This is a genomic window from Marivirga sp., from assembly GCF_035704835.1.
Lineage (GTDB): Bacteria > Bacteroidota > Bacteroidia > Cytophagales > Cyclobacteriaceae > Marivirga.
Genome location: NZ_DASSWQ010000076.1, coordinates 1 through 43,194, shown reverse-complemented (window position 1 = coordinate 43,194; position 43,194 = coordinate 1). Strand labels below are relative to the sequence as shown.

At 35.8% G+C, this 43,194-nt stretch carries 46 protein-coding genes and 1 pseudogene; 34 read left to right on the top strand and 13 right to left on the bottom strand.

Annotated features, from left to right (window positions below; translation table 11 throughout):
* Window positions 1–144 precede the first annotated feature (144 nt).
* Both VFM92_RS13615 and VFM92_RS13610 read left to right on the top strand, forming a co-directional pair.
* A pseudogene (locus VFM92_RS13615) lies at window positions 145–2,538 on the top strand (type I restriction endonuclease subunit R); the annotation flags it as partial.
* Window positions 2,539–2,582: 44 nt separating this feature from the next.
* The gene (locus VFM92_RS13610) at window positions 2,583–3,125 is read left to right on the top strand and encodes a leucine-rich repeat domain-containing protein (RefSeq protein WP_325122777.1); all 543 of its coding nucleotides are present in this window, start codon (window positions 2,583–2,585) and stop codon (window positions 3,123–3,125) included.
* A 278-nt stretch (window positions 3,126–3,403) separates the two neighbouring features.
* Here the strand turns inward: VFM92_RS13610 and VFM92_RS13605 are convergent, their stop codons facing one another.
* From VFM92_RS13605 to VFM92_RS13575, 8 genes are all read right to left on the bottom strand, one after another.
* Entirely contained in the window at window positions 3,404–3,985 is a 582-nt protein-coding gene (locus VFM92_RS13605) for a hypothetical protein (protein WP_325122776.1), read from the bottom strand.
* A 93-nt stretch (window positions 3,986–4,078) separates the two neighbouring features.
* Complete coding sequence (locus VFM92_RS13600) at window positions 4,079–4,681, bottom strand: Crp/Fnr family transcriptional regulator (RefSeq protein ID WP_325122775.1); 603 nt, start codon at window positions 4,679–4,681, stop codon at window positions 4,079–4,081.
* A gap of 135 nt (window positions 4,682–4,816) precedes the next feature.
* Entirely contained in the window at window positions 4,817–5,026 is a 210-nt protein-coding gene (locus VFM92_RS16940) for a type II CAAX prenyl endopeptidase Rce1 family protein (RefSeq protein ID WP_414675575.1), read from the bottom strand.
* A 471-nt stretch (window positions 5,027–5,497) separates the two neighbouring features.
* Window positions 5,498–6,331: an RNA polymerase sigma factor gene (locus tag VFM92_RS13595; protein ID WP_325122774.1), complete on the bottom strand. Its 834-nt coding sequence runs from the start codon at window positions 6,329–6,331 to the stop codon at window positions 5,498–5,500.
* Window positions 6,318–6,653 carry a hypothetical protein gene (locus VFM92_RS13590; protein WP_325122773.1) on the bottom strand — a complete coding sequence of 112 codons (336 nt, stop codon included), beginning with the start codon at window positions 6,651–6,653 and terminating at the stop codon, window positions 6,318–6,320. Before VFM92_RS13590 ends, VFM92_RS13595 begins: the two co-directional genes overlap by 14 nt.
* 5 nt (window positions 6,654–6,658) lie before the next feature.
* On the bottom strand, window positions 6,659–7,693 hold the full coding sequence (locus VFM92_RS13585) for an alcohol dehydrogenase catalytic domain-containing protein (protein ID WP_325122772.1): 1,035 nt from the start codon (window positions 7,691–7,693) through the stop codon (window positions 6,659–6,661).
* Window position 7,694: 1 nt separating this feature from the next.
* Window positions 7,695–8,069, bottom strand: coding sequence for a hypothetical protein (locus VFM92_RS13580; RefSeq protein WP_325122771.1), 375 nt, complete (start codon window positions 8,067–8,069; stop codon window positions 7,695–7,697).
* A 24-nt stretch (window positions 8,070–8,093) separates the two neighbouring features.
* Entirely contained in the window at window positions 8,094–8,900 is an 807-nt protein-coding gene (locus VFM92_RS13575; protein ID WP_325122770.1) for an SDR family oxidoreductase, read from the bottom strand.
* Between the two features lie 599 nt (window positions 8,901–9,499).
* Between VFM92_RS13575 and ric the strand changes: the two genes are divergently transcribed.
* From ric to VFM92_RS13490, 17 genes are all read left to right on the top strand, one after another.
* Window positions 9,500–10,234 carry an iron-sulfur cluster repair di-iron protein gene (ric, locus tag VFM92_RS13570; protein WP_325122769.1) on the top strand — a complete coding sequence of 245 codons (735 nt, stop codon included), beginning with the start codon at window positions 9,500–9,502 and terminating at the stop codon, window positions 10,232–10,234.
* A 24-nt stretch (window positions 10,235–10,258) separates the two neighbouring features.
* Entirely contained in the window at window positions 10,259–11,476 is a 1,218-nt protein-coding gene (locus VFM92_RS13565) for a hypothetical protein (protein WP_325122768.1), read from the top strand.
* 76 nt (window positions 11,477–11,552) lie between these two features.
* Window positions 11,553–12,065, top strand: coding sequence for a cytochrome c (locus VFM92_RS13560; RefSeq protein ID WP_325122767.1), 513 nt, complete (start codon window positions 11,553–11,555; stop codon window positions 12,063–12,065).
* Between the two features lie 136 nt (window positions 12,066–12,201).
* Window positions 12,202–14,226 (top strand): Sec-dependent nitrous-oxide reductase, encoded by a 2,025-nt coding sequence (nosZ, locus tag VFM92_RS13555; protein ID WP_325122766.1) that lies wholly within the window; start codon window positions 12,202–12,204, stop codon window positions 14,224–14,226.
* A 61-nt stretch (window positions 14,227–14,287) separates the two neighbouring features.
* Window positions 14,288–14,872: a hypothetical protein gene (locus VFM92_RS13550; RefSeq protein ID WP_325122765.1), complete on the top strand. Its 585-nt coding sequence runs from the start codon at window positions 14,288–14,290 to the stop codon at window positions 14,870–14,872.
* Window positions 14,872–15,282 (top strand): nitrous oxide reductase accessory protein NosL, encoded by a 411-nt coding sequence (locus VFM92_RS13545; protein ID WP_325122764.1) that lies wholly within the window; start codon window positions 14,872–14,874, stop codon window positions 15,280–15,282. Before VFM92_RS13550 ends, VFM92_RS13545 begins: the two co-directional genes overlap by 1 nt.
* A gap of 22 nt (window positions 15,283–15,304) precedes the next feature.
* Entirely contained in the window at window positions 15,305–16,546 is a 1,242-nt protein-coding gene (gene nosD, locus VFM92_RS13540) for a nitrous oxide reductase family maturation protein NosD (RefSeq protein ID WP_325122763.1), read from the top strand.
* On the top strand, window positions 16,533–17,252 hold the full coding sequence (locus VFM92_RS13535) for an ATP-binding cassette domain-containing protein (RefSeq protein ID WP_325122762.1): 720 nt from the start codon (window positions 16,533–16,535) through the stop codon (window positions 17,250–17,252). The genes nosD and VFM92_RS13535 overlap by 14 nt, the downstream gene beginning before the upstream one ends.
* Window positions 17,245–18,012 (top strand): ABC transporter permease subunit, encoded by a 768-nt coding sequence (locus tag VFM92_RS13530; protein ID WP_325122761.1) that lies wholly within the window; start codon window positions 17,245–17,247, stop codon window positions 18,010–18,012. Before VFM92_RS13535 ends, VFM92_RS13530 begins: the two co-directional genes overlap by 8 nt.
* The gene (locus tag VFM92_RS13525) at window positions 18,013–19,077 is read left to right on the top strand and encodes a hypothetical protein (RefSeq protein ID WP_325122760.1); all 1,065 of its coding nucleotides are present in this window, start codon (window positions 18,013–18,015) and stop codon (window positions 19,075–19,077) included. It begins immediately after the preceding gene.
* Window positions 19,078–19,243: 166 nt separating this feature from the next.
* Window positions 19,244–19,678 (top strand): Rrf2 family transcriptional regulator, encoded by a 435-nt coding sequence (locus VFM92_RS13520; RefSeq protein WP_325122759.1) that lies wholly within the window; start codon window positions 19,244–19,246, stop codon window positions 19,676–19,678.
* Between the two features lie 53 nt (window positions 19,679–19,731).
* On the top strand, window positions 19,732–21,510 hold the full coding sequence (locus tag VFM92_RS13515) for a cbb3-type cytochrome c oxidase subunit I (RefSeq protein WP_325122758.1): 1,779 nt from the start codon (window positions 19,732–19,734) through the stop codon (window positions 21,508–21,510).
* Window positions 21,511–21,522: 12 nt separating this feature from the next.
* Window positions 21,523–22,545, top strand: a complete 1,023-nt coding sequence (locus tag VFM92_RS13510; protein WP_325122757.1) for a cbb3-type cytochrome c oxidase subunit II — start codon at window positions 21,523–21,525, stop codon at window positions 22,543–22,545.
* Window positions 22,542–22,838, top strand: a complete 297-nt coding sequence (locus VFM92_RS13505) for a hypothetical protein (protein WP_325122756.1) — start codon at window positions 22,542–22,544, stop codon at window positions 22,836–22,838. Before VFM92_RS13510 ends, VFM92_RS13505 begins: the two co-directional genes overlap by 4 nt.
* The gene (locus VFM92_RS13500) at window positions 22,828–23,250 is read left to right on the top strand and encodes a cytochrome C (RefSeq protein WP_325122755.1); all 423 of its coding nucleotides are present in this window, start codon (window positions 22,828–22,830) and stop codon (window positions 23,248–23,250) included. Before VFM92_RS13505 ends, VFM92_RS13500 begins: the two co-directional genes overlap by 11 nt.
* Window positions 23,250–23,645: a group III truncated hemoglobin gene (locus VFM92_RS13495; protein WP_325122754.1), complete on the top strand. Its 396-nt coding sequence runs from the start codon at window positions 23,250–23,252 to the stop codon at window positions 23,643–23,645. The genes VFM92_RS13500 and VFM92_RS13495 overlap by 1 nt, the downstream gene beginning before the upstream one ends.
* A gap of 1 nt (window position 23,646) precedes the next feature.
* Window positions 23,647–24,111 carry a hemerythrin domain-containing protein gene (locus VFM92_RS13490; protein WP_325122753.1) on the top strand — a complete coding sequence of 155 codons (465 nt, stop codon included), beginning with the start codon at window positions 23,647–23,649 and terminating at the stop codon, window positions 24,109–24,111.
* A 1-nt stretch (window position 24,112) separates the two neighbouring features.
* Here VFM92_RS13490 and VFM92_RS13485 read toward each other — a convergent pair whose 3' ends face one another.
* From VFM92_RS13485 to VFM92_RS13470, 4 genes are all read right to left on the bottom strand, one after another.
* The gene (locus VFM92_RS13485; protein ID WP_325122752.1) at window positions 24,113–24,547 is read right to left on the bottom strand and encodes an Rrf2 family transcriptional regulator; all 435 of its coding nucleotides are present in this window, start codon (window positions 24,545–24,547) and stop codon (window positions 24,113–24,115) included.
* Between the two features lie 346 nt (window positions 24,548–24,893).
* A complete protein-coding gene (locus VFM92_RS13480; protein WP_325122751.1) occupies window positions 24,894–25,256 on the bottom strand; it encodes a sigma-70 family RNA polymerase sigma factor in 363 nt (120 codons plus the stop codon).
* A gap of 126 nt (window positions 25,257–25,382) precedes the next feature.
* Window positions 25,383–25,601: a hypothetical protein gene (locus tag VFM92_RS13475; RefSeq protein WP_325122750.1), complete on the bottom strand. Its 219-nt coding sequence runs from the start codon at window positions 25,599–25,601 to the stop codon at window positions 25,383–25,385.
* Window positions 25,602–25,932: 331 nt separating this feature from the next.
* On the bottom strand, window positions 25,933–27,240 hold the full coding sequence (locus VFM92_RS13470) for an MFS transporter (RefSeq protein WP_325122749.1): 1,308 nt from the start codon (window positions 27,238–27,240) through the stop codon (window positions 25,933–25,935).
* A 242-nt stretch (window positions 27,241–27,482) separates the two neighbouring features.
* On the opposite strand from VFM92_RS13470, the gene VFM92_RS13465 reads away from it, so the two are divergent.
* From VFM92_RS13465 to moaCB, 15 genes are all read left to right on the top strand, one after another.
* On the top strand, window positions 27,483–28,529 hold the full coding sequence (locus VFM92_RS13465; RefSeq protein ID WP_325122748.1) for a tellurite resistance/C4-dicarboxylate transporter family protein: 1,047 nt from the start codon (window positions 27,483–27,485) through the stop codon (window positions 28,527–28,529).
* Between the two features lie 105 nt (window positions 28,530–28,634).
* The gene (locus tag VFM92_RS13460) at window positions 28,635–29,459 is read left to right on the top strand and encodes a formate/nitrite transporter family protein (protein WP_325122747.1); all 825 of its coding nucleotides are present in this window, start codon (window positions 28,635–28,637) and stop codon (window positions 29,457–29,459) included.
* 129 nt (window positions 29,460–29,588) lie between these two features.
* Window positions 29,589–30,644, top strand: a complete 1,056-nt coding sequence (locus VFM92_RS13455) for an MFS transporter (protein ID WP_325122746.1) — start codon at window positions 29,589–29,591, stop codon at window positions 30,642–30,644.
* 34 nt (window positions 30,645–30,678) lie between these two features.
* A complete protein-coding gene (locus VFM92_RS13450; RefSeq protein WP_325122745.1) occupies window positions 30,679–32,898 on the top strand; it encodes a molybdopterin oxidoreductase family protein in 2,220 nt (739 codons plus the stop codon).
* A 17-nt stretch (window positions 32,899–32,915) separates the two neighbouring features.
* Window positions 32,916–33,485: a 4Fe-4S dicluster domain-containing protein gene (locus VFM92_RS13445; protein ID WP_325122744.1), complete on the top strand. Its 570-nt coding sequence runs from the start codon at window positions 32,916–32,918 to the stop codon at window positions 33,483–33,485.
* Window positions 33,486–33,503: 18 nt separating this feature from the next.
* On the top strand, window positions 33,504–34,022 hold the full coding sequence (locus tag VFM92_RS13440) for a Rieske (2Fe-2S) protein (RefSeq protein ID WP_325122743.1): 519 nt from the start codon (window positions 33,504–33,506) through the stop codon (window positions 34,020–34,022).
* A 3-nt stretch (window positions 34,023–34,025) separates the two neighbouring features.
* Window positions 34,026–34,283, top strand: a complete 258-nt coding sequence (locus VFM92_RS13435; protein WP_325122742.1) for a hypothetical protein — start codon at window positions 34,026–34,028, stop codon at window positions 34,281–34,283.
* A 7-nt stretch (window positions 34,284–34,290) separates the two neighbouring features.
* Window positions 34,291–35,271 carry a GTP 3',8-cyclase MoaA gene (gene moaA / locus VFM92_RS13430; RefSeq protein WP_325122741.1) on the top strand — a complete coding sequence of 327 codons (981 nt, stop codon included), beginning with the start codon at window positions 34,291–34,293 and terminating at the stop codon, window positions 35,269–35,271.
* A gap of 130 nt (window positions 35,272–35,401) precedes the next feature.
* Complete coding sequence (locus tag VFM92_RS13425; protein WP_325122740.1) at window positions 35,402–36,583, top strand: molybdopterin molybdotransferase MoeA; 1,182 nt, start codon at window positions 35,402–35,404, stop codon at window positions 36,581–36,583.
* Between the two features lie 5 nt (window positions 36,584–36,588).
* On the top strand, window positions 36,589–37,329 hold the full coding sequence (locus VFM92_RS13420; RefSeq protein ID WP_325122739.1) for a sulfite exporter TauE/SafE family protein: 741 nt from the start codon (window positions 36,589–36,591) through the stop codon (window positions 37,327–37,329).
* A complete protein-coding gene (mobA, locus tag VFM92_RS13415) occupies window positions 37,326–37,913 on the top strand; it encodes a molybdenum cofactor guanylyltransferase (protein ID WP_325122738.1) in 588 nt (195 codons plus the stop codon). Before VFM92_RS13420 ends, mobA begins: the two co-directional genes overlap by 4 nt.
* Complete coding sequence (locus tag VFM92_RS13410) at window positions 37,910–38,146, top strand: MoaD/ThiS family protein (protein WP_325122737.1); 237 nt, start codon at window positions 37,910–37,912, stop codon at window positions 38,144–38,146. Before mobA ends, VFM92_RS13410 begins: the two co-directional genes overlap by 4 nt.
* A complete protein-coding gene (locus VFM92_RS13405) occupies window positions 38,143–39,234 on the top strand; it encodes a HesA/MoeB/ThiF family protein (RefSeq protein WP_325122736.1) in 1,092 nt (363 codons plus the stop codon). The genes VFM92_RS13410 and VFM92_RS13405 overlap by 4 nt, the downstream gene beginning before the upstream one ends.
* Entirely contained in the window at window positions 39,227–39,667 is a 441-nt protein-coding gene (locus VFM92_RS13400; RefSeq protein WP_325122735.1) for a molybdenum cofactor biosynthesis protein MoaE, read from the top strand. Before VFM92_RS13405 ends, VFM92_RS13400 begins: the two co-directional genes overlap by 8 nt.
* Before the next feature lie 73 nt (window positions 39,668–39,740).
* Window positions 39,741–40,658: a bifunctional molybdenum cofactor biosynthesis protein MoaC/MoaB gene (gene moaCB, locus VFM92_RS13395; protein ID WP_325122734.1), complete on the top strand. Its 918-nt coding sequence runs from the start codon at window positions 39,741–39,743 to the stop codon at window positions 40,656–40,658.
* Window positions 40,659–41,520: 862 nt separating this feature from the next.
* Here moaCB and VFM92_RS13390 read toward each other — a convergent pair.
* Window positions 41,521–42,795, bottom strand: a complete 1,275-nt coding sequence (locus VFM92_RS13390; RefSeq protein ID WP_325122733.1) for a phage integrase SAM-like domain-containing protein — start codon at window positions 42,793–42,795, stop codon at window positions 41,521–41,523.
* Window positions 42,796–43,194: the final 399 nt, after the last annotated feature.

Sequence of the window (43,194 nt, the reverse complement as noted above, 5' to 3'; positions counted from 1 at the left end):
GGGCAATTAGAACCGTGACAGCTGGCACAAATCAAACCGTTTTAACGCAGCCTCAAAGCAGCAATATTGGCACAGTTTGAACCGAAATCACTGGCACTATAAAACCGAAATGGGTGGCACAAATCGAACCGAATTAGCCATCAATCACATAAACAGGAAAAAGTACTATGTCGCTATCCTCAATACTATGCGGCTCGAAAGCTTTTTGATAATATCCGAAACCATAGAAAGCCTTTAGGAGATGGTAAAGGAGGTACTTATTTTGGAGCTACAGGCTGCGGAAAAAGTTTCATTATGCTTTTCCTCACCCGCTTGCTCATGCGATCAACGGAATTATCGAGTCCAACTATTGTGGTGCTTACCGACCGTACCGATTTAGATGAACAGCTTTCCAAGCAATTCACTAAAGCCAAAACTTACGTGGGCGATAATGCTATTGAGTCGGTTTTAAGTCGGGAGCATTTGCGAGAATTGCTTCAAGGCAGAAATAGCGGAGGTGTATTTTTGACCACCATTCATAAATTTACGGAAGATACCCAACTCTTGACCCAAAGAGATAATGTGATCTGCATTTCGGATGAAGCCCATCGCTCTCAGGTCAATCTCGATCAGAAGGTGAAAATCACAGAGGAAGGAGCTAAAAAGAGCTTCGGCTTTGCCAAATACTTGCATGATTCCTTACCTAATGCCACTTACGTTGGTTTTACAGGGACTCCAATTGATGCCACCATCGATGTATTTGGTCCTGTAATAGATGCCTATACCATGCGAGAATCAGTGACCGATGAAATCACAGTCCGCATAGTCTATGAAGGTCGTGCTGCTAAAGTCCTCTTGGATAATGAGAAGCTGCAGGAAATAGAGAAATACTATGATCAAGCCGCTGAAGCAGGAGCTAATGAATATCAGGTAGAAGAATCCAAAAAGGCCACTGCAAAGATGACCGCCATCATTGGCGATCCCGATCGTATTAAGGCAGTAGCGGAAGATTTCGTCCAGCATTATGAAGCCAGAGTAGATGAAGGTTCTACTGTTTTAGGAAAAGCAATGTTTGTCTGCAGTAGTCGGCAAATAGCTTATGCTTTCTATAAAGAATTAATCGAACTCCGCCCTGATTGGGGTGAAATTAGAAAATGTGCGCCAGGCACTATGATTACCGAGGAAGAAGAACAAGAGCTGCTCGCAATTGAAAAAGTAAAAATGGTCATGACCCGTAGCAAAGAGGATGATGATGAGATGTATCAACTGCTGGGCACAAAAGAATTTAAAGGAGAACTTGATCGACAGTTTAAAGAAGAGAAATCAAACTTCAAGATTGCCATTGTAGTAGACATGTGGCTCACCGGTTTTGATGTTCCTTTCCTCGATACTATTTACATTGATAAGCCCATTCAAAAACACAGCTTGATTCAAACCATCTCTCGGGTCAATAGAAATTATGAAGGCAAAAATAAAGGCCTGGTAGTCGATTACATTGGCATTAAATCCAAAATGAATCAGGCACTGGCCATGTATTCCAAACTGGAAGGCGATAGCTTTGAAGATATTGCCGAAAGCATTATAACCGTAAAAGACCTATTAAAAGTACTGGAGCAAATGTTCCATACTTTTGATGCTTCCAAATATTTTAAAGGAAACCCAACAGAAAGATTAGATTGCCTGAAAGAAGCTGCAGATTTCGCCATGCAAACCCAAAAGCACGAAAAGCGGTTCATGGAAATTGTCAAGCGCCTGAAAGCAGCTTATGATATATGCGTAGGTTCCGAAGAGCTCACCAATCAGGACAGAGACTACATTCATTTCTATCTGGCAGTACGATCGATCATCCATAAACTCACCAAAGGTGATGCTCCAGATACGGCCCAAATGAATAAGAAAGTAAAAGAGATGATCCAAGAAGCCATCAAGAGTGATGGGGTACAGGAAATCTACCAATTGGGAGATGAAGAAGCCACTCAAATCGACCTATTTGATGAAGATTATTTGGATAAAATTAACGGAGTAAAACTTCCGAATACCAAAATCCAGCTGCTACAAAAATTGCTAAAAAAGGCAATAGATGAATTTAAGAAAACCAACCGAGCCAAAGGAATCGATTTTAGTAAGAAATTCCAGTCATTAGTAGAGCAATACAACGAGCGAAGAGAAACAACCGAATTTGAAGGTCAGGTTTACGATGACATGTCAGAACAGCTAACCAATATGATACTAGACATGAAAGCAGCCTTTGCTTCAGGTGATGAATTAGGCATCAGCTTCGAAGCCAAAGCCTTTTATGACATATTAAAGCAGCTAGCCAATAAGTATGATTTCGAATATCCTGAAGATAAATTAGTGCCGCTTTCCGAAGCCGTAAAAGCCCTAGTAGATGATAAAGCAAACTACACCGATTGGAACAAAAGGGATGATATAAAAGCCGAGCTCAAAGCCAATCTTGTAGTCTTACTAGGCGAAAACGACTACCCTCCAGTAGATAGAGATGAAGTTTATAAGGAGATTTTTGAGCAAGCAGAGAATTTTAAGAATTATAGAAAATAAATTTGAAACGACATATAACTTGCATCAGGAAAAAAGAATTTCAAATGGAAAGAGAAGAAGAAAACGTACCGAGAAAAAAAGACTCTAATAGCTCAGAATACGCTTCATGGTATTCTTGGTGGAAAGCATTAAGTGAGAATTGGAAAGAGAGTCTATGGTGGAATGCTTTAGCTAAATCAGATTTCCAACACGATCTTGACCCCACATATGAAGAGTTAAAAAAGATAATCAATGTTGAGGATCTTTACTTTGCACATGTATCTTTTAATTCTTTTAAACCGCTAAGGAAATTTACCAGATTAAAGGGATTATCTGTTCGTAGGAAAAACATGGAAGATATTAGCATAATTTCCTCATTAAAGCAATTGCATGATTTAACATTGGATGAGCAAAAAATTACAAGTATAAGTTTTTTATCTAATCTTATCAATTTGGTAGAATTAAGATTAGGTAATAATAAAATTGAAGATTTAACTCCTTTATCAAATTTAAATAAAATCAGTGAGCTATTTCTTAATGACAATCAAATCCAAGATATATCAGCATTATCTAAATTAAACAGCCTAAAAGTGCTAAATTTAGATTAAAATATAATCAATGACATCAGCCCCTTGAAAAAATTAATTCATTTAGAAGGCTTAAGCGTAAGAAATAATAGCAATAACGATATTTCTCCTGTATTGACCCTTAGTACTATGATAGAAATATGCATCATTTTAGATTACAAAAATTATCTTTAATGAGTTTAAAAATAATTTTGGAAGTAAGCAATAATATTATCTATGAACTATTTTAAGAGAGTCTTCAACCCTTTAAATAAAGGAATGATTTCAATTATTCTTCAATTCTTTGAGTTTCAAAAGATTTAGCCACATTTAAGATTTTTCTCCGCCACCTTCTGCCATCTTTTTTGCCTGTGTTTGTAAAACCACTTGGCAAAAGTGGTAATAAATCCGGTCATCATGCCGCCATAAATAGTGATGGAGTCTTCATAATAAATACTTCCATTACCTAAGTCCTTCATTAATATATTGTGATTCCAGACTTTTGTGCTTTTATCCCACTCTCTGGTGGCTATTTCATAATTTTCATTATCAATTTTTTCAATGAATAGATAATGAGTACCACCGAAAGGAATAAAGCCAAAAACTCTCATTTTTGCTCCGTAAGTTTCTCCAAGCTCCCATTGTTTAGGAAATCCTACACCTGTAGGTTTAAACCGTATCATTCCTTTGGCTACAAACGCTAAAAGAGCTGGAGTTTTAACATTATTCCAGGCACTATCAATATTCATAGGTATTGCAGAACTAACGGTAAGCTTTTTTGCTTTTACCTTTTTGCCTTTGTACTCGATAACTATTTTCTCAACTGTTGCTTTTAGTTTGTTTTCCTGTGCATTTGCTTGAAAGCCTACTGCAATTAAAAGTAGTGTTAAAATCTTATTCATTATTGCTGATTTTGATTATCTCTACAAAATTCGCAACATTCGAAAATGAATACATTGATTCAAATCAAGAAATTATCCTGGCAAAATTTGCATTTAAAGACTTTTGTGAATTGTATGCTTGATCAGTTTATCTTGCATTAATCGTTTCTTAACTCTACTTAAGGTTTCAGGAGTCATATTGAGATAAGAGGCGATCATATATTGAGGAACGCGCTGTATTAAAGAAGGACTTTCCTTTATGAACGTACTGAGTCTGGTGTCATAATCATCATGCAAAAGTCTATTGGCTCTATGCACGGAAGTCACATAAGCTGATTCGGCTAATATTCTACCCACCCGCTCCCAATTTTTAGAGTCATTAAAAAGCTGATTGAGATTATCTCTATCAATACTGTAAATGGTAGAATCCTCTAATGCCTGAATGGGTCTCACGGAAGGGCTTTGCGTGAGGTAGCCAAAATAATCTGTCATAAATTCACCTTCAGAAAAGAAAAGCGTGATTTTTTCTTCACCATCTACTTGGTAGAACAATCTAAACAAACCTGACTCTATAAAGGATACTTTATTTGAGTATTGTCCTTCTTTTAAATAAAAATCTCCTTTTTTGAGTTTTTCCTGATAGAAAAAAGAAAGTGCATCTTCCAACTCTTTATCTGAGAATTTATTAAAAGTCTTTAAATATTCCTGAAGTTTCATATGGCCTTTGATGGGAAGACTTATCTTATCAAATAAAAATAGCTAGTAAAAAGGACTTAATCAACAAATTATCCGTCATAAGTATTTATTGCTAATTTCTTATGCTATAACCTTGATTTGTTGATGAAAATCTTGCTAAATACTCTTAAAGATAAATGAAATTGAATTGATTAACGAGTGCAATCCTATTGCCCATATTAAACCATTTTTTAATCTTAAATAACCAAAGGCTAACCCAAATAAAATCTGAGGAAGAATTAAAAATGGAAATAGAATAATTTGTGTCGAGTTTAAGGGAACAAAATTTAGAAGGTGTAATAGTCCAAATAAAAAGGAGGAAAACATGTAATATTGAAAAAAATTGGATTTAATGTTGCTAACAATTTTCCCACCAAAAAGCAGAATAATTAAAGAAGACACGCCAACAGCTGCCAATAATTTATAAAATGTTAAGGTGTTTAGCTCTGAGTAAAAATTACTTACCGTCACAATTGAAAATATAAAGTAGCAGAAGACAAATATTGAAACCCATACCTTTAGCTTATTTGGTTTTAAAAATAATCTAAACCCTATTTCTTCCACAACTGGTGCGAGTAAAACAACTAAAATCCAGTTTTTTACTGCTGTATTATAACTGCTATTAGATTGGTTAAACTCACTACCTGACAGCCAACTAATGATATCTCAAATTATTACTGAAATGAACATTGCAGCTAAACTGAATAAATAGGCTAAAACGCTTTGTCATTAACAACTGACCTTGTTTTATCTCCATCCAAATCATCTTTTAAAATCCCAAGAATTTCTATACTACATCTAATTCAATGTTTGAATTTCTCCAATAGCTTTTCGGGTACATTTCATAATGACATCTTGTAAATCAGCACCTTGAGTATGCAAGGGGTCGATACCTTTTACTAGCTTGGTTCTCAATTTATATAACTCTGCTCGATTTGATTTTTTAGCAGCCTTCACCAATTCCAATTTCATCAAGGCTTCTTGTTGATTTTGTTTTGGATTATGGAGTCCATTCAATTCACTGCATTGATGGCATACTCCATTTTTATTGATAAGGGCACAACGGTGTTCAAAAATATTGGTCATCGTTTTGCGGGCATTGATTAAAAGATGTTTCACTACACCTAGGCTTAGATCCAAGATCATGCATATTTCCTTTACTGAAAAATCATAAATATCCTTTAAAATCAGTGCTACTTGCTGTTCAATGGGCAGCGTTTTAGAGATGCAGGTAAAACAAAAATCGATATGCTCTTTCATATTGTAAGCCCCTTTTCCAATGCTGTGGCTTACATGATTGATAGCATCATAAACTGTTGAATCACTAAGTGCCAGTGCTTTTGATTTGTCCTGTGCATCTGGAAGCCAACGTTTTAAACGTTTCTGATGATCGTATGCCAATCGTGTTGCAATCGTGAATACCCAGGTTTTCAGCGAAGCGTCACCTTTGAAGGTTGAAATCTTATCAAATGCTTTTACGAAAGTGTCATGCGTCAGATCATCCGCATCGTTGCGGTCGGTTACAATGCGATATAAATATGATTTTAACTGGGGTTGAAAATCAGCAAACAGTTTCTGAAATGCATTGATATCGCCATTAATAGCGAGCTTTAGTGTATTATCGTTTTCCATGGTTTACTTCTCGAATGATGTTTTCATAGGCGCTTAATGCCAAATCTTTCCATAAATAATTATGCTTTATCGGAACTACAACCCAGTTTTTCATTGGTTTACCTTTGTCGCCCGGATTAAAAATTTCAGTACCTGCTAAATCCAAAGTGCTAATTAATTTATCAGTTTCCACTTTAAAAACCACGGCTTGCTCACTATTTTTATCAAAAAACAAGAAAGGTTTTCTTTTGTAAGTAAAACTTTTCCAACCAAACATATTGCCTGACTTTACATCCTCCATGCTCTCCCCAATTTCTGTATAAAGTTGTTCTGCTTCGTTCATAAAATTTAATTTTTAATGACTTGAAAGCCTTTCACTTTTCCATTTTCCAACGATTTATGTGCATCTGCTAAGTTCTTCAAAGGATAAACATGATGGATAACTAGCTTAATCTTAACCTCTAAAACCAGTTGCTGGAGTTCATCAAAGTCAGCCTGATATTGTATGAAACTATTCTTCTTGCTATCAAGCACCCCATAAAAGGAGGCGGATTTTCCATTTGGAAAAGCATTCCACCAAGCTAGTTTCATCATCATTAATCCAAAGTCAAGTCCAAAACCAAGGAAGTTTAGGAAGGTCTTTTTCTGGATATTCTTTCCTGAAGAGTAGACTGCAGAGGTAATGAGTTTACCTCCTTTTTTTAATAACTTAAATGAATAATTAAAACTTTTTTGATTGGTAAAATCAAAAGCTGCATCAAATCCATCCTTAGATTTATCACTCAAGCTTTCAAAATATTTACAGCTAGTATAGTCGATAGCTTCAGCATTAAAAGATTGAATAAAATCCATTTTTTTAGTTGAAGCTGTAGCAACAGTTTTAATCCCATTTAGCTTGCATAATTGCAAAAGTGTAGAGCCAATGGCACCTGCGCCACCATGAATTAGTGTAAGATCTCCAGATTTTAGATTAAAGGCTTTAAAAATCTGGTAGGCGGTCATCCCTGTCATAACAAGGCAAGCAGCTTCTTCGCTCGCTATTGCTTCATCTACTTTTAGCAAACTGTTTTCCTTTCGAATAATATAATCTGCATTTCCGCCCGTCATGCATACATCTGCAACCCTATCACCTATTTTCCATTTATTTACATGGTTACCAACCTCCAAAATTCGTCCCACAAAATCATATCCTAAGGTAAAAGGAGGCTTTTCTTTTAGCAGAGGATAAATGCCTTTACGTATCAAAATATCCGTGGCCGATACGGTTGAAGCTTCAATCTTAATCAATACTTCATTGGGTTGAAGCTTGGGAAGTACAGAAGATTCAATTTTAATCTCCTCTGCTGAACCGAAATTTCGAACAATGGCCTTTTTATTTTCCATCTTATCCTATTATTCTATTATCTCTAGCAAAAGCTCCAGCATACATAATGGCAGCTCCACACATTGCTAGATCACGAAAAATGGCTATTACTGCTTTGAAATCACCGCTGACAGCGGAAGGTATATGTACTAAAATTACAAATAAAAACAGACATAAAGCCAATAGAACTGTTGCCAGCTTATCGTATTTTTTGAGGATGACACTGACTACAAAAAGTAAAAAACATACTCCTACAAAATACACCCAAAAAGCAGGGAAGGGTAACCAAATGGGTACGTAAGGCAAGCTAAACTCTAGCGGCCCAAAATGTAGGAGTCCGAAAGCGATGAAAGGCAAAATAAATAGCCATTTTCCTATTAAGATGATATTTTTCATGGTTATAGAATTAAAGATGAGAAATTAAATGACCGACATAGTTCCAAAATCAACATCAACTATGTGGCTATTGAGTACAGCTCCTGCATCACTGACCAGAAAAGCAGCAGTTTCAGCAGTGTCTTTTAACGTGAGGGCTTTACCGATAAGTGAGCCATTTGCCTTTAGTGTTTCAGCATATTGTTGCATACTCATGCCCATTGCTTTTGCATTGGCTATGGAAGTTTCTTGAATGGTTCTGGTTTCTGGCATAGCGGTTGGGTTCAGGCAAATCACTTTAATTCCTGCCTGTCCGAATTCAGCAGCTAAAGACCTTGTTAAGCCTTCAATAGCCGTGCAAGAGGCAGTCAAACCAGCCATAAAAGGCATTTTGAGGCGAGATAAACTGGCAGTTAGCATTAGAATGGTTCCCTGAGATTGGCTTTGCATCATAAATTTTGCTGCAATACGGGAAGTCAGAAATTGTGAGCCTAAATGCAGTTGTACAGGTTTCAGAAATTGCTCGAAAGGTATTTTTGTTGCAGGAATGCCATAATCGCTTTCACTTGGTCTGGCGCCAATGCCATTGAAGACAATATCGAGTTTTCCATTATCAGCAACAATCTTTTGAATGAAAGTTTCGATATCAGTTTCATTCATGGCATCTACCAGATGAGCTTCTGCACTTCCTCCATTTTGATTGATTTTTTCAGCTAATGCTTGAGCTGGCTCCAATCTTTTAGCAGATACATAAACTTTAGCTCCATGCTGGGCGAATGATTCGGCCACTGCTCCAGCTATGGCTCCCGATACTGCAAATACTGCTGCTACTTTTCCATTTAGTCTTTTCATTTTCTTTTGCTTTAAGTTTTGACTTATTTACTCTTTAGACTTTTGAGCAAAAGAAAACGGTCGGATATTTCAAGATTAATTGAAACTTTAACTTCTAAGGCTGTTTAGCTGATTTTAATTATATAAATGTAATCAAATAAAAAGGTTAAGCTAAAGAACACTTGTACCAAACAAATACTAAGGAAGAGTAGGAGGAGGGTTGTAAAGGCGGTTTAACAAGTAAAAGGAGCTTTTAAAAGCTCCTTTTACTTACTTATGACTTCTTTGTGTAAAAGCTCGCCTTTCTCATTTTAATTTTATTATTTAATGTAGTAGGAGGGATGCAATATCAAAAACACGGACAGGACTTTAAAAAGAGATCAATGAAATAATTTCTAAATTATGTCATTGATCTTGAAATACGAGAAATGCTTTCTATTCTGCTTAACCATAATTAATAATAGTTTAAAAAAAGAAAACACTAACAAATATCATCCTTTTTAAAATTATTTCGTAATAAAAGATATAAAGACCAAAATATCCTTTTATATTTGTGTCAATATAAAACACATAGAATTGGTAAAAATTAAATCAAAATTTTATATTTAAATACAATAGTTATGAACGTTTACAAAGAAAAAACCATAGGAGAATGGGTGGCGGAAGATTACCGATCAGCCTCAGTTTTTAAGTCATTTGGCATTGATTTCTGCTGTAAAGGTGGAAGGTCAATTCAGGAAGCATGTGAAGCTAAAAATATTCCTGAAAGAGAAGTGGAAATAGCATTAGCAGAAGCTGTAATGGACAAACCTGAAAAGGGAGATATTGATTTTAAATCTTGGCCAATGGATCTTTTGGCTGACTATATTGAAAAAACACATCATAGATATGTGGAAAAAGCAATAGAGGAATTAAAACCATATTTGACCAAAATTTGCAAAGTGCACGGTGATTCAAACCCTGAATTGCATGAGGTAAAACAGATGTTTTTTGAGTCAGCGGGGGAATTGACCGCCCACATGAAAAAAGAAGAATTTATTCTTTTCCCTCATGTACGTAAATTAGAAAAGCATTTGAATGATGGCAGCAATTTAGAAGCTCCTCATTTTGGAACGGTCAAAAATCCTATTAAAATGATGATGGATGAACATGAAGCTGAAGGAGATCGATTTGAAGAAATAGCAAGATTGACCAATAATTATACTCCACCAGAACATGCTTGTAATACCTATAGAGTAACATTCGCATTGTTGGAGGAATTTCAAAACGATTTACACCGACATATTCATTTAGAAAATAATATACTCTTTCCGAAAGCTGTGAGAGTGGAAGAAAGTTTTAATGCTTTGAATTGATAAAATAGCGTATGGCTGGTTATAATGAAAAAAACTTGGTTAATAGTTAGTTTAGTTAATTTTCTGATTGCTTCTCTGATGGGCTTGCTCCTCAGAGGAGCTTTTGTATGGGAAATTGATTGGCTAGACTACAGACATATGTTGCACGGGCATTCTCACGTAGCTCTGCTGGGATGGCTATATTTAGGGGTTTTTATTGTGATTCATGACAAGTTGCTTCCTAAAGAAAAAGCCAGTAAGTCAGTTTATAGCTGGCTTTTTTGGTTAACTCAGTTTACAGTATTAGGTATGGCAATTGCATTTCCAATTCAAGGCTATGCTGCCGTTTCTATTTTCTTTTCCACTTTGCATATAGTTTTAAGCTATATTTTTGCAGTACGAGTTTGGAAAGACCACAGTAGAAAAGATTATAGAAGTTCTCTATTATTAAAAACCGCCATTTTATTTTTATTTATTTCTACTATAGGCGTTTTTGTGGTGGCCTACATTATGGCATCTAAAAATGGCGCAAATGTCATTTATCAAATCGCTATTCAGTTTTATTTACACTTTCAATTTAATGGCTGGTTGCTATTTGTTTTGTTGGCTTTGTTTTTTAATCGTTTTGGACAAGTTCTGTACCTTAAACAAAAAAGCTTTATTCGGTTTTACGGCTTAATTTTAGCAGGTAATATATTAAGTTATGCTCTGGTACTTTACTGGGGTTATAGATGGGAATTCAGTTATTATATTAATGCCGTAGCTGTCATTTTGCAATTCTTGGCCGTACTTGCTTTGTTTGATTCTTTTAGAAAGGGCTGGGCGACTCTAAGGAATTCTTTGAGTAAAGTTCAAAATCTATTATTAAAGCTCTTGATAACAGTATTTATTACTCGTACTCTTTTTCAAATTGCATTGGTGATTCCTGAAATGGCTGAAATGGCTGTTTTACTCCGCTTATTTATCATAGGCTTTATTCATTTAAATATGTTGGGCTTTTTCACTGCCTATCTATGGCTTGAATATCTTTCTGATCATAAACATCAAAATAATTCTATTCTAAAATCTGCAGTAATCTTACTAGTATTAGGATTTCTGTTGACTGAATTGATTATGTTTTTACAAGGGTTTTATTATTGGCAGGAATGGGGAAAATTCCCATTTTTTCATGAAGGGCTATTTTATGCAAGCTGTATTTTACCAATCGCTGCTTTCACCTTTTTAGTTGTATTTTTTAAAAATGAAAAACAATCAATGGTTTGAAAATCACTATAAAACATGACTTATGTCATTTTTCTTGACTTAATCAATTAATAACTTTAACAAAAATCAAATAAGCATGAAAACACTGAAATTTTTAACGACAGTAATTCTGGCAAGTATTTTTATTTATGCTTGTGGCAGCAAGGAACAATCAAGTAACGAGTCTGAAACTGATAAACAAACTTCTGAAAAAAAGGAGGTCCCTGAAAGCATCAAAATGGGTAAGGGGGTTGGAGAATTCACAGAAGTGGAAGTGTCAGACCCATTAAATGAAGAATGGGTAGCAAGAGGTGAAGCTATTTACGACATGAAATGTTCTGCTTGCCATAAATTAACAGATCAGAAAGTTGTAGGTCCTGGTTTTCAAGGCGTGACTAATCGTAGAAAGCCAGAATGGATTATGAACATGATTACCAATGTAGATGTCATGTTGGCTGAAGACCCAACTGCTCAAAAGCTTTTGGAAGAGTGTATGACCAGAATGCCAAATCAAAACATTAAACCAGATGATGCACGCAAAATCTTAGAATTCTTTAGAAAGAATGACATGGAAAAAGTAGGTAAAAAGGACGAAGCTATTAAATCTTAAATCAATGCAGTGTAGTTAAGACAATTCTACTTCTTTTTTTGGAGAAGGACTAAGGATGAGGCATTAATAAAAAGCTTAACTAAACGGCATTGATACTTAAATACCCATTAAACTTTTAAACTAAAAATTAATACACATGAAAACGCATTTTTTAAATTACGTTGCAGGATTAAGCCTTATTTTTTTAATGGCTTCCTGTGGTAATGGTTCCGAAACCTCTCAAGTTTTGGGAGGTAGCGCAGCGGAGCAAGCTTATGTTGCTCCCGGTGAGTATGATGAATTTTATGCTTTTATGTCTGGTGGATACAGTGGGCAGATTACGGCTTATGGCTTACCTTCAGGAAGATTATTAAAAGAAATTCCTGTTTTTTCAAAATATCCTGAAAATGGATATGGCTACAGTGAAGAAACTAAAGCCATGTTCAATACTTCTTATGGAGAAGTGCCTTGGGATGATTCTCACCATATTGAGCTTTCCCAAACAGATGGAGAGTTTGACGGCAGATGGTTATTTGTAAATGGAAATAATACACCTAGAATTGCTAGAGTGGATTTAAAAACATTCGAAACGGTTGAAATCTTGGAAATTCCTGATGTTGCAGGTTTACACTGTGCACCTTTCATCACCGAAAATTCTGAGTACTTAGTTTCAGGAACTCGTTTTTCAGTTCCTATCCCTCAAAAGGATGTGCCAATCGATACGTATAAAAAGAATTTCAAGGGTTTAATCAATTATGTATCTGTTGATCCTGAGCATGGACATATGGAATTAGCTTTTCAAATTGAAATGCCAGGCTTTAATTATGACTTAGCTAGAAATGGTAAAGGAAAATCTCACGGATGGAGCTTTTTAACTACTTACAATTCTGAGCAAGAGCACAGTCTTTTGGAGGTAAATGCTTCTCAAAAAGATAAAGATTTAATGGCGGTTATCAATTGGAAAAAAGCTGAGCAATATATGGAAGAAGGTAAGTTTACAGAAAGACAAACTTCTTATTTCCATAATTTAATGAATGAGGAAACTACCATAGCCGAATCTGAGGAAAAGACTTTAACCAAAATATTGGATCCTAAAGATTGTCCAGATATGGTTTATTTCATTCCGGTTCCAAAGTCACCACATGGTTGCGATGTTGATCCAACAGGTGAATATATTGTTGGTAACGGAAAGCTTTCTGCTGATATGTCTGTTTACTCATTTGACAAAATCATGCAAGCCATAGAAGATAAGAATTTTGATGGTGACTTTGATGGTATTCCTATTATCAACTATGAAGCTGCACTAGACGGTATTGTTAAAAAACCAGGTTTAGGACCATTGCACACAGAATTTGATGGTAGAGGAAATGCTTATACCACTTTCTTTATTTCATCTGAAGTAGTAAAATGGGATGTGGAATCTAAAGAAATTTTAGATCGTCAGCCAACTTTCTATTCTCCTGGTCACTTGGTAATCCCTGGAGGGGAAACTAAAAAACCAGATGGAAAATATTTAGTAGCAATGAATAAAATCACTAAAGATCGTTATTTGCCAACAGGTCCTGAATTGGCTCACTCTGCACAATTATTTGACATTAGCGGTGATAAAATGAAATTGATTCTAGATTTCCCAACTAAGGGAGAACCTCATTATGCACAAGCTATTGCAGCAGACAAAATTCAACCTAATTCTGTCAAATTCTATGATATTGAGCAAAATAAGCATCCTCATGCTACATTGGGTGAAAGCAAAACTAGAGTAGAGCGTGATGGCGATGAGGTGCATGTTTATATGACTGCCATCAGAAGTCACTTGGCTCCTGATAATATTGAAGGATTTAAGGTGGGTGATAACGTATATTTCCACTTAACCAATTTAGAACAAGATTGGGATGTGCCACATGGATTTGCAATTCAAGGAGCTACGAATGCTGAATTGTTAGTAATGCCAGGACAAACTAGAACTTTACTTTGGGAGCCTAAAAAACCTGGAGTATTTGCATTCTACTGTACAGATTTCTGTTCAGCGCTTCACCAGGAAATGTCTGGTTATGCTAGAGTTTCTCCTAAAGGCTCAGATGTTCCAATTAAATGGGGATTAAATGAGAAATTAAGAGAAAATGAACAAGCTGCTCATGACTTCTATGAGAAGGCTAAGCAAAATGCCAATATTGGTAAATAAATTAAAGATAGCTGCCGGAAATCATCCGGCAGTTTTTCTACACCTATTTAATTAAATCAAGATGTCTCTCAAGCAAAAAAGCAGATTGCCCCAATTACTTATGCTAATTGGAGTGCTATCATTAGGAGCAGTTTTCTTATTTCCCTTATGGCAAATCACCTTAGATGCAGCTCAATTTCCGGGTGGACTGAAAATGCATATCTGGATCAACAAGATTTCGGGTAGTGAGAAGAATATCATTCAAAATATTAATATCCTGAATCATTATATCGGGATGCAATACATTGAGCCTGATTCTATTCCTGAGTTGAAATATTTTCCTATGGTGGCTTATGTCATGATGGCACTGGGACTAATTTCATTGGCCATCAATAAAGCTTGGGTTTATCTGACTTGGTTTATTATTATAGCTATTTTAGGGGCGCTTGGGATCTATGATTTTTATTTATGGTTATATGATTATGGTCACAATCTTGATCCTAAAGCCCCTATAAAAGTTGAAGGTATGACTTACATGCCACCGCTTTTAGGAGAAAAAGATTTACTGAATTTCTATGTAACCTCATACCCTCATTTAGGAAGTGGATTTTTAGGATTATCATCTTTACTTGCATTGGCTGCATATTGGTTTAAAAGAAAAAGCTAATGAGAATTCTTAAACTCTTATTTACATTTTCTATTATTTCAGTTTTAATAGCATGTTCTGTTGAACCTGAACCTATAAATTTTGGAAATGATCATTGTGTTTATTGCAAAATGACAATTTCTGATCCTAAATATGGTGCTGAACTGGTAACCGATAAAGGGAGAATCTATAAATTCGATGCTATAGAGTGTATGATACCATACATCAAAGAAAATCGTGAAACAAAGTTTAGTTATATCATGGCAATAGCTTATGATGAACCGCTAAAACTTAAAAAAGTGGAAGAATTGCACTTTGTGAAAAATGAACACTTCAAAAGCCCAATGGGCAAAAATTTAGCTGCATTTGCTAAGCAACCCAAAGAATTTGAAAGCTTAGATTGGAAACAATTGAAAAAATCATTCAATTAAAATATTTAAATAAACCATTTTAATGACTCGCTACTTCCTGCTCTCATTCTTCCTTTTAATTTTTATTTCAAGCAGTCTGTCAGCACAAACTTTTATTGTTAAACCCAACAACTCTATAAAAGAAGCAATCCTGCAAGCTTCAGATTATGATACTATAATGGTAAAAGCTGGGGTTTACAATGAAAACTTGATTTCAATAGAAAAACCCTTGACCATCATTGGTGAAGAAGGCGCCATAGTAGACAGCCAAGAGGGAGATGAAATATTTATTGTTCAGAGCGATCATGTGACCATCCAAAACATGACCTTAAAAAATATTGGAGTTAGTTATATAAAAGATAGAGCAGCCATTCGATTGAACAGAGTGCAAGATGTGAAAATCCTCAAAAACACATTGATCAATACATTTTTTGGAATCTATCTACAGAAATCTAACAATTGTGTAGTAGATGGGAATAAAATTATCGGTGGTGCTGAAGACGAATCCACTGCTGGAAATGCCATCCACATCTGGCAAGGAAAACGAATTCAAGTGAGCAATAATGAAGTTTCATCCCACAGAGATGGAATTTATTTTGAATTTGTGGACGAGAGTTACATAGCAAATAATACCAGTAAAAATAACATGCGTTACGGGCTTCATTTTATGTTTTCCAATAATGACCTTTATGAAAATAACCGATTCCAGAATAATGGATCGGGAGTGGCGGTAATGTTCAGTAAAAATATCGAAATGATCGATAATGAATTTTTAGATAATTGGGGAGGCGCTAGCTACGGATTATTGCTTAAAGAAATTTCAGATGGAAGCATAGAAAATAATAACTTCTCCCGAAATACGGTTGGAATTTATGCCGAAGGAGCCAACAGGCTTTCTATTAAAAATAATCTCTTTCATAAAAATGGTAAAGCCATGGATATCAAAGGCAATAGTCTGGATAATCAGATTATACAAAACGATTTTGTGGGCAATACTTTTGAAGTCCTTACCAACTCGAAATCAAATCTCAATCATTTTGAAGGAAATTACTGGAGCCAATATTCCGGCTACGATTTAAATAAAGATGGAATTGGAGATGTACCGCATCGACCTGTGAATCTCTTTGCAATAGTCACCGACAAAATTCCAGCTGCCAGTATGTTATTGCACAGTTTTTTGGTGAATAGTTTGGATGCGGCAGAGCGTCTGTTCCCTCAATTTATTCCCGAGCAACTCATTGATCAAAAACCGAAGATTAAACCCAATCATTATGATCAAAATTGAAAATTTGAATAAGCATTTTGCTAAACATAAAGTCTTGAACGATATCAATCTCCAGTTTAATGCAGGAGAATGTGTGGCTTTAATTGGACCGAATGGTTCGGGTAAAACTACACTTATTAAGAGTATTTTGGCTTTGGTGACCATTGAAAAAGGAGAGATTCATGTGCAAAATGAAAATATCCATAACCAAAGTGCGTATCGTTCAAACATAGGTTATATGCCCCAAATCAATAGATTTCCAGAGCATATGTCAGTGCATCAGCTTTTCAATATGATGAAAAGCATACGATCTGAAGTGACCGATTATGACCTTTCTTTATATGAAGCTTTTGATATTGAAAGCATGGGGAAAAAGAAGCTCGGAATATTATCTGGGGGAATGAGGCAAAAGGTTAGCGCTTCCCTAGCATTTCTTTTCAAACCTGAAATCCTCATTTTAGATGAACCCACCGCAGGATTAGATCCCGTTTCGAATGAAATTTTAAAAGACAAACTGAAGCAATCCAAAGAGAAGGAAAACAAGTTGGTTTTGATCACCTCACATATTTTAAATGATTTGGATGATATAGCCGACAGGGTGGTTTATCTAATGGACGGAAGCTTGTATTTCGATAAGCAAATGAGTGTCTTAAAAGAGGAAACATCCGAAAGCAGATTAAATAAAATTATTGCAAGCATTTTAAATAGTGAAAAACAATATGTTTAAAATAGCCAAATTTATAACGATAGATTTGCTGAAAAATAAGGTAATGCTTCTTTACTTGATTTTTCTGTGGTTAGTGTGTTTCGGTCTTTTCAGTTTGCAAGGTCAGGGAGATAAAGCTTTAACTGGAATCTTGAATGTAAGCTTATTGGTAACTCCAATGCTGTGCTTGATTTTTGCTACTATATATTTCTATTATATGTATGAATTTATGATGCTATTGCACGCACAACCCATCAAAAGAAATACACTTTTTATAGCTTTGTATTTAAGTTTGGTACTAGTATTTACCCTAATTTACTTATTGGGTGCAGGGCTGCCGCTTTTATTTATGAGTCCTGGAAAAGCTTCCATTTTGATGATAGTCGGGACATCTTTTCTCAATTTCATATTTATAGCCATAGCTTTAGGAGTAGCCGTTTGGACGAAAGATAAATCAAAAGGAATGGGTTTTTCGCTTTTGATTTGGGTATATTTTGTCCTCCTTTTCGATGGAATTATTCTGTTGTTAATGTATAATTTCAGTGACTACCCAATTGAGAAGTTTGTTTTATATATCAGTTTTCTAAATCCAGTAGACTTGATGCGTATATTGGTTTTGATGCAAACTGAAGCTTCAGCATTAATGGGCTATAGCGGTGCGATCTTCCAAAAAGTATTCACTGAAAATTGGGGGATAAGCATAATATTATTGCTCATGTTTGTATGGACTATGGTTCCGTTAGGATTATCACTAAAAGCCTACAATAAAAAGGATTTGTAAATGCCTAAGCACGTCTGGTTATTGCCTTTTGTGATGCTTTCTTTGATAGTGGGCATCATTGGCGGTTGGTTGCGCTTAGGTTGGGCACAATTTAATATTCCTGAAGCAGCTTTTCATCACGGAATCATCATGACTGGAAGTTTTATGGGTGCATTAATTAGCATGGAACGAGCTGTTGTGATGAAAAACAAAGGCTGGTTTTTAATACCAATTCTGGCAATTTTAGCTTTGCCTTTAAACCTGTTGGGCTTCACTCAAATAACCATTATCAGTTTAGTGCTATCCTCCGCAGGCTTAACTTTTCTGATGTATATCCAAAGTATGAGAGTGAAAGAAGCTTCACATTATGTGATAACATTAGGAGCTTTTTGCTGGGCTGTAGGTAATGCTTTATTACTGAAATCAGATTTTATCCCAATGGTAGTGCCATGGTGGATAGCATTTTTGCTTTTCACTATAGTTGGCGAAAGGCTAGAGCTGAGCAGGTTTTTACCTGTCAAAAAGATCTTTATTATTTTACTATATGTCCTGATTTTAGGTGTATTTGCAAGTTTCTTTATCCCCTTTCATTTTGGTGGAAGTCGCATCACAGGAATATTGATTGCATGCATTGCGTTTTGGCTTTTACGCTTCGATATGGCAAGAAAGTCCATTAAGAAAAAGGGGGAATATCAATACATTGGATTAGGTCTAATTGTTGCGTTTGTTTGGTTATTAGTCCATGCTCTCATCATGGTTTTTATGGAAAATCACGCGCTCTATTATGATTTATGGGTGCACAGTTTCTTTTTGGGATTTGCTTTCTCCATGATCTGTGCGCACGCACCAATCATTTTTCCAGCAGTAGTAAAAGTCAAGAGATTAATATATCATCCTATGCTTTACATTCCTTGGGCGCTGTTTCAACTTTCATTGATTGGAAGACTTTGGTTTGCATTTATTGAGAATTTTGAATTACGTAAGCTATTTGGAATAGTGAATGGCTGGATTATAATGCTGATGTTTTTGAGCATGGCTGCCACTTATTTTTGGAATACTAAGAGAAATAAGAAAAACCCCACCTAATGGTTTATAGTCTTTGTTTCTAAGCATATTACTGCAACTTATATCTATAATATATTTCCTGATTTTAAATTTTATGATTTATGTCATAAAAAAACAAAATTAATTAACGATAAAATTGTCTTAAATTAAATTTATGGTTTACCTTTGCCTCAAATGCAATAGGTCAATGTTTTCTAAATCTTGTGAATACGGTATCAGGGCAGTAATTTTCATAGCGACACAATCTAAAAAGACTGATCGTGTTAAGATTGGAGATATTGCTGAAAAAATTGATTCTCCGGTGGCATTTACTGCAAAAATTTTAGGGCTGTTGGTTAGAAATAAGATTGTATCTTCTATAACTGGTCCTAAAGGTGGCTTCTATATTGAACCTCACCGTTTAGATAAAATCTTTCTTAAAGATATTGTCGAAGTGATAGATGGTGATAAAATTTATAAGGGTTGTGGATTGGGCCTAAAAGAATGTTCAGCAAGTCATTCATGCCCAGTTCATCACAAGTTTGCCAAAGTCAGAGCGGAAATTGATTATATGTTGTCCAGCACCACATTGAAAGAATTAACTGAAGGATTGCATGAAAAATTAACATTTTTGATGCGGTAAAAAAATTTAAATCTATTTACGATAAGTATGTCTTAAATATAAAATTTAATATAATGAAGAAAAGTATATTGCTGTTTTTAAGTTTGTTTTTCTCACCCTTGCTAATGTTAGCTCAGCAAGAATCGGTCAGTACAGAGGACTGGTATTTTAGCCCTGGCATTATAGGGACTATATTTTTAATTATCGTAGTATTGATTTTAGCCATTATTATTCTTATCAGTAGAGTTAATGGATTTGTAAATCGATTTAAAAAGAAGGATAAGGCAATTGAGCGAAAGCGAATTTTAAAAGAGTTAAAAAATTTAGACGAGCCGGAGATAGATAAAATACTTCATGAACGTAAATCAGCAATCCGAAATATTTTAAAGGGAGATGAATTGGGATCTGAAATGAGTGTTTCCGATAAGCGTGCTTTAATCAAAAGGATTTATGATGATCCCGAAAATCTATTTTTTGAAGAAAAGAAAAAGACCACATTAAGTTTAGAGACTCCAAATGAGCTGAAAAAAGTGATGTTGTACTATTTAGGAGCTGGGATTTTCTGGTTGATTTTTGGTACAATGATCGGGCAATATCTGGGCATGAAATTTATTTGGCCAGATATGGAATCAGTGGCTTGGTTATCATTTGGGAGACTACGTCCAGTTCACACCAACACCGTATTTTGGGGTTGGACATCTCTTACCATGATTGGTCTAGGATACTTCGTAATTGCTAGGACATCAAATACCAAAATACACAGTATTAATCTCGCTTATGCAGCTTTTATACTCATCAATTTATGTGTAATTATTGGTAACATATTATTAATGACAGGCATAAACAATGGTGGCGGAGAATACCGAGAATATGTATGGCCAGTTATGTTGTTGTTTGCAATTGGTTTAGTGATCACTTTTTTCAATTTTTATAAAACAGTAGCCAATAGAAAAATATCAGAAATTTATATATCCAATTGGTTTATTTTGGCTTCACTAATTTGGACAATAGTCTTGGCTATTATTGGGTATTTACCTTTCTATCAAGATGGTTTGGGGGAAACAGTGACTCAAGGATATTATATGCATCAAGGTGTAGGAATGTGGTTTATGACTTTCACCTTAGGCTTGGTCTATTATTATCTCCCTGCGGCATTAAACAAACCGATTTATTCTTATTCTCTAGGTGTTCTTGCTTTTTGGACTCAAATGCTATTTTATACCTTAATCGGTACTCACCATTTTGTCTTTAGCCCTTTACCATGGTGGCTACAAACAGTTGCCATAGTCTTCAGTGCGGGTATGTTCATTCCTGTTTTGGCAGGTACTACCAATTTCCTTCTTACCATGAAAGGTTCTTGGGCGCAGATCTCAAAAAGTTATGTACTTCCTTTTTTCTTAGTAGGCGTGGTGTTCTATTTTGTAGGCTCTACTCAGGGTAGTTTTCAGGCATTTAGGTTTACTAATTTTGTTTGGCATTTCACTGATTTTAATGTGGCCCACTCGCACATGACCATGTACGGCATTATTGCTTTTTTCCTCTGGGCATCAATTTATGCCATAGTTCCGAAAGTCACAGGCAATGAACCGCCTCAGATATTGGTGGGTGCTCATTTTTGGTTTGCCTTCATAGGTTTATTTGCTTACATGATTTCTTTGATGGCTGGTGGTACGTTAAAAGGCTTAAGTTGGATTGAGGGAGAATCATTTATTCAATCTGTAATTCTGATGAAACCTTATTGGGTTTGGAGGGCAATTGGAGGTACGCTAATGTTTCTGTCACATATCATATTTGCCTACAACTTCTATATAATGGCCAGAAGTAATAGTAGAGTTATAAACTTAAAAGGATAAACTAGACTTAATATGTTTAATTTTCATAAAGATCATAGGAAATTGGTAATAACAGCACTATTAGTGTTTGTATTTCTAAGTACAATCATTGCGATAGTACCTTCTTATCAAATGCAAGATGTGGAACCACTCCCCCAACAAGAGGAATTAAGTGAAGAAGCAATTAAGGGGCTACAAGTATATATTTCTGAAGGCTGTGTAGCTTGTCACACACAACAAGTAAGGAATATTGAAATGGATAATGTTTGGGGTTCTCGGCCATCCATGCCCTCTGATTATTACTACAGCAAACAAAGAATGAATACATGGCAACAATCGCCCTCTCTTTTAGGAAGTGAACGAACCGGGCCAGATTTGACAAATATTGGGAACAGGCAGCCAGGTGCAAGTTGGCATCTACTGCACTTTTACAATCCTCGTATTGTTGTAAAAGAATCCATTATGCCCGCTTATAGTTATTTGTTTGAACACAAAAATGAAGATGAGGTTCAGGATGACGAAACGATTGTAGATATACCATCTGAATTTTTAAAAGAAAAAGGGAAGGTGGTTGTTCCTACTGAAAAAGTAAAGAACCTGATTGCCTACATGCAATCATTAAAACAAACCGAATTACCATCTGCTAAAGATTTTATACCCGCTAAAAAACAAGATAGTCAATCTTCATCCTCATCTTCAAATTCAGATGAAGATAAGGGATTAGATGGTAAGCTATTATATAGCCAGGTTTGCTCTGCATGTCACCAAGAGAATGGAGAAGGCCTAAAAGGTGCTTTTCCTCCGCTAAAAGGAAGTGCAATAGTCACTAAAGACAATCCGGAATTACTAATTAAAATTATTTTACAGGGATATGATGCCAGAAGCGATTATGGTCAAATGCCTGGTTTTGCTACTCAACTTTCAGATGCAGAGATTGCGGCAATTGCCAGCCACGAAAGAAACGCATGGGGCAATAGTGCTGCTAGAGTATCTGAAGAAGAAGTGAAGAAGATAAGAGAAATGGTGATGGAAGAAGCAAAAAACAAAGAACTATGAAAATGAAAACAGGACTGACCAAATTATTGGCAATAGTTTTTATTTTATTCTTAAAAACTAGCACTGCATTGGCTTGTGATGTTTGCGCAGAAAATCAGCCTGCAGGCTTAGAAAATATTACACACGGAGAAGGGCCTACAGCCATTTGGGATTACATTATTACCTGGGGTGCTGTTATAATTGTTGGATTTACTTTGGTTTACAGCTTGAAATACTTAATCAAACCTAAAGAAAATTCAAAATCGCATATTAAAAATATTGTAATCGATAACCTTAATTCAGATGGAAGATAAAAGAATAGTAAAAGTTTATCTGGACGAAGAAAAAGAACCTTTTGGTTCTTTCAAACCTCCAGTAAAATTTGATTTAGATACTACAAAAATAACCGATGGTAAGCACAAACTTAGAATTGTTGCCAAATCATCTAGTGGTGTAGAGGGGATAAAGGAAATCCCATTTGTGGTAAAAAACGGACCAGAAATATCTGTAATTGGTCTTAAAAACAATGAAATTATCGATAGTACCACTTCCATCACCATAAATGCCTATGGAAGTGAAACCAATGATGAGTTTGTGATAAAGGGCTCTGAAACACCTAAGGCCATTCCAGCCTGGGTTTGGGCAATTCTTATAGGATTTATTGGTTTTGCCTTATTTTATCTGATTATGTATTGGGATTCAGATCTATATAACTCATTTTTTTAATGGAAACTTCAAGAAAAATTGAAAATATAGAAGACATCAAATTGCTGGTCGATACTTTTTATGGAAAAGTAAGGCAAGATGATATACTTAAAGATATATTTAACGAAAGAATTAAAGATCAATGGCCCCAACACTTGGAGAAAATGTATCGATTTTGGCAAACCGTTTTATTAGAAGAACACACCTATTATGGCAGCCCATTCGCTCCACATGCAAATATGCCTGTAGATTCAGAGCATTTCAAACGATGGATTATGCTTTTTACAGAAACTGTAGATGAACTGTTTTCGGGTGAAGTAGCCGATGAAGCAAAATGGCGAGCTGGTAAAATGGCCGAAATGTTTAATTATAAAATTCAGTATTATAGAAATTCCAACGAAAAACCGATTCAATAGTATGGAAAAGAGAACACCAATCAAAAGAAAAGAAGAGATGAAACCAGTGAGTAGGGACCATCATCATTCCTTGTTGCTATGCTGGAAAATCAGGACTGCATTTAAAAATGATATTTCTGTAGATCGAGTAAAAAAATATACTGATTGGTTTTATCAAAAGCATGTTTTGCCCCATTTTGAGTTGGAAGAAAAATATATTTTCCCTGTTCTGGGTAATGATGATGAGTTGGTGAAACAAGCTTTATCAGAACATAGAAGACTTAAACGCCTTTTCGAAAACAAAGAAGAACCATTAAAATCATTAAGCTTAATCGAAGAAGAATTGGAAAAACATATCCGCTTTGAGGAGCGAGTGCTTTTCCAGAAAGTTCAGCTTGTTGCCTCTGAAGGTGAATTAAAAGCCATTGAACTCCACCATGCTTCAGGTGAATTTAAAGAAAATACCAAGGATGTTTTTTGGGAATAAGTTATAACCTTAGAAAAGTCTCACCTCTTTCAAGTTTTTCCAGTAAAATCACCATATTAGTGTTTTCCAACATGTGCTTTAGTTTTGTTCTTACCTCTTTAAATTCAAAATGTATTGGGCAGGGTTTTTCTTCCGAGCACTGGCTTAAACCCAATCCACAACCTTCATAAGTTTGAGGGCCGTCAATGCAACGCACTACATCTATTAAATAAACTTTTTCTTTCTGTTCATTGCTAAGGCTAAATCCTCCGTTTCGCCCTTTAATCGAGGAAACTAAATTATCCTTTACTAATTTTTGTAGAATTTTAGCAGTAAATGCTTCGGGTGAGTCAATATTATTAGCAACATCTTTTAAGCCAACATAAGTGCCTTCTTTACTTTTACTGGCAATGTAAATTGTGCCCTTTATAGCATATTTGCAAGTTTTTGAAAACATAATATATATTTAAGATTGTGAAAATAATTTACGGAATTTTCATTCTCGTACGCATAGCTTGCAAAACAAATTGCTGATTTTGTCTGCCTTAAACTCGGCAAAAGCATCAGGTCACTTACAAATATCTAAATTTGAATTATGATAGGGTAATTAAATCTCTGCTGTTTGTAAATAATCCATTCAAAATATGTATTGTCTCTATCTTAAACTGTTTTTCTCAACACCTTTTTTAAATTAGGATCTAAATTTAACTCTATATAACCTTTCTCATAACCATAATTTGGAATACAACTAAAGATAATACTTGGAATTATAATAAGATAATTTAGTCCTAAAATATTTACAATTACCAGAATCTTAATGAAAAGATGTTTGAAGGGATATCAAAAGTAATGAATGCTGCTGATTTATTTGCTTTAATAATCTTGATATTTGTAATTGAAGTCATAACTGAAATTACAATCTTATCACATCTTCCCCTCAAGAAAATATAGACCGAAGAATATTCTTTTTCACTCATCAAATAATTTTTAAGTTTCTGTTTGGCTCGTTTCAGTCTAATTTTAACACTAGATTCCGAAATCCCTAAATATTCAGAAACTTCTTTGGTGCTCAAATTCTCGACAGCCCTCATGATAAACACTGTTCTGTATTCCACAGGTAAAAGGTCTACGGCATTTTCTAGCTCCATTTTTTTTTGTTTCATCATATATCAATGCATCTTCAGGACTTTTAGTCTGATGGTTATTTGCTATTGAATATTCCATACTTCCAAAAACAGAAGTATATTTTCTGTTTCTTTTTAGATATAGCAGTGCCTCATTGATAGCTATTCTTACCAGCCATGTAGAGAAGCATGACTTTTTCTTAAAGGTATGTATTTGGTATAGACTTTTATGTAAGTGGTTTGTAATACCTCTCTTAAATTTTCCTCTTCTTTTATGTAAGCTCGTTGGATACGGAATAATTGCTGATTATATCTTCTCATTAAAACTTCGAAAAGCTTTCTTTCTCCAGACAAAATTTTCTGAATGATTTGTTCATCTGAAAGCATGTGATATTTATCTAAGACTACAAAGCTGTAATCCGTTATGACAAATTAATTGCAAAATTTTATGTACAGACTGTATTCATTATAAATTGTTTTACAAATTACCCTAACTGAATTATTGATTAATAGTGGCAACTTGAAATTAAAGCAAAAGCTTTTAAGTCATAAGTCTTGGAAAATGGACTGCATTGAAGGAACAATCAAAGGCCTAAAATTTTATGCTTAGAAATTTATAAATTCTTACTTTCAGGTAATAAAGCTAGATTTTAACAATTTATTTTTTAATTGTTTTTTACAGTTTGAAAAAACTATCAAACCCCCAATTTTATTCGGTCTAGAAGTTCATTTTTTTGTTATGCGCTTTTAACGCAAGTGAAATTATCACACAAACAATGCTTAAAATTATGAAAACTATGAATCCTCTAGCATACCCAATTTGACCATAGGAATCCACAAATAGACCTAAAAGGGGTATAATTATTAGCGTTCCCGCACCGCCAATTCCTCCAATCCAACCAGAAGCTCCACCGACAGCTTCAGGAACATATTTTGGTACTAAGCCAAAAACAGCCGCATTGGCAATACCCATTCCTGTACCAATAATCATCATTCCAATAAATGAAAAGAGGAAAGATGTAGATAGCGTCAATATCAATGCACCTAAAGCCATAATACCAAAACTAAATGCAGCTACGATCTCCCCACCAAATTTATCAGTGAATTTACCTCCTGGGACTCGTATAAGAGAGCCATAAACGGTGAATATCGCAGCTACTAGACCAGCACCCACAATTTCCATTCCATGAAATAAAATCCAATAAGTTGGAAACCAAGCCGTAAGTGCTGTAAATCCACCCCCGAAAGAAATGGTATAGAGAAATACTAATATCCATGTGCGATAGTTGTTCGCAGATTTTTTGAGTGAATCACGAGTACTTCCCGAAGGAAAGACATCCTGACCTAAGTCATTTCCTATGCTTTTTGCGTTTTCATCTGTTTCGCCATTATTTATCAATTGAAAATAATAAGCATCCATTGCAAAATAAGCATACAAGAGCGTAGCAAAAACTAAAAAAAGCAACCAACTAAAGTAGGCCGCAGTTAAACCAATTACCCCGATCAATACAGGAATTATATAGTTGATAACCCCAGGACCAATATTTCCTAACCCCGCATAAACTCCCAACGCATATCCCTGGCGCTTTTTAGGAAACCAGTAAGATGTTTTAGGCGCACCCACTGTAAAGGTAGCTCCTCCAGCACCGCCTAACACTCCGAAAAAAAGTAATAACGGAAAAAGACGTGAATCAAATTCAGAAGGATAATAAAGGTATAGTACTGTCGTAATTCCCGTTAACCCAAGTATGCTACATCCTAGAAGAATTAAAAAAGGTTTTTTACCACCAACTTCATCAACCCATGCGCCAAAAGGTATTCTCAAAATAGCTTTGCTTAGATGTGGGGAAGATAATAATACTCCAAGCATTGCACCGGAGAGCCCAAGAGATTTTTTAAATTCTGCACCGGCTACTCCATATAATACTATGGTTGTTAATCCGGCAAAAAGACCCAAAGTTGAAGTCCATAAACCTAAACTAGGAGATCCGACTAAACCATATTTTTTCTTTATTTTTTCATTCATTGAATTCTTTTAATCTGAGAAGAAAGCAAGTAACAAATAAAAAAATGCCCCCACAACATTAAATTTGATTGAATAGTTAAGAAAATGATGAAAAGAAAATGAACGCAGTTCGAAAAATTATTTGATTTTTCGAGTCCTATGAGCTTTCAATTTCCTATTAAAGATTTATCAGTAGAAAGCATGACTTTTATCATGTTTTACTTATTATTGAATATATACCTTAGCAATAATAATTCAATGATATGATTGCGAAAATAAATGATTCAATAAAAAACCAGTTGCCATCTTATTTTGCTTTAGTAATGGCAACAGGCATAATGTCAATTGCCTCTTTACTATTAGGCTTTACTCTATTGGCAAAGATTCTTTTCTGGCTAAATGCTGTCTTTTATATTTTTCTTTTCTTTGGATTTGTTTTACGACTGCTTTTATACAATAGCTTATTGCTAGCAGATTTACGGTCTTACCAAAAAGGACCAGGTTTTTTTACTTTCATTGCAGGTACTGCTATAATAGCAAATCAAATCTTATTGTTGTATTCTGTAAATTTCTTTGTTTTAATCCTCTTGGTAATTTCTATTATAGCCTGGCTATTTATCACTTATGGATTTTTTTATTATTTGACGGTAAATGAAAAAAAAGAACGAGTAGAGGTAGGTCTTAATGGCACCTGGCTTATTATAATTGTGGCTACTCAAGCTATCTCTATATTATTTACTGCGGTATCAGGTTCTTTTGGCTTTAATCAGGAAATTATTTTATTCATTTCTCTTTGCCTGTTTTTCTCTGGTGCACTGCTCTATTTGTATTTTATGTCCTTGATTGTATATCGACTGTCATTTTTTCAACTTAAAGCAGGAGAATTAGGAGCTCCGTACTGGATTAATATGGGGGCTACCGCTATTACTACATTGGCAGGCAGTATGCTTATACTTACGGCAGATAAAATGCCCTTTTTAACTGAAATATTGCCTTTCATAAAAGGATTCACTCTTTTCTATTGGGCAGGAGGAACCTGGTGGATTCCTTTACTATTAATATTAGGCGCATGGCGACATCTAAAGATGAAGGTTCCTACCCCAGTTACTTCAAAAGGTTATAATCTAACTTATTGGGGCATGGTCTTCCCCCTGGGTATGTACACGGTCTGTACTTTCAGATTAAGCGAAGCAACAGGATTGTCATTCTTAAAAGTAATACCTGAATATTTTATTTATATCGCGATTTTCGCTTGGGTTGCAGTAATGATAGGTTTTCTAGCAAGAATATTTAAAACTAGTAAACAATAAATAAAGGATTCTAACTATGAATTTCATGAAAGACTAAGCTGAATCATAAAACTTACAGTATTTAAAAGCATAATAAATTTTTCTAATCGCAAAAAACATCTACAAATGGATAATGTAAAACCCAATGAAGTCATCCGCCAACTGATCGAATTAGGTGTAAGCAAATCTAATTTAAAAAAGAGAGAGATACTGCTAAAAGGCATATTGTCGGGAGCTCTTTTAGTTATTTCTACAATCCTTGCCTTTACAATCAACATAGAAACAGGAAAAGGCTATGCTGGTGCTTTAGCTTTTCCTGTCGGTTTCGTTATTATTACGCTCTTAGGCTTTGAGTTGGTGACAGGCAATTTTGCCACCCTGCCCATGAGCTTACTTAAGAAGAAAATCTATGGTAGTCAGTTAGTTCGAAACTGGGGATATGCTTTTGCAGGTAATTTAATAGGTAGTTTATTTTTTGCTTTCTTATTTTATTTCTACCTCACCAAAGGAGGTACCAATTTTGAACATCCACTGATCGGTAAAACCATAGAAGTTGCTACTCAAAAATCGTTGGTTTATAAGAAACTAGGCACGACAGGTTGGTTCATTGCATTTGTAAAAGCCTTTTTGTGTAATTGGATGGTAACAATGGGTGTTGTAATGGCATTTGTGTCATCTTCTACAATTGGTAAAATTATAGCGATATGGTTGCCAATATTCACGTTTTTTACGCTGGGACTTGAGCACTGCGTAGTCAATATGTTCGTTTTGCCTACTGCAATTTTATTCAAGGCACCCATCAGCATTTCAGATTGGTGGCTGTGGAATCAAATTCCAGCAACCCTTGGAAACTTATTGGGGGGCTTTTTAATGACGGGGCTTAGTTTATATTATCTGTACAGGAACCATGATGAGCCTCAACTCATGCATAATCAGGAGAGAAAATCATGATTGCACCTGAATCTTGAAATATTTGATAAATATTAACCTTACAATGATAGCTATTTAAAATCATTATAAATTTATCAATGAAAGATTTCCAAAATTTAAAACCACCCATTAATTTATTAAATTGACGCTATGCTTAAACTTTTCAAAACCTTAAACAGACTTGCCCTTATCAAAGCTTCAATTGCAGTCATTGCTGTAGTGGCTTTTGTTTTAATTGGTTCGAGAGATCTTCAGAATTTTGACCCAGCCTTGGTGTCTTATTTGCTAGGAACTATTTTTGCGGTTTTTGGGATTGCATACAGATATTCTGTCTGGCTACAGAGACCTCCTACTCGTTTGTACTGGAGAAGAAGCATGTCTTTTCTGTTTAGTAAAGATTTTATTCCTTACTTCCTTCGTTCAGTTAAGCTCTTCTTTAGAAACATTCTTTTTCAGCGATTTATTGCTTACCGAAGCAGAACAAGGTGGATAGGTCACTTTTTGCTAGCCTCTGGTTGTTTATTGGCATTTGCGATTACAATTCCCTTAACCTTTGGCTGGATTCACTTTGAGTTGAAACCAGGAGATGATGTCACCTACTATGCAAAAGTCTTTGGCTTTGAGGCCGGCACTTTTGCTTTAGGCTCAGTACAGGCTTTTGTGGCCTTTCATGGTCTTGTGTGGTGCTCAATATTTGTAATAATAGGAGCAGTAATGATGATGAAAAGAAGGATGACCAATGGGGGAATGATTGCCACCCAAAGCTTCACAGACGATCTTTTGCCCTTGATTCTATTAATAGCCATATCTGTTACTGGGCTCGGCATTTCTTACGATTACACCTTCTTACAAGGTAAAACCTATCAATTTATGGCGGTTACTCATGCCGTGGTGGTTATTCTATGGCTGGTGTGGCTTCCTTTCGGCAAGTTTTTCCATATTTTTCAAAGATTGGGTCAATTGGGAGCCAATTTGTACCGAGAGGAAGGTAAACGAAGAGGAATGGCTACATGTGCTCATACAAAAGAAGAATTTGCTACTCAAATGCATATAAATGATCTAAAAGTTTTAACTGAAAGATTGGGTTTTGATTTTAATAAAAGTGATGGAACCAACCATTTGGATTTAAGTCCGGAAGGCAAAAGGTCTGCACTGGCTAAAGCACACTTAAAAGCACGTCAGGAAAGTGGTAAATTCTTTGGATAAACATCAATCATTATAAATTTATAATTAGAAAAACATGGCTAAATTACCTGTTTCTACAGATAAAATAATTAACGACTTCGGCCCCCATAAAGGATACACTCCTAAAGATGGGTTTAAAGGGAATTTTGAACCCGATAAATTAGTAAAAACACATTGCTGCTTCTGTGGCATGCAGTGCGGTATTCAACTAAAGGTGAAAGACAATAAAGTAACAGGTTTTGAGCCCTGGATGGAATTTCCTTTCAACGAAGGTCGCCTTTGTCCAAAGGGTGTACAGCGCTACTTGCAAAACAACCATCCTGACAGATTACTGAGCCCCCTACAACGTGTAGAAGGTAAAGGCTTTGAACCCATAAGTTGGGATAAAGCCATGGATAGAACCACTAGCGAAATTAAAAGAATACAAAAAGATTACGGCAATGATGCTTTTGCTGTGCTGTCTGGGGTATCTCTCACAAATGAAAAAAGCTATATGATGGGGAAATTTGCCCGGGTAGCTTTAAAAACTGCTAATCTGGATTATAACGGACGCCTTTGCATGGTGAGTGCCGGTGCTGGAAATAAAAAAGCTTTTGGTCTGGACAGATCCTCTAATAGCTGGGCAGATTTAAAACATGCCGAAGTCATCATCATTACCGGAGCAAACGTAAGCGAAACTTTCCCTACATTAACGCATTATATTTGGGAAGCACGTGATAATGGTGCAAAATTGATTGTTATAGATCCCCGAATGACACCTATTGCACGTACAGCTGATTTACATTTGCCAATCAAACCGGGTGGTGATTCTGCTCTATATGCTGCAATGCTGAAGATATTAGTAGATAATGATTGGCTCGACCATGAGTTTATAGACAATCACACCAGTGGATTTCAGGACACAATTGATGCAGTCAAAGATTGCGATTTGGATTGGGCAGAAAAAACAACAGGTATATCAAAAGAAAAAATACTGCAGGCTGCCACCTTATGGGGAAAAGCTAAAACCAGTTATTTAATGCATGCCCGCGGCATTGAGCACCAGTCCAAAGGTGTAGAGAATGTTTCCGCCTGCATTAATTTAGTGTTGGCTACTGGTAGGATTGGCAAGCCTTACTGTGGCTATGGTACTATAACCGGTCAGGGTAATGGACAAGGAGGTCGTGAGCACGGACATAAGTGCGATCAGCTTCCTGGAAACCGAGATATTACCAATCCAGAACATAGAAAATACATAGCAGATGTTTGGGGTATTGATGAAAAAGAAATGCCCGGTAAAGGACTTACTGCTTATGAAATTATTGACGCTATTCACAGGGGCGAGATTAAAGGACTTATTTCGATTTGTTTCAATCCTTTAGTTTCATTGCCGAATAATAATTATGTGAGGGAGGCGCTCGAAAAACTTGAATATTATGTGTGCATAGATTTCTTTTTATGCGAAACAGCCAGACATGCTGATGTTGTTTTGGCCGGCTCACTACATGAAGAGGAAGAAGGTACTGTAACAACTGCTGAAGGTCGAGTGGTCAAGATCAACCAGGCTGTCACTCCACCGGAAGGAGCACGAAAAGACAGCGATATTATTATGGATCTGGCTAACAGATTAGGAGCTGGAGATAAATTCAATTATGCTAAGAGCGAAGATATCTTCAATGAATTAAGAGTTGCATCCAAAGGAGGTACAGCTGATTATTACGGAATAACCTATAAAAAAATAGAGGATAATATGGGCATTTTCTGGCCTTGTCCTTCGGAAGACCATCCTGGTACTCCACGTTTATGGGAAGACAGGAAATTTAAAACTCCTGATGGCAAAGCCCACTTTAATCCTGTAACTTATAGAGATCCTTCAGAAATAACAGATGAAGAATATCCTATAGTGCTTACCACAGGTAGAGTGGTTTCTCAATATTTAAGTGGTACACAAACCCGCAGAATTGGAAAACTAGTGGATCAGTATCCTGAACCTTTGCTAGAAATACACCCTGTTTTGGCAGCAAAATATAATATTAAAGACAGAGATCTCGTGAAAGTGTCAACCAGACGAGGCCAAGCTGAATTTCCGGCTCATTTGGTGGAAACCATAAGAGAAGATACTGTTTTTATTCCTTATCACTGGGGAGGAAAACATTCAGCAAATCAATTAACAATAGGAACATTGGATCCTGTTTCAAAGATTCCGGAATTCAAAGTATGTTCTTGTAAACTCGAAATAACAGGCGAAAAAGGAAGTGAGAAATTAACTGAAACGGCTTATCAAAGTCAATTATAAATTAAAATAAAGAAACTATGGTAGAGACTAATTATGATCAGGAAATGGGCTTTTTTGTGGATATGCAACGCTGTATTGGCTGCCATGCCTGCGAAGTAGCTTGTGCAGAATGTGAAACCAACGGCCAGGAAAGTATGATTCATATTCATTATGTGGATCGTGCCGTAAGTCCTCAAACAACTGTACAAGTTTGCATGCACTGCGAAGATCCAGCGTGCGCTAATGTATGTCCGGCCGATGCAATACATAAAGATGATTTTGGCGTGGTACAAACAGCCGAAACTTCAAGATGCATTGGTTGCTCTAACTGTGTTTTGGCTTGTCCTTTTGGTGTACCAAAGAAAGAGGAAAAGGCAGAGTTAATGATGAAATGTAATATGTGCTACGACAGAACAAGTGCTGGTAAAAAACCAATGTGCGCCACTGTTTGTCCAAGTCAGGCTTTGTTTTATGGTACAAAAGAAGAAATAGCGAAAAAACGCCCAGATAGTGTAGCGGTAAATAGCTTTCAGTTCGGAAACGAAACTGTGAATACCAAAGTGAATATTATGATGCCTAAAGGCACTCACAAACTTGTTGTTGAATAATTGTAACAGTTTTTAGTAATGAAAGACGATAAATCTGATAAAACACCTAATTGGAAGAGTGATTTTCCCATTGAAAAAAAGAAAGCAACCCATGTAAGTCGAAGAGAATTCGCTAAGTATTTGGGTTTGTTTTCAGGGGCCCTTGCAGTAGGAAACGGTGCTATAGTAATCAAGTCCTTATTTTTTCCAGAAGAGAATCTGAAAGGAGAACATTTTGTGTGTAATGAAGCCGATGTTCCCGTGGGTGAAATGTTTCAGTTTAATATTGAAGGAAGCGCAACGGTGCCATATATTTTAATCCATTTGGAGGATAATAAATGGCGTTCATTTGAGCAAAAGTGTACACATCTGGCATGCGCTGTTCGTTATAGAGCTGACATCAATCAAATTGAATGCCCTTGTCATAAAGGATACTTTAATGCTGATACCGGAGATGTTATTCAGGGACCACCGCCACGGGCATTACCTCAGTTGACAGTGGTTAGAAAAGAAGGTAAAATATTTGTAAAGGCTTCAGAAAAGGAACAAACTGTTTAGATTATGAGCGACTATAAAAGATCACAAAACGAAGCGCACCCTAATAAGACCAACAATATTATGGCAGGGATCATTTTAACATTGATCTTGTTTGTTAGTATTCAGATTTGGTTTCTGTTCGGGGCACTTAATAATGCATTGCAGGAGAACTTTAATTTTGCATTAACTACTTTTATTGGTTCAGGTATTTTGGCCATCGCATCTTTTTGGGTGCTCCGCTATTTGCCCGATCCGATAGAAGAAAAAAATAAGAAAAAATAAAAGCTTTATGCTAATTGACAAACACCAACGTGTTCATGATTACTTGAGAATTTCTCTTACTGATAGTTGCAATTTCAGATGCCAGTACTGTATGCCTGACGAAGACATTCAGTGTCTTCCTAATAAACATCTGATGCAGACGGAAGAAATTGAGAAAATTGCCAAAGTGTTTGTGGGTATGGGGGTAAATAAAATCCGCCTGACTGGTGGAGAGCCATTAGTTCGGAAAGAATTTGCACAGATTTTAAAGATACTGAGTGATTTACCTGTTGAGATAAGCATTACAACCAATGCCGTTTTAATTCACAAATATATCGATGAACTTATTGCTGCAGGCGTAAGAAGTGTCAATATCAGTTTGGACACTTTAAATCCTGAAACTTTCCAAAAAGTAACAAAAAGAAACCAGTTTCAGCAAGTCTGGAACAACATACTACTAATGCTTGAAAAAGGCTTGCGTGTGAAGATTAATGCAGTAGCCATTTCAGGAATTATTGAAAAAGAAATTTTAGATTTTATTGAATTGACCAAAGACATGCCTTTACATGTCCGATTTATTGAATTCATGCCATTTGAAGGGAATCATTGGAGCAGCAATAAAGTAATTACAGCCGATACGATGGTAAATTGGGTGGAGCAAGAGTACGATATTGTAAAATTAAAAGATGAACCACATGCCACGGCAAAAAAATACAAAGCCATTGGACATGAAGGCACTTTTGCATTTATCACCACCATGAGCGAGCATTTTTGTGGCGACTGCAATAGGATGAGGATCACCGCTGATGGCAAAATGAAGAATTGCTTATTTGGTAAAGAAGAAACAGACCTTTTAGGTGCGCTTAGGAATGATGAAGCACTAGAGCCTTTAATTGAAAAATCCGTTAGCCGAAAGCATGCCGTAATGGGTGGTCAATTTAAAAATACTTATAAAGAAGCAGATGCTGCTGATTTAGAAAACAGGAGTATGATCAATATTGGCGGATGATTTACCCTGCTTGTAACGAATTGTAATAAGCTGTACTCATAGTATTCTGTCAAATCGAAAGATTAAAAAAATAAATTACTGAATATTCATAAGTAGTAAGACTCGGCATTAAATTTAGTTCCAAAGAAATATGATATCAGTTAACGAAGCTAAGAAGAAGCTAGATAAAAGTGCCATCAGGGGGCGGAAAAAGACTGTTTCTTTACTGAAAAGCCTGAATTATATTTTAGCGGAAGACCTTTATTCTCTTATAGATGTTCCTTCATTCAATAATTCAGCCATGGATGGATATGCCATGAGTTTTGATGGGACTCAAAATAGCTGGAAGGTCATTTCTACAATTCAGGCTGGAGATATACAAACGCCTAAAATAGCAGCGAATGAGGCTGCTCGTATTTTCACGGGTGCTAAAATGCCGGCAGGAGCTGATACCGTTATTCCTCAGGAATTAATAGAAAAAGATGCTGAAAATAATAGTGTACATTATCTGCAAAACAGTATTGAAAAAGGTGCAAATGTTCGTTTGAAAGGATCTCAATGCAAAAAAGGTACAAAAATTCTTTCAAAAGGAAGTAAAGTGACCCCGGGAGCAATTGCTTTAATAGCTTCTGTGGGCATAAAGGAGGTGAATATCTTTAGCCCACCAGAGGTGGCTTTTATAGTTACAGGCAATGAACTGAAAGAAGTTGGTGAACCTTTGGCCGAAGGAGAAATTTATAATAGTAACGGGCCATTGCTTGAAGCGAGCCTGAGGCAGGTAGGAATTGAAAACATTGTGGCACTAAGAGCCGAAGATGATCAGCAAGCATTGCAGCAAAGCATTGATGAATCTTTAAAAAAGTATGATATCATAATTTTAAGTGGTGGTATTTCTGTTGGTGATTACGATTTTGTAAAGGTTTGTTTAGAAGATGCTGGAGTTGAAGAACTGTTCTATAAAATTAAGCAACGTCCTGGCAAACCCATGTATTCCGGTAAAAAAGCCAACAAAAGAGTGTTTGCATTGCCGGGAAATCCAGCTTCAGTCCTGAGTTGCTTTTACCAGTATGTGCATCCCTGCATCAGATTTTGGATGGGCTATGAAAATGTTTGGCAACCAGATTTGATCCTGCCCTTGACAGCAGAAGTTAAAAAGAAGCAAGGCTTCACTTTCTTCAAAAAAGCCTTTCATGACGGGAAGAAAGTATCAATATTGGAAGGACAACAATCTTTTAATCTCTTGCCCTTTGCAGAGGCCAACTGTTTGGTAGAACTCGAAGAAGAGCTTGACTATTTTCCGGAAAAATATAAAGTATCGGTATATAATCTTTAGAAATTATGATCACGGAAAATCTATGGTTATTACTTTACATTGCCTTGCCTATCATAGCATTTCTGTATGCTTCCGTGGGGCATGGAGGAGCAAGTAGTTATCTAATGATTTTAGCGTTATTGGGGCTAGCTCCCGAGCAGATCAGGCCTACAGCCTTGTTGATGAATATAGCTGTATCATTCTTAGCTTTTTACCAGTTCAGAAAAACAGTTAAAGTACCCACCAGATTAGCTGTTCAATTACTGCTTTTTTCAGTTCCGGCAGCCTTTTTAGGTGGTACCATTTTAATCGAATCATCTCTATACAAAAATCTGCTGGGAGTAATTCTGATATTTCCGATTTTTAGATTTTTAAATGTATTCCCTCAAAACACAAATCCTATAGTAGAGAGAAATGCTTATTTGCCCGCAATTTTAGGCTTGACCATTGGGTTCTTTTCCGGTCTTATAGGTATAGGGGGTGGAATAATATTATCGCCTGTTTTACTGCTGCTAGGCTGGACAAATATCAAAGAAACTGCAGCTATTTCTGCCCTGTTTATCTTTATCAATTCCATTGCAGGTTTTATTGGTGCAAATGGTTTCCAAACTGATATCAGCTCTGAATTATGGACTTTAATGCCGATTACCATTATTGCAGGGGCTTTAGGTGCCTATTTCGGTGCGCAACGATTTAATCTTTTGGTCATCCGAGGATTGCTTATTAGTGTCTTGACCTTTGCTTCAATTAAATTAATTCTCTCATGACTATTCAGCCCGAAATTGAGATTTTTCTGCTTGCAGGTGGAAAAAGCAGCAGAATGGGTGAGGATAAAGGACTGGCTTCTCTTGCTGGAAAATCGATCTTACATTATACACTGGAAACACTGAGGCTTTTGGATATTCCGATTACGATTATTGCCCATGATTCCCGTTATGAAAAATTCGTGGAGAAGGTAATCCCTGATACAATTCGGGATAAAGGACCTATGGGTGGTTTGCATACCGTTTTTCTAAATAGCAGTGCAGATTATGTGCTGCTACAAAGTTGTGATATGCCTTTTGTCCCTGTAGAAGCATATTATATGCTGATGGACCAAGCAGGTGGTCATGAAGTTATTGTGGCGGAAATTGATGGCAGGATCAACCCTCTCCTGGCTTTATATCACAAATTTCTCAGGACTAAAGTTGAAAGTAATATCAAAAATGACAAGCTTAAAATGCTGGATTTGATTGCAAACAGCCATTCAAAAGTGGTAAATTTGGATAAACTTAAGACGCAGAATATATTGGCGTTTGCCAATATAAATACCAAGGAAGAGTTAGAGAAAATAGCGAAATTACTCAAATGAATAATATTAATATAAAGGCTTTCGGGATAGTGGCTGAAAAGATGGAGACCGTTGAAACTGCAGTGAAAAACGTTTCCGATGTGGAGCAATTGTTAAAACAGTTGAAAGAGACCTATCCGGCTATAAAAGATTTGAAATTCACTGTGGCAGTAGACCAAAAACATATCCACGGAAACATGGATTTGGCCAATACCAAAGAAGTAGCATTATTACCACCATTTTCAGGAGGATGAGCCGTTTTGATAGACAAATAGTTTTGAAAGGGTTTGGGCAGAAAGCTCAACAGAAACTGCAGTCTTCCAGTGTGCTGGTGGTGGGTGCAGGCGGATTGGGTTGTCCTGCTTTGCAGTATTTAGCTGCCGCAGGTGTGGGTAGAATCGGCATTATTGATGGAGACCTCGTTTCTGAAAGCAATCTTAACCGTCAAATTCTGTTTGGAGAAAGTGATACAGGCCTCAAAAAAGCAGAGATTGCAGCAAAAAAACTGAACGCGCAATACTCGGATCTGAAAGTGGATATTTATCCTGAGTTTTTAACAACCCAAAATGCTATTGAAACCATTGAGAATTATGATATAGTCCTTGATGGATCCGATAATTTTGGGACACGCTATATGCTGAATGATGCATGCCAATTATTAAAAAAGCCATTGGTTTTGGGAGCCATTTACCAATATGAGGGGCAGTTGATGGTGCTGATGGAAGGAGAACATCAGGTCAATTATCGTGATCTCTATCCAGATCCACCTGCAGCAAATGAAATACCCAATTGCAATGAATCAGGTGTTTTAGGGGTGCTTCCCGGTATCATTGGCACTATGCAGGCCGCTGAAGTGATCATGATTTTGAGCGGACTAGGTTCACGCTTAAGTGGACAGGTGCTTTTTTACGATTTGCGCAACTACAATTCATTTAAGATGAATATTGAAAAACAGGCTGTACTATCCAATAAGACACCGAAAAGCATACAGGAATTTAAGCAGTGGGAATATGAAATTAATTGTCATCTAGTCAATGAAATTTCCTGGGGAAAAGCGCTGACGATTTCAAAAGCAAGTAATAGCATTTTAATAGACTTAAGGGAAGAAGAGGAAGCACCAAAATTATCTGGTCATGAGTATTTGAAAATGCCTCTTTCAGTTATTAATATCGAATGTGAAGAGATTGCTTCAGCAGAAAACATTATATTATTTTGTCAATCTGGGGCCAGAAGCAGTAATTTTGCTTCCAAACTGACAAGCAATAGCGGAAAAAATATTTATTCAATCAAGGGAGGAATTTTAAGTGAAGAATCTCCTGTGAATAAAGAAAATCATGGATAAAAAATCAAAAAATATATTCATAGAAGGACCGATCGGTCCTGAGAAAATAGCAAAATCTATTGCTAATCATCAGACTAAAACGCGTATAGGTGGACATAGTATTTTTTTAGGGCAAGTACGAAAAGATGAAAAAGAAGAAGGCTTCGTTACAGCCATCACCTATACAGCTTATGAAGAAATGGCTTTGGAAAAAATGAATGAAATCCGTGAGGAGATTTTTGAAAAATATCTGCTTAGCTGTATGCATATTTATCATAGCCTAGGCGAAGTGAAAGTAGGCGAAATTTGTTTGTTTGTATTTACCTCATCTAAACACAGGAAACCTGCAATTGATGCCTGCGAGGAATTGGTAGAACGCATCAAAAAAGAATTGCCGATCTGGGGTAAAGAGCTCGTGGATAACAATAAAGAAGTTTGGAAGGTGAATAAGTAAGCAATATTGCCTCATCTATTTTTATAAAATAAGCCGTAAACTAATAGTAGTTTAGCATACAAACCAAAGAAGCATGATCAACATCACCCATAAAAATAATACCTTACGTAAAGCCATAGCAGGAGCTATAGTTAAAGTCAGTTCTAAAGAAACAATTGAGGCTATAGAACAAAAAAAGGTGCCAAAGGGAGATGTTTTTGAAATGGCAAAAACGGCCGGTCTGTTTGCTGCCAAGCGCACCGCTGATATGATTCCAGATTGCCATCCTCTGCCAGTGGAATTTACAGAGGTCAGATACAATATTCAAGGCTTGGAAATCCATATAGAATTGGAAGTACATACTATCTACAAAACCGGTGTGGAAGTGGAAGCAATGCATGCAGCATCAGTTGTGGCATTAACCATGTATGATATGCTGAAGCCACTCGATAAAGGGATAAGTATTGAAAAAATCAGACTAATTGAGAAGAAAGGTGGCAAAACCGATTACCTCAAAGTGGTGAAGAATCATGATATTAGTGCCGCAGTCATCGTTTGCTCAGATTCTATTTCAGCAGGTGAAAAGGAAGATAGAGCAGGCAAAGCCATCATTGAAAAATTAGAGTCTCATAAAGTACAGCTAGCTGACTACATTATCATTCCTGATGAAAAAGATATTATACAGCAAAAGGTACAAAAATACGCTAAAGAAGGTGTTAAAATGGTGATTTTTACAGGCGGAACAGGCTTATCTCCACGAGACATTACGCCTGAAGCTATAAAACCTCTTTTAGACAGAAATATTCCTGGAATAGAAGAGGCAATACGAAGTTATGGACAAAATCGTACACCCTACTCCATGCTCTCCCGTTCTGTAGCCGGTCTGATTGGTGAAACATTAGTTTTAGCTTTGCCTGGTTCTACCAATGGTGCCAAGGAATCTTTAGATGCTGTCTTTCCTGCTGTTCTTCATGTTTTTAGAGTAATGGCTGCCTTTCGTCATGATGATTGATTTTTAAGTGGACGAATAATAATTGTTCCCCACTATACTAAAACTTAAAAGCAACTATTCTATCCTTTTTTCAACAATGAATTACTGTATCTGAAAAGGTATTTGCATTTTCCAAAAACAATGAACCTTCTCACCTTTTGGAATGACTTAAAACTACTGCTGAATGTGTTTTCAGATCCTTTTTCAAAATTGAAGCTGTATAAAGAGAAAACTATATTTTAAGAGATTCAGACTTTTCCATCTTGAAGAAAATGAGACGAATGAAACAATCGAGACAACTTGGCCGGACGGTACGATTTTTTATACCAATCCATGAAAATGAAAAGGGAAACAAAACACCTCAATGCACTTACCACATTACTTACCAATTGGTTATATGTTTATTATAACTGTTTAATAATCAATTATTTATTACGTGTAGTACGACTCCCTTCAGGTGTTTTTAATGAGATGTTTTGAAGGAATGTATGCTGGAGACGCTAAAAGTAGAAGCTTGTGTGCTATGTGAGCTGTCTCACAAAATTGGAGAAATGTCCTCCCTTTAGTTAATAGGATACTATAGGTCTACTTGAGATACCTGTAAGCAGATATGAGTAATACTAGGAATACTGTTAATATTTGGAATATTAGTAATATTGTAAGCTTCCCCTAATTTAGGCCAGCTAACATCTTCCTCAGTTAGGGAGGTTTTCTATAAATAGGATGCTCTTTGAGAATAAATGGAAAATAGTTTTTTTTCGAAAGCAATTCCGCAGTGATTAATTGACATATATAAAAACCCTTCAACAGTAGGGTTGTGATTGAAAACATTAATTCTCGCTATCTTTGAATAAAATCTTTAGGTTTTAAAAAGAAATAATTCTTATTGGAAAGCTGCCAAGGCTCGCTGTTTAATGCTAGGTTTGTCAGTTCCGGAATAATGTTTTAAAATAACTTTGACAGTCTTACCGGTCATTGTTGCTACGTCTTTTGGAGGTATTCCTTTCTTTTCACATAAAGTAATGAATGTTTTTATAGCGATATGGCTACTTACAATATCATGTTTTGGAACCCACTCGGTCTTCTTATTTCCTAATACCGTTGTCGTTTTTTCTACTTTTTGATTGATTTTAGCGATTGCACAAGCCTCCTTTATAAACTTATTATACTTTTGAGCTGACAGTTTCGGGAGTTCGTAATTATATTTTTTTAAAATAGCTGTTGAAACAGGAGTCAATGGATTATAAATATCCTTTTGGTTTTTAAAGGCTCTTAACTCAATTACATCATCAATAATGTGATCTTTTGAAAGCCTGGATAGATCAGAGAATCTTAGACCTGCGTAGCAATTAAAAATGAATAAGTCTCTAACCCTGTTTAAACGATCAGTTTCAAACTCACAGTTGTGAAGTTGTTCTATTTCATCTTCAGTTAAAAAATAAATTGGAGTCTCTTCCTTTGGAACTTTAATTTTCGGAATAATTGTTAAATTATCATATCCTCGCGATTCCAAGTAAGTAAGAAAGACTTTTAGATTTTTAATTGTAGAACCTACAGTATTTATAGCTAAGCCTTTAGTTTTATCTGACTTCTCTATTTCAACATGGAGGAACCTAAAGAAATCATCAAGAAATTGCATATCAATCATTTCCAACGTCAAGGTCTGGTTTGTATATTCTTCGAACGCTTTTAAGTGATATAGTGCTGTGCCATAATTGAGTATGGTTCTTTTACTCTTATTAGAATTGTTAATAAAAGTTTGAAAAAGCTCAACTACTCTGTCTTCCTGTACTGTTTTTGCTTTTGGTTCCTTATCATTCAAATATTGCTCTTTTACTAGATGAATTTCTGGCTCAATATTCTTTTGGACTAAATCATGAACAATTTTCTTCAGATTTGATATCATGGTGTCAATAATTGAATTCACACTGTTGTCGGATTTCTTACTATTATAAACCAGTTCTTCATTCCGTTTTGTTTTTTTAATTCCTCCAGTGGAATTCACTCTCTGTTTTTTCTTGTTCCAGTGTTCAGGTAGAATTTTAGTTCCAGTAGAAAAATCTACTGATTTCTGAAAGTGTCCGTACCTTATGTAAATAACACATTCACCATTTTTATTTGCTTTATTCTCCCTTATAATAGCTTTAAATGCAGGCATACTTTTTAAGTTTAATGAACTTAAAAGTAGTAAGGGTCCTATTATAAGTCAAGTTTTTAGATGTATTTGTAAGTTTTTTATAGTTTTGAAAATAGCCATAACAGTTTTTTTACGTTTTTATAGGTATTTATAAGTGTTTATTAATATTTAGGTGTTACCCCGGTCCAAGGTACAAAAGCCTCCCTTGTGGAGGTTTTTATTTCTGAAAAATAAAGATTCTAACATCTTGAAAATAGTAAAGAGTTAAGAATCAAAATTTTGAAAATTTCCTTCAATTTATTTCTATTTCTTTTATTGTATGCTAAGAAAAAGGGTTTACCTTTGCACTCCGCAAACGCGAAAGGCGTAGAGGAGAAGGTTGAAAGGAGATGATAGAGAAAGGGGGCGGAGCGGTTTAAG

What these genes read in the sequence shown, in the direction of transcription:
- VFM92_RS13405 (WP_325122736.1), top strand. Translation starts at nt 38,143, where the DNA reads ATGAGCCGTTTTGATAGACAAATAGTTTTGAAAGGGTTTGGGCAGAAA.
- nosD (WP_325122763.1), top strand. Translation starts at nt 15,305, where the DNA reads ATGACTCGCTACTTCCTGCTCTCATTCTTCCTTTTAATTTTTATTTCA.
- mobA (WP_325122738.1), top strand. Translation starts at nt 37,326, where the DNA reads ATGACTATTCAGCCCGAAATTGAGATTTTTCTGCTTGCAGGTGGAAAA.
- VFM92_RS16940 (WP_414675575.1), bottom strand. Translation starts at nt 5,026, where the DNA reads ATGTTTTCCTCCTTTTTATTTGGACTATTACACCTTCTAAATTTTGTT.
- VFM92_RS13510 (WP_325122757.1), top strand. Translation starts at nt 21,523, where the DNA reads ATGTTTAATTTTCATAAAGATCATAGGAAATTGGTAATAACAGCACTA.
- moaCB (WP_325122734.1), top strand. Translation starts at nt 39,741, where the DNA reads ATGATCAACATCACCCATAAAAATAATACCTTACGTAAAGCCATAGCA.
- VFM92_RS13530 (WP_325122761.1), top strand. Translation starts at nt 17,245, where the DNA reads ATGTTTAAAATAGCCAAATTTATAACGATAGATTTGCTGAAAAATAAG.
- VFM92_RS13450 (WP_325122745.1), top strand. Translation starts at nt 30,679, where the DNA reads ATGGCTAAATTACCTGTTTCTACAGATAAAATAATTAACGACTTCGGC.
- VFM92_RS13425 (WP_325122740.1), top strand. Translation starts at nt 35,402, where the DNA reads ATGATATCAGTTAACGAAGCTAAGAAGAAGCTAGATAAAAGTGCCATC.
- VFM92_RS13455 (WP_325122746.1), top strand. Translation starts at nt 29,589, where the DNA reads ATGCTTAAACTTTTCAAAACCTTAAACAGACTTGCCCTTATCAAAGCT.
- moaA (WP_325122741.1), top strand. Translation starts at nt 34,291, where the DNA reads ATGCTAATTGACAAACACCAACGTGTTCATGATTACTTGAGAATTTCT.
- VFM92_RS13495 (WP_325122754.1), top strand. Translation starts at nt 23,250, where the DNA reads ATGGAAACTTCAAGAAAAATTGAAAATATAGAAGACATCAAATTGCTG.
- VFM92_RS13565 (WP_325122768.1), top strand. Translation starts at nt 10,259, where the DNA reads ATGAAAAAAACTTGGTTAATAGTTAGTTTAGTTAATTTTCTGATTGCT.
- VFM92_RS13470 (WP_325122749.1), bottom strand. Translation starts at nt 27,240, where the DNA reads ATGAATGAAAAAATAAAGAAAAAATATGGTTTAGTCGGATCTCCTAGT.
- VFM92_RS13500 (WP_325122755.1), top strand. Translation starts at nt 22,828, where the DNA reads ATGGAAGATAAAAGAATAGTAAAAGTTTATCTGGACGAAGAAAAAGAA.
- VFM92_RS13445 (WP_325122744.1), top strand. Translation starts at nt 32,916, where the DNA reads ATGGTAGAGACTAATTATGATCAGGAAATGGGCTTTTTTGTGGATATG.
- VFM92_RS13610 (WP_325122777.1), top strand. Translation starts at nt 2,583, where the DNA reads ATGGAAAGAGAAGAAGAAAACGTACCGAGAAAAAAAGACTCTAATAGC.
- VFM92_RS13605 (WP_325122776.1), bottom strand. Translation starts at nt 3,985, where the DNA reads ATGAATAAGATTTTAACACTACTTTTAATTGCAGTAGGCTTTCAAGCA.
- VFM92_RS13580 (WP_325122771.1), bottom strand. Translation starts at nt 8,069, where the DNA reads ATGAAAAATATCATCTTAATAGGAAAATGGCTATTTATTTTGCCTTTC.
- VFM92_RS13485 (WP_325122752.1), bottom strand. Translation starts at nt 24,547, where the DNA reads ATGTTTTCAAAAACTTGCAAATATGCTATAAAGGGCACAATTTACATT.
- VFM92_RS13465 (WP_325122748.1), top strand. Translation starts at nt 27,483, where the DNA reads ATGATTGCGAAAATAAATGATTCAATAAAAAACCAGTTGCCATCTTAT.
- VFM92_RS13545 (WP_325122764.1), top strand. Translation starts at nt 14,872, where the DNA reads ATGAGAATTCTTAAACTCTTATTTACATTTTCTATTATTTCAGTTTTA.
- VFM92_RS13505 (WP_325122756.1), top strand. Translation starts at nt 22,542, where the DNA reads ATGAAAATGAAAACAGGACTGACCAAATTATTGGCAATAGTTTTTATT.
- VFM92_RS13575 (WP_325122770.1), bottom strand. Translation starts at nt 8,900, where the DNA reads ATGAAAAGACTAAATGGAAAAGTAGCAGCAGTATTTGCAGTATCGGGA.
- VFM92_RS13410 (WP_325122737.1), top strand. Translation starts at nt 37,910, where the DNA reads ATGAATAATATTAATATAAAGGCTTTCGGGATAGTGGCTGAAAAGATG.
- VFM92_RS13475 (WP_325122750.1), bottom strand. Translation starts at nt 25,601, where the DNA reads ATGCTTTCAGATGAACAAATCATTCAGAAAATTTTGTCTGGAGAAAGA.
- VFM92_RS13420 (WP_325122739.1), top strand. Translation starts at nt 36,589, where the DNA reads ATGATCACGGAAAATCTATGGTTATTACTTTACATTGCCTTGCCTATC.
- VFM92_RS13590 (WP_325122773.1), bottom strand. Translation starts at nt 6,653, where the DNA reads ATGAACGAAGCAGAACAACTTTATACAGAAATTGGGGAGAGCATGGAG.
- VFM92_RS13520 (WP_325122759.1), top strand. Translation starts at nt 19,244, where the DNA reads ATGTTTTCTAAATCTTGTGAATACGGTATCAGGGCAGTAATTTTCATA.
- ric (WP_325122769.1), top strand. Translation starts at nt 9,500, where the DNA reads ATGAACGTTTACAAAGAAAAAACCATAGGAGAATGGGTGGCGGAAGAT.
- VFM92_RS13550 (WP_325122765.1), top strand. Translation starts at nt 14,288, where the DNA reads ATGTCTCTCAAGCAAAAAAGCAGATTGCCCCAATTACTTATGCTAATT.
- VFM92_RS13490 (WP_325122753.1), top strand. Translation starts at nt 23,647, where the DNA reads ATGGAAAAGAGAACACCAATCAAAAGAAAAGAAGAGATGAAACCAGTG.
- VFM92_RS13460 (WP_325122747.1), top strand. Translation starts at nt 28,635, where the DNA reads ATGGATAATGTAAAACCCAATGAAGTCATCCGCCAACTGATCGAATTA.
- VFM92_RS13435 (WP_325122742.1), top strand. Translation starts at nt 34,026, where the DNA reads ATGAGCGACTATAAAAGATCACAAAACGAAGCGCACCCTAATAAGACC.
- VFM92_RS13390 (WP_325122733.1), bottom strand. Translation starts at nt 42,795, where the DNA reads ATGCCTGCATTTAAAGCTATTATAAGGGAGAATAAAGCAAATAAAAAT.
- VFM92_RS13515 (WP_325122758.1), top strand. Translation starts at nt 19,732, where the DNA reads ATGAAGAAAAGTATATTGCTGTTTTTAAGTTTGTTTTTCTCACCCTTG.
- VFM92_RS13560 (WP_325122767.1), top strand. Translation starts at nt 11,553, where the DNA reads ATGAAAACACTGAAATTTTTAACGACAGTAATTCTGGCAAGTATTTTT.
- VFM92_RS13585 (WP_325122772.1), bottom strand. Translation starts at nt 7,693, where the DNA reads ATGGAAAATAAAAAGGCCATTGTTCGAAATTTCGGTTCAGCAGAGGAG.
- VFM92_RS13535 (WP_325122762.1), top strand. Translation starts at nt 16,533, where the DNA reads ATGATCAAAATTGAAAATTTGAATAAGCATTTTGCTAAACATAAAGTC.
- VFM92_RS13480 (WP_325122751.1), bottom strand. Translation starts at nt 25,256, where the DNA reads ATGATGAAACAAAAAAAAATGGAGCTAGAAAATGCCGTAGACCTTTTA.
- VFM92_RS13525 (WP_325122760.1), top strand. Translation starts at nt 18,013, where the DNA reads ATGCCTAAGCACGTCTGGTTATTGCCTTTTGTGATGCTTTCTTTGATA.
- VFM92_RS13595 (WP_325122774.1), bottom strand. Translation starts at nt 6,331, where the DNA reads ATGGAAAACGATAATACACTAAAGCTCGCTATTAATGGCGATATCAAT.
- VFM92_RS13400 (WP_325122735.1), top strand. Translation starts at nt 39,227, where the DNA reads ATGGATAAAAAATCAAAAAATATATTCATAGAAGGACCGATCGGTCCT.
- VFM92_RS13440 (WP_325122743.1), top strand. Translation starts at nt 33,504, where the DNA reads ATGAAAGACGATAAATCTGATAAAACACCTAATTGGAAGAGTGATTTT.
- nosZ (WP_325122766.1), top strand. Translation starts at nt 12,202, where the DNA reads ATGAAAACGCATTTTTTAAATTACGTTGCAGGATTAAGCCTTATTTTT.
- VFM92_RS13600 (WP_325122775.1), bottom strand. Translation starts at nt 4,681, where the DNA reads ATGAAACTTCAGGAATATTTAAAGACTTTTAATAAATTCTCAGATAAA.